Raw genomic sequence first — 56288 nt, forward strand, 5'->3', positions numbered from 1 at the left:
GCGCTGCAGGCCGCTCACCAGTTCGAGCTGTACACCGGGGTGCGGCCGACCCCGGAGCAGGTGCTCGCGGCATCCGCTTTCTCGCGTCAGTAGAGGGCGGCACCGGTGGGAGGCCGTCTCAATACAGGAATTCGGCGTCGAAGGAATCAAGGTCGACCCTGACGCCGTTCAGGGTGCGCTCGAACTCCTGCTGCACGCCGATCCGCAGGTTGCCCGAGTCATTCCAGCCGCCGTACGGCACCGGTTCGGGTGCGAGGACGTCGGCAGTCCAGCTCGGATAGTCGAGGGGACCGGTTGCGGTGTCCCACAGGGCGACGTCGGAGAATTCGGTCGTTTCTCCCATCAGGAGCGGCCACATCGCCGCTCCGCTATAGACGACCGGGCGCACTCCGAGCTCCTGCACCCCCGTGATCATGTCCCGGGTGAGGGGCGGGCTGCCGGTCTCGATGTCGAGGGCGAAGAACTGGAGCCGGGTGCTGTACGGACCCGTCGCAGCGATGCCGGCCTGCCAGCAGGCGGGATTGCGGGTGTATGCGGCGACCTTCAGCCCGGCGTCGAGGGCCATCTGCAGTTGCGGCTGGGCGTGGGCCGCGGGGGTGCAGGTGCCCCAGTCGGTCGACGCCAGAATGTAGAGCCGGAATCCCTCGGCATAGGCTGCGGTGAACCACGCCGGGTCGGTGACGACCTGGTCGGAGTCGAGGGCCTTCACCGAGGACACTGCCGCGGCAGCGGGGACTGTCTCTGACACGGAGTGCGCGGCAGCGGCAGCGGTTGCTACTGTCCGGACCTCCGCCTCGGCGCGCGGCGCGGCCGCCGTGACACCCGCGACGATGAGCGCCGCCGCCAGGATGCCGACGCCGGCTCGCCTTCCGATCCGACCCGGTCGCACTATCGAGGCCTGCGTAATCCTGCCCATTCGTCACTCCACGTTCGGGTCGCGCGAGGTTTGAGCTTCCACTTTCGGCATCCAGTGTGCTGCGCCCCCGCGGGCCACGGAAGTCCGTCCCGGCGATTTCCCAGCCTCGAGCGAAGCGCTGTTTCCGTCCGACGGCCCGGTCGCCTCAGGAGGACGGCGCCGTGAAGTCAAGGTCGGCAGTGGTCACCGTGCCCGCTGTCCGCCCGGGGGCCGTGTGGTATTCCCAGTACAGGTTGGTGTGGGCGATCACCAGGTCCGGCGGCGGCGCACCAAAGCCGCTCAGGTCCTCGGTGGTGTGGGCATCACTGACGAGGATGGCGTCGTAGCCGCGGACGATCGCGCCGTGGAGCGTCGACCGGATGCACTCATCCGTTTGCGCACCGGCGATCACAAGACCGCCGATGCCGCGTTCGGCGAGCACGGACTCGAGGTCGGTGTCCTCGAAGGCGTCGGCGTACGCCTTGTGCACGAGCGGTTCCGCCTCGAGGCGCACGAGTTCGGGTACGAGCTGCCAGGAAGCACTCCCCTGCGGCTGGTCGTCGTTGTGGTGCTGCACCCAGATGAGGTCGACGCCGGCGGCTCGCGCCTTGTCGACGACGCTGCTGACGTTCCCGACGATCGCGTCCCGATCGTAGGCGTCTTTCACGAAACCGGTCTGGACGTCGATGACGAGCAGAGCGGTGTTCGGCCGGTTGTCGAGGGTGGTCACGATTCCTCCTCAGAAGCTGTCGGACGGTGTCACGAGGCCACGCTACGCCGCGGCGCCGTTCGCCGCGAGTGGCTGTCGCTCCTTGATACAGTGACGACCATGGACATGCGACTGGAGCTTGTGCCGTTGCCCGTTGCGGACGTCGAACGGAGCAAGGCCTTCTACGTGGATGTTGTCGGCTTCCACCTGGATCACGATGTGCAGCCAGGCAACGGAATGCGGATCGTGCAGCTGACCCCTCCGGGCTCGGCGTGCTCCGTGGTCATCGGGACCGGCATGGGGAATGGACCTGAGCACGGCACGGTCAAGAACCTGCACCTGGTCGTCTCCGACATCGGCGCAGCACGGGACGAACTCGTGAACCGTGGCCTGCAGATCACCGAGATCCACGACATGGGTGGCGTCAAGTACGCGTACTTCAGCGATCCTGACGGCAACTCCTGGGCGCTTCAGGAAATCGGCCGGTACGCGAAGCCTGCCTGACGCGCACCCGAACCCGCTTCGTACCAGCTCGTGGAGCTTCCCAGGCTGATCTCGTGATCCACGCCGAAAGGAAGCACCATGAAGGCCTTTGTCATCACCGCGCCCGGGGAAGCATCCGTGCAGGATGTCGCCCCGCCGGTTGCGGGGCCCGGCCAGGTCGTCGTCGATGTCGCGAGAGTCGGCGTCTGCGGAACCGACGTCGAGTTCTTCACCGGCGAGATGCAGTACCTGCACGACGGCAAGGCCCGGTACCCGATGCGGATCGGCCATGAGTGGGCCGGGACCGTGACCGCGCTCGGCGCAGGCGTCGACCGGCGGTGGCTCGGTCGCCGGGTCACCGGCGACACCATGCTCGGCTGCGGGGTGTGCCGTCGGTGCCTCCGCGGCCTGCAGCATGTCTGCGAGTTCCGCTTCGAGGTCGGCATCCTCGGCGGCTTCCCCGGTGCCCTCGCCGAACAGCTCGCGGTGCCCGCCACCTCGCTGTTCGAGCTGCCCGACACCGCCGACGACGTGCTCGGCGCGCTCGTCGAACCGGGCGGTAACGCGCTGCGTTCCGTTCGGGGTGCAGCACTGGAACCCGGCGACCGGGCGCTCGTCCTCGGAGCGGGCACGATCGGTCTGCTCATCGCCTTGTTCGCCCGGCAGCAGGGTGCAGAGGTGCACGTGATGGGACGGTCCGCGCGCTCACTGGACTACGCCAGGAGCCTCGGCTTCGACGGAGTCTGGACCGACGCCGACCTGCCGGAGTCGCCCTTCGACGCCGTCATCGACGCCTCCAACGCGGCCGCCCTGCCCGCCCGCGCCCTCGACCTGGTCGAGCCGGGGAAGCGCGTGGTCTACGTCGGTCTCGCCGGCAGCCCGAGCCTGATCGACACCCGAACCCTCGCTCTCAAGGACGTGACGGCGGTCGGCATCCTGAGCGCCTCCCCGGGGCTCAGGGGCACGATCGACCTCTACGCGAGCGGTGCCGTCGACCCGCGCCCGCTCGTCGCCGCGACGGTCGGGCTCAGCGGTGTGCGAGAGATCCTGGCCGGGCATCGCCCCGCCGGCGCCGGCCTCGGTCCCAAACTGCACGTCGACCCCCGGCTCGCCTGACGTCGTTCCCGACAACGCCGCCAAAAACGACACCGCCCCGCACTGCACCGATTCGATTCGATTCGACGGAGCGTCTCCCGCGCCGGCGTTCGCGAGAGTGCGCTTTCGGCCGTTGAATCGCAGGCAAAGTCAAGCGGCCTTCAGAGCCACACGTGCACTCTCGCGGCACGGCGGGGCGAGCGGATGCGGGGCGACGCGGGAATGTGGAGCGGTGCAGGTCAGGCGAGCAGCTTCTCGAAGCAGAACGAGTGTGGGATCGCCTCGATGTACGGTTCGTAGATCGGGATCGGCGTGTAGCCGATCTTCTCGTAGAGGGCGACCGCATCCGGTTGCTTGCTGCCGGTCTGCAGGATGAGCCGCGGCACGCCGGCGGCACGGGCGATGCGCTCGAGCTCGTTCATCAGGGCACGGCCGACCCCGCGCCCGCGCTGGTCGTCGGAGACGATCACGCGCTTGACCTCCCAGTCGCCATCATGGGTGCGCAGGGCCGCGTGGGCGATGGGGGTGCCGTCGCCGTCGACCACGAGCACGGTCGCGAGAATGTCGGCGGGGTCGATCCTGAGCGCCGCGGTCACGGCGTCATCGAGTTCGGGGCTGCCAGGGCCGGCGTAGCGCGCGGTCATCTCCACGTCCATCCGCGCGCGCAGCACGGCGGCGCGCGGGTCGTCCCACTCCACCCGCTCGAAACGGAACAGGCGTTCGGTACTGCCACTCATCGTCGGGTCCTTCGTCTGCGTGTGCTCGGGTGTGTGCAGTGCGATCTCTGCAATCGCACAGCCTACCGACCCGGGGGCGGATGCCGCCGCGTCCACTCCCCGGGGCATGGCCGGGGCGGATGCCGTCAGGTCCACCTCCGGGGCATGGCCGGGCCGGGACAGGCGAGGTTAGACGCTCGCGGCGAGGCCCTCCGCGAGCGGCGTCGTCGGCCGTCCGATCAGGCGGGCCAGGTCGCCGCTCGTCTCGCCGAGCAGCCCGTCGCGGATGTTGGCGTCGAGACCGACGACGAAGCCCACCGTGCCCTCGTCGAGGCCGAAGGACGCGAGCAGCTCCGCGTGTGCTGCGGGTGTCAGGTTCCGGAAGGCCACCGATGAGTCGATGAGGGTTCCGATCGTGGCTGCGAGTTCGTCGAAGTCCCAGGCGTGGTCGCCCGAGAGCTCGAGGGTCTTGCCCGCGAGCGAGTCGTCGAGGATGGCCGCGGCCGCGGCATCCGCATAGTCGGCCCGGCTCGCGCTCGCGACCCGGCCGTCGCCGACGCTCGCGACGATCTCGCCGGCCTGGCGTGCCCTCTCGATTTCACCGGTGTAGTTCTCGGTGTACCAACCGTTGCGCAGGATGCTGAAGGGGACCCCCGAGGCGATCAGGAACTCCTCGGTCGCCTTGTGCTCCGGGGCCAGCAGGAGCGCGGAGGCCGTGGCCTTCGGGGCGCTCGTGTAGACGATGCGCCCGACGCCGGCGGCCTGGGCGGCCGCGATCACGGCGGTGTGCTGCGGCACGCGCTGGCCGACCTCGCTGCCGGAGACGAGCATCAGCACGTCGCCCGGTTCGACGACGGCGGTCACGGTCTCGGGGTTGCCGTAGTCGAGGACTGCGGTGCGCACGCCGAGTGCGGCGAGAGCGGACAGCTTGTCGACATTGCGGGCTGTCGCGACGATGCTCTCCGGGGCCGCGCCGCGGGCGAGGAGGGATTCGACGATGAGGTGGCCGAGGTGACCAGAGGTGGCGGTGACGATGTATGACATGTGTTGTCCTTTCGGTGGCGTGTCAGAGTCAACCACGGGACGGTCGAGTACCTTCCCGCGCACAGGTACCCACCTTTAGGTAAGCTACCTGCATGAAGGTTAGTTTCGATGTCTCGCGGGCGCGTCCCGGCGCCGTCGCCGGCGTCTACCCGGCCAAATGCGCCACGCGCACCGTGCTCGACCACGTCACGAGCAAGTGGGGCGTGCTCATCCTGCTCGCCCTGCAGCAGGACTCGCTCCGCTGGGGCGAGCTCCGGCGGTCCATCGAGGGCATCAGCGAGAAGATGCTCGCATCGACCCTGCGCACCCTCGAGTCAGACGGCTTCGTGAACCGGGAGGCGCAGGCGACGATCCCGCCGCGCGTCGACTATGAACTGACGGCCAGGGGCCACGAGCTCGCCGACCGCCTCGTCCCCCTGATGGACTGGATCGCGGACAACGCCGACGAGATCACCGGCACGCCCGCTTTCCCTGGCGCGAAAGCGGGTGAATCGTCGTTCTGAGCGCGACAGAACGACGATTCACCCGCTTTCGCGGGCGGCGCGGGCGCTTGTGGTCAGATGGTGGTACTGACGATCGAGGGCGCGAGTGAGGGAACGCACCTGCTTCATCTGCTCTTCATCCGCGCGGCATTGGCGCTCCCGCTCGAAGTCATCCTTGCAGCCCGTCCCGTAGGCGAGGGAGATCGCTCGCAGCGCCCTGCCGCTCCGTTCTGCAGCGAGGAGCGCGGCCAGCCGTTCCGATTCCGCGGCAAGGGATGCCCGCTCTGCTACGAGACGTTCGAGTCGGGGATCCATATGCGCGCCTTTGCTCACGGGGAAGTCAACGGTCATCAGAGCCCGCCGACGTCAAATGATTATAGAGAGTGGATTCTCGATACAGGCCACGAACTGCGCCATCCATTCGGCGGCCACCGCACCGTCGACCACACGGTGATCGGCCGAGAGGGTGACGGTCATCACGGTGCCGACCGAGAGCTGTCCCGCGTCGACGACCGGCCGTTGTTTCGCGGCGCCGACGGCGAGAATGCCGGACTGGGGCGGGTTCAGGATGGCCGAGAACTGGTCGACCGCGAACATGCCGAGATTCGAGACGGCAAAGCTGCCGCCCTCGAGTTCCTCTTGCCTCAGCTTCCCCTTCCGCGCCCGTCCGGCGAGGTCGGCGACCCTCTCGCTGATGCTCGTCAGCGTGAGGCCTTCGACGCCACGCAGGACCGGAGTGAGCAGTCCTGTTTCGGTGGACACCGCCACCGAGAGATCGACGTGCTCGAATCGTCTCGTAGCGGTCTCGGTCCAGATCACGTTCGCCGCGGGCACCCGGACGAGCGCTACCGCGACGGCCTTGACCACAAAGTCGTTGACCGAGATCTTCCGCGGCGACGTCGCGTTGATCTCGCCGCGGAGGGTGAGGAGGCGCTCGACGCGGCAGTCCGCCGTGATGTAGAAGTGTGGAACCGTCGACTTGCTCTCGGTCAGGCGGCGCGCGATCGCCCGTCGCATCCCCGTGTGGGGAACATCGGTGAACCCGGAGGCGTCGACCACGGATGTGCCGGTGGTGCGGGCCGAGGGTGCCGCTGGAACGGACACCGCAGGAGACGCCACAGGCATGACGGGCTCGGGCCGGGACTCGGCTGCAGTCACGGGCGCGGGCTTGAGGGTGTCGAGGTCCCGGCGCACGATCCGCCCGTTCGGGCCACTGCCGACGACGCGGGATAGGTCGAGCGCGCGTTCCCTGGCGATGCGGCGCACGAGCGGACTGGCGAATTGACGCTGGCCGCTGGCTGCGGCGAGCGGTACCTGCGCCCCGTCCGGGGCCGATTCGACCGGGACCACTCCGACCGGCGTCGCCGCCTCCGCGGCCGCCGTCACCGGGGTCGCAGGCCCTGCCTGCTCCGGGACGTCCCCGGCGAGGAAGGCATCGATGTCCGACTCCGCCTCACCGACGGCGGCGATCACGCCGATCGGCACGCCCACTTCGACGGGCACGCCCTCGGGGACGATGACGCGCGCGAGCACACCTTCCGTCTCGGCGCGGTACTCGACGACCGCCTTCTCCGTTTCGATCTCGGCGAGCGGCTGGCCGATCGCCACAGTGTCGCCCACCTTCACCAGCCAGGTCTGGATGGCGGCTTCTGCGGCATTGGCGAGCACCTCCGGCATGCGCACGAGCGTTGCCATCAGCGGGTTCCCAGACCGAGCTTGATGATCTCGAGGCCGGCGACGACGTCCTCGGTGCGCGCAATGGCCGCCCGCTCGAGCACGCGTGAGATGCTCGGGCTTGCCTCGCCGCCGGTCACGCGTTCGACCGGCTGGTCGAGGTAGTCGAAGAACCGGCGTTGGATCTCATCGGACAGCCAGGCACCATACGACGTGCCGCGGGCCCCCTGTTCGACGATGAGCACGCTGTTGGTCTTGCGGATGCTCGTGCCGATGGTCTCCCAGTCGATCGAGGCCCGGTCGAGCCAGCGCAAGTCGACGACGTCGGCGCTCATGCCGGTCAGTTCGACGGCCTCGATGGAGTGCTTGACCATGGACAGGTAGCTGATCACGGTGACGTCGGTGCCTTCACGGCGCAGGGCCGCCTTCCCCAGCGGGATGAAGTAGTCGAGGTCGCCGGCGGGCACGTCACCGCTGTCGGCATAGAGGTCGACATGCTCGATGACGAGCACCGGGTCCTGCAGGGCCAAAGCGGTGTTCATCAGGCCGATGTAGTCAGCCGCCGATGACGGTGCGACGATCCGCCAGCCGGGGCTCGTCGCGAAGATGCCCGCGGGGTCCATCAGGTGCTGCGAGCCGTAGCCGCTTCCCATCGCGACCTTCGTGCGCAGCACGAGGGGCACCGGATTCTCGCCGCCGAACATGTGCCGCGCCTTGCCGATCTGGTTGAAGACCTGGTCGGCGGCCACCCACATGAAGTCCGGATACATGAATTCAACGACCGGGCGGTAGCGCCCGTCGAGCGCCATCCCGCCGCCGAGGCCGGCGAACGCGTTCTCGCTGATCGGCGTGCCGAGCACACGGCCCTCGAACTTCTTCGCAAGCCCCTTGGTGGCGCCGTTCGTGCCGCCGTTGAGGCGGTGCACGTCTTCGCCGAGCACGACGATCCGTGCGTCCTCTGCCATGCGGCGGTCCATCACGCCGGCGACGGCGTCGACGAACTTCTTCGTTTCGAGCTCGCCCCGGTATTCGGTCGGCTCGAGCGTGCGCAGTCCGGTCAGTTCGCTCGCGTCGCCCCGCACCCCGACATTGACGAAGTCGACGTCGGGCCAGAGGTCCGGCCGGATCCGGCGCTTCCCCGCCGACTCCGGGTCGGCCTCGAGCAGCTGGGCCACTGCATCCCGCATCGCGGACTGGGCCTGCTCGCGCACCGCGGCGATGCCGGCCGTGTCGATCTGGCCGAGCGCGATCATTTCGCGGGCGACCCGGTCCAGCGGGTCACGGGCCCGCCAGGCCGCCTCTTCCTCCTTGGTCCGGTAGCCGAAGGCGCTGCCCGGATACGGTCCGTTCTGGTGGAAGAAGCGGTAGACCTCGACCTCGACGACAGCGGGTCCCTGGCCGGACCGCATCACCTGCTCGGCCTCCTTCGTCGCCAGGTGCACGGCGAGCGGGTCCATACCGTCGACGCGCCAGCTGGGAATGCCGAACCCAAGCGCGCGGGCCGAGAGCCGAGGCTCACCGGTCGACTCGGCCACCGTGGTGGACACAGCGTAGAGGTTGTTCTCGATGAAGAAGGCAAGCGGCAGCTTCCACGCCGAAGCGAGGTTCATCGTTTCAAGGACCGAGCCGATGTTGGTCGCGCCGTCCCCGAAGTAGCTCACCGTGACATCCGTCGTTCCCGCGTGCTTCTGGGCCCAGGCGTTGCCGGCCGCGAGCGGAACCCCGCCGCCGACGATCGCGTTGGTGCCGAGCGCGCCGGCCTCGAACCACTGCAGGTGCATCGAGCCGCCGCGGCCCCGGCAGTAGCCCTGGGCGAGCCCGAGAATCTCGGCGAGGGTGCGCTGCAGCACGGTCTGAATGTCCGCGGTCACGAGCGCCGCGGGGTCGAGGGCGCCGCCGGAGACATGGTTGATCGCCTTGGCGAGGAACTGGTGGTGCCCTCGGTGCGAGCCGTTGATCGCATCCGTCGACCCGAGGCCGACGATCGAGCCGACCGCCCCGCCCTCCTGGCCGATGCTGGAGTGCGCTGGCCCGTGCACGAGGCCCTCGCCGGCGAGTTCGAGCACGGTTTCTTCGAAGGCACGGATGAGATGCAGCTGGCCGAGCATGGTGGCCAGGAGTGCCGGGTCCGCACTCGCCCAGTCCTGCGCCGTGGTGCTGAGTTCGATCCACGGGGCCAGGGGATCCAAACGTCGTCGTTCAGGCATGTGCCGGTCTCCATTGGTCGTGTCGATCGCGGGGATCGACTACATGTGACCAACACTGTATCGTTGATTGAATCCAATGCCAAGGATTGTTCGCAATATCTCCGATCAGGATGCACGCATTTCGGGTCTTTGGATACAATGAGAGAAATCAACGACGAACGAAGGAGTTCTCGATGGTCCACGGCATCCCGGGTCTGCGCGGCACGGAACACATTGGTTTCACGGTCCCCGACCTCGCCGAGGCAGAGCGGTTCCTGGTCGACGTGATCGGCTGCGAGCTCGTCTACGCGCTCGGGCCGTTCGCCCACCCCGACGACGAGTGGATGCTCGAGCACCTCGGCGTGCACCCGCGCACGGTGATGCGCGAACTCCGCTTCTTCCGGTGCGGTCACGGGCCGAATTTCGAGGTCTTCCAGTACGAACCGGCGGATGCCGCAGCTCCCGAACCGAGGAACAGCGACATCGGCGGGCATCACCTGGCGTTCTACGTGGACGACTTCGATGCCGCCCTCGAGCACCTGCGGGAGCACGGTGTGGAGATCATGGGCGCACCGACGTCGAGTTCCAGCTGGAGCACCGGCCAGCGCTGGGTCTACTTCCGCAGCCCCTGGGGCATGCAGTTCGAGCTCGTGAGCTACCCGGACGGCAAGGCCTACGAAAAGGATGCTGCCACTAAACTGTGGCATCCGGCCCACCCCGCCGAATGACCGACACCACCGACCGGACGGACCCCATGGCCAGCGCCCCCAGCCGCGACGGCAGCGCCGGCAGCCGTATCGCCACGCGATTGCGGGACGAGATCCTGTCCGGCGCATACGCCCCCGGCACCCGGATCCGCCAGGAGGACGTCGCCGAACAGTTCGGCGCGAGCCGGCTCCCCGTTCGCGAGGCGCTGCGCATCCTGGAATCCGATGGCCTCGTCACCCTCGTCGCGAACACCGGCGCCTGGGTCTCCCACCTGAGCCTCGCGGAGTGCGAGGAGATGTACCAGATCCGCGAGCGCATCGAACCCCTGCTGCTGCGCTACAGCCTGCCCAATCTGTCGCCGGAGACCCTCGGCCGCCTGCAGGAACTCGCCGATGAAATGCAGGCCGGCACGGACGTCGAAACGTTCCTGCGCCTCGACCGCGAGTTCCACCTGCTCTCCTACTCCGGCGCCGTGACGTCCATCCTGGGCGAGACCATCCACCGGTTATGGAACTCGACCCAGCACTATCGACGCGCTTTCACGACCCTGATCGGGCCCGATGTCAACCGCGCCGTCCACTACGAACACCAGTTGCTCGTCGGGGCGCTGAGGCGCGGCGACGGCGACGAGGCCGAGCGGATGCTGGCCGGCCACATCCGCCGCACCAGGCTCGAGCTGTCCACGCATCCGGCGCTCGTCGCCCAGTAGGCGGCCACTCGGGGCGCGGCATCACGAGCCGGCGCGCACGAGCACCTTGACCTGGTCGCCGGTCGGTGACAGCAGCGTGTCGAAGCCCTGGGCCACGACATCCTTCATCGCGATCTGGGCTGTCACGACCTTCTCCACCGGGTACCGACCCCTGTCGATCAGGTCGATGATGCGCGGCCAGTCGGTGACCGGGAAGCACCAGGTGCCCGAGATCGTAATGTCGTGCTCGGAGATGACCATCGGGTCGATGGCCGCAGCCTTCGTGTGCAGCCCGGTCTGGGAGATCCTCCCGGCAGAACGCACCGAGGCGATCGCCGCCTGCAGCGCCCGCTCGTTCCCCGAGCATTCGATCACCGCGTCGACACCGATACCGTCTGTCCGGTCGCGAAGCCAGCCCGGCACGTCGACGGCGGTCGGGTCGAGCACCACTCCGACGTCGAAGCTGCGCACGAGCGCCGCGCGCACCGGATTGACCTCCGAGACGAAGACGTTCGCCCCGAGCGAGGCTGCGTAGAGCGACGCGAGGGCGCCGATCGGACCGGCCCCGGTGATCAGCACGTTGTCGCCGGGGCGCACACGGGCGGTGTCCACCCCGTACGCCGCGACAGCGCCCGGTTCGACGACGGCGCCCTGCAGGTCGGACACGCCGTCGGGGAGCACTGTGACGTTCGCTGCGGGCACGATGGCGAGGTCGGCGATGCCGCCCCACTGGTAGCTGAGCCCGACGGCGGCCATCGTGCGGCAGAGGTGGTTCAGTCCCCTGCGGCAGAAGTAGCAGTGCCCGCAGGACAGCAGCGGCATCACCGACACCCGCTCGCCCGGCCGCACCGCGGTCACCCCCTCGCCGACCTCGACCACTTCGGCCGAGAATTCGTGGCCCAGAATCTGCGAGCCGCACGCCGCGGTGAGCGGATGCGGTTCCCGCGGAATCACGATCGGGCCCTGGGCGTATTCGTGCAGGTCGGTGCCGCAGATGCCGCACCACAACGGCCTGACCAGGATTTCGCCTGCGCGGGGCGACTCGGGAGCCGTGACCTCCTCGACGCGGATGTCGCCGGCTCCGTGGAAGACGGCAGCCCTCATGGACGGGGGTCCAGCAGCTCGGCGCGGACGAACTCGAGTTCGCGGGTCACGTAGTCGGTGATGTCGCCGGTCTTGAGGTGCGCCGGGAGCACGTCCCAGGTATACGTCTCGATTTCCAGGTGGTCGGAGAGCGGTGTCTCACGGTGCATCTGCAGCGCCTGCTGCACGGCGAACCGCGTCGTGACGAACGGGCCGAGTTCCTCGAGGAAGACCGGAACGTGGAAGTGGGTGCGGATCTCGGTGGGCACCGGGTGCTCCTCGAACGCGTCGAGCGCGTCGCCGAGGGTGAGGAACTTCGTGACCGCACCGTCCTGGCGCATCGTCGTCTGGCTCAGGTAGATCGTGTCGGTGAAGACGCGCAGCTGGGGGACGAGTGCAGGAGTGAGGTCCCTGACCCAGAGCGCCGCCGCCTCCTGGAGCTTGAAGATCGGGATCCCGGCGTCGACCAGGCTGCGGAGCGATGCCGGAATATCCTCGAATCCGACGGACTGGTGGCCGATGTCGAAGACGATGCCGAGGTATCGGCGCATCGCACCTTCGGCCTCCGACAGGGGCAGCCCGGCGAGCCGGGCGAGCTCGGCGATGCCCTGCGGCGAGTAGACCCGCTCGGTGAAGAACGCGACGGTCTCCGCCGTGGTCTCCAGGAAGCACGCGGGCTCCGGCTCGAGGGCGAGCTTGACCCGCCGACCCGTGCGCGCCTCGAGCTCGACGAGGTGGGCGACGACCAGGAACAGGTTGGTGGTGAACCGGGCGACGTAGTCGTCGTCCGTGACATTCGGAGCGAACGCGAGTGGGGCCGTCTGGATGCTGGGGCTCACGTCCGCCGGAGCGATCTCCGCGAGGATGTCCGCGACCGAGTTCGTATATGCGACCCTGTCGTCGGTCGACCAGTCCGGTTCATAGACCCGTTCCATCACCAGATCGCCCTTGAACGGCCCATACGGGAACGCGTTCACCGTGTAGACGTACAGGTCGTTGTCGTCGAGGAATGTCCGGAGCTCTGCCCGTTCTCCAGGGCTTGCTGCGAGGGTCTTCGCCGAGTCGGCCGAGATGCGCAGTGAGACGCCGAAGCGCTGATCGGGCGAGACCCGGGCTTTGACGTCGGGGACGAAGGTGTGCAGGCTCTCCTTCATCTCCGCCCACGTGTCGCCCGCGTGCACGAGGGTGGAATATGACAGGTGGCCGAGGCCGCGTCCGAGATCCATGGAGGTCTGGTCCTTTTCCGCCGGTCATCCGGCTCACATCGTCGTGATATCAAGGAAGGGTGTCGTCGTCTAAGACGAGAGTGAACACCCGTTAAGTATTCCTTAACACACAGGCTACGACGGCTCCAGCATCGCTGTCAACCGAACGCCTGACGCGTGCCTTACGGAATGGATCGGCTAAGCGTGCGCGCCGTGAACGAACCAGATTCCCTGGACGTCGATGCTTCCGGTGTTCTTCAGGCTGTGCGGGATCGAGGAATCGAAGCCGAGCGACTCGCCCGCATGCAGCGTGAATGCCTCGTCGCCGATCGTCACCTGCAACTCACCCGCGATGACATAGCCGTACTCGTAGCCGGCGTGGGAGACGGTGTCGCCCTCGTCCGTCGACGTGGCTCCCGGCGCGTAGACGATCTTCATGAAGTTGACGTCGCGCTCCGGCGTGGCGGCAAGACGTTCCCAGTTGACCCCTGCGGCCATGTTGAGCCGCGACCGATGAGAGGGATGCACCACGGAGACCCGGTTCGCATACTCGGACGGATGCCACGCCTCCGAGGGATTCGTCACGTCGCCCCGATTCAGGACTTCTTCGGGGTGGACTGCCGGAACTCCAGGGTCGAGGGCCGGTTTACTCTCGAAGAGGTCGTCGACGGACACGTTCAGCAACTGGGCGAAGGCATACAGGGTCGCGACGGACGGCTGTGACTTGCCGTTCTCGATCTGGGAGACGAAGGAGGGCGAAACGTCGACCTGTCTGGCCAGCTCGCGCAACGTCAGGCCGGCCTTGAGCCTGATGTCTTTCAGCCGAGACCCTAAATTGTCCATCATGTTCCTCTGTCACACATCAGCATGACGACGACGAGGACCTGCCTCGCATCATCATTGAAGCCCGGCTATACACCCCACGCTCCGGAAAAAAGGTGAGTACGGACAAATATACACAGGAAGAGCCCCGAATACCCCGCCACTAGGGCCAAATCGGCGGTTCTGGCGGTTCCGGCGCGGCTTGCCGGGAATTCCAATGTTAAGTATCATTGAACACCTCAGGACGGCGACAAGGAAGTCCCGTCCATCAGGAAAGGATCGACTTGTGACATCCCCCTCAACAGTTCCCCGGCGGCGCGCGCTCATCGTCGGAGCGACGGGCATCACGGGCCAGACGGTCGTGAAGCAGTTGGTCGACGCGGGCTGGGACGTGACCGGCCTCTCGAGGCGAGGCCACTCCGAGACGCCCGGCATCACCGCCGTGACGGCAGACCTCCTGGACCCCGAGTCCCTCGCCGCCGCGCTCACGGGCACCCGACCGGAACTCGTCGTGATCACGGCGTGGGTGAAGCGGGATACCGAGACCGAGAACATCGAGGTCAACAGCGCCCTCGTGCGCAACGTGCTCGCGGCGCTCGAAGGCGAGAAGTCGGTCAGGCACGTGGCCCTGATGACCGGGCTCAAGCACTACCTCGGCCCGTTCGACAACTATGCGACCGGCGTCACCGCGGAGACCCCGTTCCACGAGGACGAGCCACGGCTGCCGCAGCCGAACTTCTACTACGCGCAGGAGGACGAGCTGTTCGGGTCCGCCGCCCGGAACGGCTTCACCTGGAGCGTGCACCGCGCACACACCGTCTTCGGGTTCGCAACGGACAACGCGATGAACATGGTGCTCACCCTCTCCGTCTACGCCGCGATCTGCAAGGAACTCGGGCTGACGTTCACCTTTCCCGGCTCAGCCACCCAGTGGAACGGCGTCACAGACGTCACCGACGTCGACCTGCTCGCCGAGCAGATCATCTGGGCGGGCACGCACCCGGAGGGTGCCAACGAAGCGTTCAACATCGCCAACGGCGACGTCTTCCGCTGGCGCTGGCTCTGGCCGCGGGTCGCCGCGATCTTCGATGTTCCCTGGGCCGGTTTCGAGGGCGAACCCCGCCCGTTGACCGCGCAGATGGCCGGCAAGGACGAGGTCTGGAGCGCCATCGCCGAACGGGAAGGACTCGTCGAAACGGACGTCACCCGCCTCGCTTCCTGGTGGCACACCGACAGCGACCTCGGCCGCAACATCGAGTGCTTCACCGACATGAACAAGAGCCGCCAAGCCGGGTTCCTGGGCTTCCGGTCCACGCCGGACAGCTTCCTCGACAAGGTGGAGCGGTACCGCGCGGCGAAGATCATCCCCTAGGCCGTTTCCCCCAGCCCAAAGACGGATGTCCCGGACAAGCAGCGCTCGTCCGGGACATCCGTCGTTCAGATCTGTTCGCTATGCGGGCAGCACGGCGTCGAATTCGATGTGCGCCTTGATCGTGGTCGCCGGGTGGTGCGCGGCCTCCAGGGCGCCCAGTGCGTCGGCGGCCCCGAACCTCTGGGTGACGAGCGGGCTCAGGTCGATTCCGGTGTGAGCGAGGAAGCGCAGGGTTTCCGGCCACACTCCGGGCGAGCCGACCGAACCGGTGATCTTGAGCTCCTTGGACTGGATGAGCCCGAGCTTCGCCGGCGCCTCGCGCCCGACGTCGATGCCGATGTAGGCGACCCGGCCCCGGAAGGCGGCGAGTTCGAGCGCCTGGGCCATGACGGCCGGCCGGCCGCTCGCCTCGACGACGACATCCGCTCCGCGCCCGTCCGTCTGCTCGTTCAGGAACTCGACGATATCGTCGGGGTGCACGGCGTGGCGGGCGCCGAGTCGCAGCGCGGCATCGCGTCGTTCTGGCGAAGGCTCTACGACGATCGTCACGGCGCCGAGGGCCGAGGCGGCCGCGGTGACGGCGAGTCCGATCGGTCCGGCACCGAGCACGACGAGGGTGTCGCTCGCGTTGACGTTCCCGACCCGCATCAGCGCGTAGTACGCGACGCTGAACGGCTCGACAAGAGCGCCGTTCGTGTACGACACGCTCGCGGGAAGCTTGTGCAGCCATTCGGGCCTGGCCACGAAGAACTCCGCGGCCGCACCGCTGATCGAGAACCCGAAGTGGTCCTCCCCGATGACACACTCGCCGACGACCCGATCGCCGGCCGCGAAGTCCTGCACCCGGTTTCCCACCGCGACCACCTCACCGGACCATTCGTGTCCGGGAATGATCGGGTACTCGAACGGGATGATGTACCGACCCTCGAGCAGGTCGATGTCGGAGTGGCAGACCCCGACGGATCGCGCGGCGACGAGCACTTCGTCGGCTCCGATCGCGGGGATGGGCAGCTCGTCAATCCGGGGAACATTCTGTTCCGCGAAGCGCAGCGCTTTCATAACGGGATTCCAATCGTGGGGACGGAGAGGGTGCGCGAGGGGTGCGCGTCAGTGTGGATCGAGGTCAGCCGTGTGAATCGACGTCAGCGTGCGTTGACGAGGACCTTGACCTGGTCGCCGGTCGGCGAGAGCAGGGTTTCGAAGCCCTTCTCGACGACATCCGCCATGCTGATCTGGGCGCTCACGACCTTCTCGACCGGGTACCGGCCGCGGGCGATCAGGTCGATGATGCGCGGCCAGTCCGTGACGGGATAGCACCAGGTGCCTGCGAGGGTGATGTCGTGTTCGGAGAGGACCATGGGGTCGATGGCCGCCTGCCTGGTGTGCAGGCCGGTCTGCGAGATGCGCCCGGCCGAGCGCACCGAGGCGATGGCCGTCTGGAGGGCCCGTTCGTTGCCCGAGCACTCGATCACCGCGTCGACGCCGATTCCCTCGGTCTGGTCCTTGACCCAGGCGGCGACGTCGATCTTGGACGGATCGATCACCTCGCCCACGTCCAGGCTCCTCGCGAGCGCGACGCGGGTCGGATTGACCTCGGAGATGAACACGCGGGCACCGAGCGCCGAGGCGTAGAGCGAGGCGAGTGCGCCGATCGGACCGGCGCCGGTGATGAGCACGGTGTCCCCCGGCCGGACCTGCGCCGTGTCGACTCCGTAGGCGGCCACGGCTCCCGGCTCGACGAGGGCGCCCTGGAGGTCGGAGACGGAATCGGGCAGCACGCTCACGTGACTGGCCGGCACGACCGCGAGTTCCGAGATTCCTCCGGAGGCGAAGCTCAGGCCGACGCAGGCCATCGACTGGCACAGGTGGTTCAGGCCGCGGCGGCAGTAGTAGCAGCTGCCGCAGTACAGCAACGGCATCACGGACACCCGCTGGCCGACGCGCACCGACCGCACGCCGGAACCCACCTCGAGCACTTCCGCCGAGAACTCGTGCCCGAGGATCTGCGGGGCGGTGGCCCCGGTGAGCGGATGCGGGTGCGAGGGAATGACGATCGGCCCCATGGCGTACTCGTGGAGATCTGTGCCGCAGATGCCGCACCAGTACGGCCGCAGCAGCACGTCGAGGCTGCCGAGGGGTGGCGGTCCGTCCACGTCTTCGATGCGGATGTCGTGCGCGCCGTGGAAAACTGCTGCCTTCATGCTGCCCCTTGTCGTGGATCGAAGAGTACCTTGCCCTCGAGCCGGCCCGTCGCGAGTCGCTCGAGCTGTTCGGCGAGGTCGTCAAGAGGTCGGACGGAGTCGAGAAGTTCGGTGCCCAGATTGGTCGTCGCCAGAATACCCAGAGCGGGGGCGAGGTCGGTGCCGCACACGTGCGCAAGCGTCGTCCGCACGGTGATCTCGCGCATGACGAGCGAATGGATGTCGACCAGCTGCTCGGCGGACGGCAGCCCGACCTGGAGGATGGTTCCGCCCTTGCGCACCATCGCGAGGGCATTGTTCAGTTGTCCGGGCGCCCCGCTGGCCTCGATCACGACGTCGGCGCCGAACGGCCCGATGGCCTCGGCGACGCGGGCGGCGGCATCCGCACCTGCCTCGACGACCCGTGTCGCGCCGAGGCGACGGGCTCGCTCGAGCCGCGCCCCCGGGAAGTCGATCACGGTCACGTCGGCGGACACGAGCGATTTCAGCCCGGCGAGCACGAAGGAGCCGATCGCCCCCGCCCCGATCAGGACCACGCGGTCACCGTCACGCACCCCGGATCGACGGGCGGCGTGCAGGCCGACGGCGAGCGGCTGGGCGAGGCCAGCGAGGTCGATCGGAAGTCCCTCGGGAACGAGGACGAGGGTGCTCTCCGGGCAGGAGACGAACTCGGCCATACCGCCGTCGGTGTTGAGCCCCAGTGTGTAGTACCGGTCGCAGAGATTCGTGCGACCTTCCGCACACCGGTCGCAGACGCCGCAGGACACACCCGCACCGCTCGCGACGATGTCGCCGACGGAAAAGTGGCTCGACTCGTCGACCTCGAGGACCTTCCCGACGAATTCGTGGCCGGGAATCATCGGGCCGGTCTGGCCGGTGACGGGGTGGCGGTGCTGCACCGGGAAGGTGAGCGGGCCGGCCTTCCACTCGGTGGCGTCCGTTCCGCACATGCCGCTGCGCAGCACCTCGAGCAGCGCTTCGCCCGGAGCCCGGACGGGCGCGGGCACCTCCTCGAGGCGGACATCGTGATCAGCGTGGTAGACCGCGGCGCGCATCGGCGCCCTACTCGGCTTCGCCGCGACCGGCGGCGGTGTTGAGGTGCGACTGGGAGTCGCGCACCAGGGACAACGGCCCCCCGACGCTGTAGTAGCGCTGGCCGGCAACGAGCAGGTCCTCTGCCGGGAACTTGGTGATCACCTGGCACCCCGTGGCGGTGACGACGACTTCTTCTTCGATGCGGGCCGCCCCGATGCCGTCGGCGGACGGCCAGTAGGTCTCGAGGGCGAAGACCATGCCCTCCACGAGCACCTCCGGGTGGTCGAGGGACACGAGCCGGGAGAAGATCGGCTTCTCCCAGATGGACAGGCCGACGCCGTGGCCGTACTGCAGGGCGAAGGCGGCTTCCTCGTCGGGGAAGCCGAATTCCTGGGCCGTCGGCCAGACCTTGACGATGTCGGCGGTGGTGGCCCCCGGGCGCACGAGCGCGATAGCCCTGTCCATGTACTGGCGGGCGATCTTGTAGGCGTCGTGCTGCGCCCGGCTCGCCGACCCGACCGCGAAGGTGCGGTAGTAGCAGGTGCGGTAGCCCTGGTAGCTGTGCAGGATGTCGAAGAAGGCGGGGTCGCCCGGCCGGATCAACCGGTCGGAGAAGACGTGCGGGTGCGGTGAGCAACGCTCCCCCGAGATGGCGTTCACTCCCTCGACGTACTCAGACCCCAGGTCGTAGAGCACCTTGGAAACCAGCCCGACGGCCTCGTTCTCACGCACGCCCGGCCGCAGGAATTCATACAGGGATTCGTACGCGGCATCCACCATCGACGCGGCCTGCGTGAGCAGCGCGATCTCGTCACCGGTCTTGACCGCCCGGGCGTTGAGGAACACCTGCTGGCCGTCGACGACCCGGATCCCCTCCTTCTGCAGGGCCATCAGGATGGGCAGCTCGATCACGTCGACGCCGAGCGGCTCGTTCTGCAGGCCGAACTTCTCCAGTTCGCGCTTGATCTTCTTGGCGACGCCCTCGGCGATCCCCGCGTCAGGGTGGAAGGCTCCGCGGAGGGTCGAGATTCCGGCGCGGGCACCGTTCTCGGCCCGCGGCCGGACCGCGCCGTGGTGCGGAGCGTGCGGGTCGGCATCCGCTTCGGCCGTCGTGGTCTGCAGCCAGGGGTTGTAGAGCTGGTGGTGCTTGGCCGCGGACCCGAAGTCCCAGACGATCGGGTCGCTGTGCCGGGTGAGCAGCGAGAAGCGGATGAGCTTGTCCATGGCCCAGGTTCCGATGTGGGTCGACGACATGTAGCGGATGTTGGAGAAGTCGAAGGCGAGCACGGCCCCGAGGTCCGAGCCGGACAACTCGCGCCGGAGCTTGGCGAGCCTGTCCGTGCGCAGGCGATCGAACTGGATGCGCTCCTCCCAGTCGACGGCGTTGGTTCCGAAAGTGGCTGTGGTCACGGTCGTGTCATTCCTTTGCTGAGTGTCGTGCAGAGTGTCGTGCAGAGTGCCGGAGGGCGGGCTGCCGGATCAGACGAGGATCATGCCGCCCTCGACGGGGATGACCTGACCGGTGATGCAGTCGGAATCGCTCGCTGCCAGGAACACCGCTGTGGGCACGATGTCTTCGGGCGCGGCAGGCCGGCCCATCAGGATGTCGCCGGCCATCGAGTCGAAGCGGGTGTCGCCGGCCCCCATTTCGGCGAGCTCGGATGCGCTGCCTGTGACGACGACGGTCTTTTCGGCGAGTCGAATGCCCACGTGTTCTGCTCCTTTGCAGTACGAAGTCTGGTGTCCGGTCGGGGCCGGGGTGTCGCAGCAATACTATTTTGTACAGTCTCACTGCACAAGGTGTTGGTTGACATTCAACTCAGCGGCGTCGGGCTTGTCAAGCGAACACTGCCATCGCGGGGGAATCACGTTGAGCAGACCGGGCACTCACGGTAGTGTTCACTGGAACTGCACAAAGGGGCGGTTGCGCCCCAATCCGGCGCGACGGAGCGCCCGGCCGCTGGCCGGGATCCGGAAACCTCAGGACAATCTGGAAGGCGTGAACTATGTCGGACATCAGCTTTATCGGACTCGGCGAAATGGGCTCTGCCATGGCAGGCCGGCTCATCGAGTCCGGCCATTCGGTGCACGTCTGGAACCGATCGACCGGTGCGGCGGACGCCCTCGTCGCGGCCGGCGCCACCCGGGCGGTCTCCATCGTCGAGGCCCTCAGCGTCGGTACCGTGATCTCGATGCTCGCCAATGACGCTGCCGCCGAGGCCGTCTTCAGTGCGGAGGCCCTCGCGGATGCGCCGGCCGGCACCCTGCACATCAACTGCGCCACGCTCAGCGTCGAGGCGACGGATCGGCTGACCGACCTGCACTCCCTCGCCGGGATCGACTACGTGGCGGCTCCCGTGCTCGGCCGGTCCAATATCGCGGCGGCCGGGAAGCTCAATGTGGTCACGGCGGGCACGAAGAGCGCCACAGCCAGGGCGCAGCCGTACCTCGACGCGATCGGTAAGCGCACCTGGGTCGTCGGCGAGCGGCCGAGCACAGCAAGCCTGGTCAAGATCGGCGTGAACTACAACCTCATCCACGCGCTCCAGGCCCTCGCCGAGTCGGTGACCCTGGTCGAACACGGTGGAGTCGATGGCATGACGTTCGTCGAGATCCTGACGGATGCCGCGTTCACGGGCAGCGTCTACACGGGCTACGGAAACCTGATCGCCCGCAAGGCATACAGCCCGCCCGGTTTCAGCGTCGGGCTCGGCCTCAAGGACCTGTCCCTCGCGGAGCGGGCTGCTGCTGCGAGCGGCGTCGTGCTCCCGACGGCACCCGTGTTGCGCGACATGTTCGAGCGGGCTCTCGCCGATCCCGAACTCGCGCCCCTTGACTGGTCGGCCATCGCCGAGATCACCCGGGGGCTCAGCGCCGCAGAGTGAGACGCAAGGCAGACGACAGAGCGCCGGGCCCGGATCGGGCTCGGCGCTCTGTCGTCTCTGAACCGGCGCCCGACGGCCTACCTGAGCGCGAAGGACGTCTTCCTGCGCTTGTTGTTGCGTCGTGCGACCGAGTAGACGATCGCCGCCACCAGGATGAGCAGCCCCTGGAACAGGTACTGCCACATCTGGGACAAGCCGAGGAAGGACGTCGCATTGAGTACCTGCACGAGCAGGATGGAACCGAGGAGCGTGCCGATGAAGGTGCCCCGCCCGCCGAGCAGGCTCGTTCCACCGAGCACGACCGCGGTGATGCTCGTGAGCGTGTAGCCGACGCCCTGGGCGGGGTCGCCGACCCCGATCTGCGCCATCAGCATCACGGCACCCACGAACGCGAACAGTGAGGTGGCCACATAGGCGAGGATGACGGTCCGGTTGATATTGATGCCGTTCCTGCGTGCCGATTCCTCGTTGGACCCGGTCGCGCGCAGCTTCCAGCCCCAGCGTCGCTTCTTCAGGAAGAACTCGGTCACGAGCGTGGCCGCGACGAGCACGATGAAGGCGACAGGCACCGGCCCGAGCTGCCACCCGATGATTCCGGTGACCGTCGAGTTGATGTACCCGTCCGGGGAGCTCCTGAGCAGGAAGCTGAATCCCTGCAACGCGATGTACACGGTCAGCGTCGCGGCGATGGGAGTGAACCGGGCGAACCTGATCAGCGAGCCGTTGACCACCCCGATGACGGCCGCCACGACGATCATGAGCACGAATCCGAGGACGATCATCACCACGGACTTGTCGTCGTTGATGAAGAACGACCCGATCACCACCAGGAACCCGGCGAGGGGCCCGACGGACAGATCGATACCTCCGATCAGCAGCGAGATGGTCTGCCCCAGAGCGATGAAACCGAGCGCCGTGACGAGGGTGAGCACGGAGTAGATGTTGAAGTCGGAGAGGTAGCGGGCGTTCTGGCTGAACAGGAACGACCCGAGCAGTGCGATGACACCGACCAGGAGCACCGCGGGGGCATAGTCGCCCTGCAGGAAACGACGGAGTCCGGAGTGCTTCGAGGCCGATTCATCCGCGACGACGGACACCGATCGGGTCGTCGAGCGGACGGCGGCGTGGATCATGCGTTCTTCGCTGATCGCAGCGCCCTGGAGCACTTCGAGCGCGTGCCCCCGCGACATCACGATGACCTGGTCGCACAGCCCCTCGAGCTCCTTCGCGTCGGATGAGGCGACGACGACGGGGATGCCGGAGGCCGAGACCTCACGCAGGATCCGGTAGATCTCGGCCCGGGCACCCACGTCGACGCCCTGCGTCGGCTCATCGGCCACGACCAGCAGCGGCTCGGAGAGCAGCGCCCGCGCCAGGACGACCTTCTGCTGGTTGCCGCCGGACAGGGAGGAGACGACGGAATCCATCGACGCGGCCTTGACCGCGAGCGAACCGAGCGTCTCGGCCACCGTGCCCAACTCACGCTTGCGGCTGAGCAGCGGTCCCCGTTTGAACTTCGCCAGTGCCGAGACGGCGGCGTTCTCGCGCACCGAGAGGGACATCAGGAGGCCCTCGCGGTGCCGATCGGCGGGCATGTATGCCGCCTCCTGCAGGAGTTGCCGGGAGTTCAAGGTCTTGCCGGCGATGGCGACCGTTCCCGTGAAGTAGTCGAGACCGGCGAGCGCGCGCATCAGTTCGCTCTGGCCGTTTCCGACGACCCCGGCGATGCCGATGATCTCGCCCGGGCGGGCGCTGATCGAGATGTTCGCGAATCCCGAGCCGCTCAACCCGTTGATCGAGAAGTTCGTCTCGTCGTCCGGCGAGCCGATGTGCTTGGGCGGGAAGGTCGATTCGAGCTTGCGTCCCACGATCATCGCGAGCAGTTCGTCGTCGGTGATGTCGGCGACCCGGGCGCTGCCGCGGACGCGGCCGTCCCGAAGCACGGTCACCTTGTCGGCGAGCTCACGGACTTCGGCCAGGCGGTGGGTGATGTAGACGACGGCCGTTCCGTTCGACACGGACCTCCGCACACGTTCGAACAGCAGGTCGACGGATCCCTGGCCGAGGGGCGCTGTCGGTTCGTCGAGGATGAGGAGTTTCGGCTTGAGGGCAAGAGCCTTGGCGATCTCGAGCAGGTGCTTCTGGGCAACGGACAGGAGCTCCACGCGATCCTGAAGGTGCACGCTCAGGCCGGCGTCGGCGAGCAGCGCCTGAGCGGTGGCTTCCAGCGACGTACCGGACGCGAGGACCGCGGCGGGCAGGGCGACCTGCAGATTCTCCAGGACGGTCATGTCCGGGAGCACGGCGGGATGCTGGTGGACGATCGCGATTCCGAGCTGCACGGCGATGGCCGGTGTCAGCACGCCGATCGGGGTGCCCTCGAAGGCGATGCTGCCCCCGTCGGGTTGCGCCGTACCCGATGCCACGTTCATCAGCGTCGACTTGCCCGCGCCGTTCTCGCCGAGGATGGCGTGGACTTCGCCGGGCAGGATCTCGACGGAAACGTCCGAGAGGGCCGCGACGCCGGAGTAGAGCTTCGAGATGTTGGACATCACGAGGGTTGCGGGGGCGGCGGGCTCGACCTTGTCCGGCGTCGTCACGTCGACGGTGTCGTGGTTGTTCACAGTTGTGACCTTTTCCTGTCTGTGCAATGTGGGGAAACGAACCAGCCGTCGGGTCGGTCGCGACAGTCGCGACCGACCCGACGGCGGCACCGGTTGGCCTACTTCTTCAGCAGGGCCGCCTGGTCCTCAGGCGACATCTTCGCCGAGAGGTAGATGTCGCCGGGCAGGTCCTTCTTGCACTGCACGGTGCTCGGCTTTCCGCTCACGGAGTCTTCGAAGGCCGGGGCCTTGAAGACCGTGTCGGTCGGGAGCACGCCACCGGTCGCCTTCGCGACCGCGTAGTCGACGGCGAGTCGCACGTTGTCGTTTCCGGTGGCGACCGTCATCAGCTTGAAGTCCGGGTTGGCCGCGCTGTTGTCCGTGTAGAAGCAACCGAGGGAGTTTCCGTCAGAGGTGACGATGGCCGGCACGGAACGCCCGCTCTTCGCGAAGGCCGGAAGGGCGCCCACGAGCGACGGGCCGAAGTCCGAGACGATGGCGTCGATCTTCGGGTACTTCGCGATGTCCGCGGTGAGCACCTGCTGGGTGAGTGCCGGGTCCCAGTTGGTGACCTCGGGCGTCTCGCCGATGAAGACGTACTTCGGGTCGGTGATGACCGACTTCATGCCCGTCAGCTCGTCGACGGCCTGGCTGTTGCCCTTCGGCCCGCTGATGAAGAGGATGTTGCCGCCGTCGGGGAGGTTGGTCTTGAGCCAGTTGCCCCAGTTCTTGCCATCGGTCACGAAGTCCGCGCCGATCCAGGCGTCGTAGTCCACGCCGTCCTTGCCGCCCGGGTCGACCCGGTAGGGAACGGTCACGACGCCGGCCTTGTATGCGCTGCGAAGGGCGGGCAGCATGGCCTGGCCGGCGTCCGGGAACACGACGAGGGCGTTGACACCCTTGGCGACCATGCCCTGGATGTCCGAGATGGCCTTCTGGGTGTCGCCCTGGCCGTCCGCGTATTCGTAGCTTGTGACGCTCGGGCACAGCTTGGCCTCATCGGCACCGGCCGCCGTCGTCACCAGGCGCCAGCTGTTTCCGCCGAAGCCGTCGAGCAGACCGAGGGAGATCTTTTTCGGACCACACCACGACGGTGCTCCTGCCACAGAAGTTCCGGCATCCGCCGTCGAGCCGGAGCCCGAGCCCGATGACGTTCCGCTGCAGCCCGCGAGCGCCAGCGAAGCTGCGGCGAGGGACATGACGAGCATTGCGAGACTCTTGGGACGTTTCATGTTTGATTTCCTCCATTGTGAGAGCGACGCCTCTGTCGCACTATTTCGACCGCTCCGTCGAAAACCTTGTCCCCGGTGTGTAGCAGTCATGCCGGGGTGCCGATCCGGGGGGACCTGCGGATGAACCTCTGGCGGAATGCCGCCCAGTCCACCGTGTACAGTGCCACGCCGACGGCGAGCGCCGCCGCCTGCACGAGGGTGCGCACCGCATAGGGCACGCCGAGTGACAGCACGAACTGGTCGAGCTGGCTCAGAAACAACGCCGCGATGACCGTGGCGACGGGATACCCGCGGCCACCCAGCAACGATGTGCCGCCAAGCACGACGACCGCGACCGCCGGGAGCAGGTATGCGTCGCCCTGGAAGGCAGTGGGCTGGTTGGTGATGCCGGCGAGCAGAATGCCGGCCAGGCAGTACAGCAGCTGGGCCCACACGAAAGCCAGCGACTGATGGATCGTCACGCGCAGGCCCGTCGCACGGGCAGTCAGCGGGTTCGCCCCGACGGCTTCGAAACGCCGCCCGGCTACCGTGCGCTTGACCATGACGGTCACGAGCGCCAGCGCGGCGAGAGCGAAGAATGCTGAGTTCGGGATGCCCCAGGTCAGGCCGCCGGCGATTCCGGCCAGCAGGCTGGTCGTGCTGCGCGGCGTGCCGCCGGAAATGCCCAGGACGGCCCCGAAGAGCAGTGCGTTCGTTCCCAGGGTGGCGATGATCGAGTTGAGTCCGAGACGGCCGACCATGAAGCCATTGAGCAGGCCGGCCCCGATCGCGTAGGCCAGCGCCAGAACGACCGCGGGCAACAGCCTGCTGTTGTCACCGTCCGGCTCGTGGCTGACGATCACGATGGCGAGCGACACGGCGCCGGGGATGGAGAGGTCGATTCCGCCCTGCTGCACGACCAGCATCTGGCCGAGGCCGACGATTGCAAGCACGGCGGCGAAGGGGATCATCCCGAGCACAGCCCCGCCGGAGACGCTCGTCGGCGCGACAAGGGCGCAGACCACGAAGAGCAGCACCGTGGATACGCCGACGGTGACGAATCCCTTGGAGACGACAGGTCGCGAACTGAGTAGCTTCGCCGGTTCACGCACCGTTGCGTCGATCATGCTTTCTCCCAACAATTCTCACCGGGCAACGTCGATGTCACGCGCTGTGTGTTGAGCGTCACTTTACAAAAGTCCTGAGCTGTTCACAAGTAGTTGCCGGTAACGATTCGAGAATCGGCAACGCCGAGGTTTGGGGAAGGTGGATCGTCCTCGACCACCGCGAAGGACCATCCCCCCGCGATCCGGCGTGCGCGATCGGTGCACACTTGTGTAGTGACACTGTACAAAGCGATCCCGACGCAGCAGAATGTGAGTCGAGTGACAACACGACGACAGCGACCCGCAGTGCGGCGGGACGCAGAGGAGAGAGTCAGATGGCCTTCCAGGTTCTCGGAGTGCACCACGTCGGAGTGACGGTGCGCGACATGAAGCGTTCCTTCGAGTGGTACTCGCGAATGTTCGGGCTCACTCCTGGTCCCGTCAGCGAGGGTTCGGGAGAGGCACTCTCCCGCAGCGTCCAGGTGAACGATGCCGCGCTGGCATTCTCGATGATCATGATCGGGAACACCCGCCTGGAATTCCTGGAATACCACAACCCGGAGGGGCGCGACTTCGATCGAAGCAATGGTGATGTCGGCAGCGCGCATGTGTGCCTCGAAGTGTCGGACCTCGACGCGGCATACCGGGACCTGGTCGAGAAGGGCGCGGTATTCAACGCACCGCCCGTCACTCTCGATTCCGGCGCCCTGATCGGTTCCAAGTGGGCCTACCTGCGCGACCCCGACGGCATCCAGCTGGAAATCTGGGAGTCGCCCGCCTGAGCCCGCCCCCACACCTCCCCCTTCCTCGCGAAAGCGGGTGAGCCGTCGTTCTGAGCGCGGCAGAACGACGATTCACCCGCTCTCGCGGAGGCGAACCGGACTGCGTGCACGGCACCGCATCGGAAGCCAGTACTGTTCAAGTGTCGACCGGCACCAATGCCCGGCAGTTGGGGGGAGCGGTGGTGCGCGTCAGCCGTGACAGTCGGGTCGTTTCCGCCCTCGTCGCCCTGGTGACCCTCTTCTCCCTGGTCCGGTGGTACATGCTCGACCTGTCGACCGGCGCAGCGTTGCCACACGACGTCATGAAGCCGACAACGATCGTTGGGCTCCTCGTTCTCGCGGTCGCCCTCGCCCTCGCCGACCGCCCGGCGGTCGCGACAGCGCTGGGCGCCGTCGCGACCGTCATCGGCGGACTGACCCTCGCCGAATACGTCTCGGGCGTTGGCCTGGGCGTCGACGTTCTCCTGCCGGGGCTCCGCCTCGGTGGCTCGCCACCAAGAATGGCGATCGGGACCGCACTCTCCCTCGTGCTCCTCGGACTCGCCTTCTGCCTCCGTGGCGTGGCGGGTGCCGCCGTCACCGCCGGCTTCGCCGTTCTCACCCTGTTGCTGGTGCTCCTGACGATCCTCAGCGCCGCTTACGGAGTATCGGCCGTGAGTGACCCCGGCCGGCCGCTGAACATCTCCACGCTCGCCGTTCTCTGCGTGGGCGCGATCGCCGCGGCCATCCTGTACGAACGACCGGATATCGGGCTGGTCGGCCTGGTCCGCGACCGCCGGAGTGCGGGCCGGCTACTCCGAAGCGGTCTCCCCATTATCATTCTCGGTCCGTTCTTTCTTGGTTGGCTGCGCCTCTGGGCCCAGCGAGAAGGCTGGTTCGACGCCGAATTGGGCAACGCGCTGCTCGTCTCGTCCACCATCGGGCTCGTCCTCGGCGTCGCCTGGATCGCGGCCGGACGGCTCCGCGCGCTCGACATCCAACGGGACGGCGCTTTCGACGCCCTGGCCGTGGCCAATGCAACCCTGGAGAGCGCGGTGCACGACCGTACCCGCGAACTGGCCAGGACCGCCGAGCGACTGCACGCGCTCATCCGCATCGCGCCCGTCGGCATCGTGCAATTCGACGCCGGCGGCGGCGTCGTCACAACCAACGAGCAGTGGATGCGAATGACCGGACTGAGCGTCGAGGCGTCGCGGGGAGATGGCTGGGGCCGGAACATCCACGCCGACGACGCGGAGCGGGTGATCGACGCGTGGAGGACGACCGTCGCATCCGGTGCCGCCTTTGAATCGACGTTCCGGTTCCAGACCCTGACCGGTGAGGCGAAATGGGTGCAGGCGAGCGCCACCCGGATTCTCGACACGACCGGCGTCACCGGCTACCTGTTGAGCGTCACCGACGTCACGGCCGTGCGAGCGGCGGAGGCGCGTGTGGAGCACCTCGCCTTCCACGACCCCCTGACGGACCTGCCCAACCGCCTGCTCCTGCTCGACCGGCTCGACCAGGCACTCCTCTTCGCCGCCAGGGCGCACCGTGGAGTCGGCCTGCTCTTCATCGACCTCGACCGCTTCAAGGTCGTCAACGACAGCCTCGGCCACCACGCCGGCGACGCGGTCCTCGCCCAGATCGCGGTCCGGCTGCGCGCGGCGGTCCGGGCCTCTGACACGGTCGCCCGGATCGGCGGCGATGAATTCGTCGTGCTCTGTCCCGACATCGGCACGGGCGCGGAGGCACGCCGGATCGCAAAGGCGGTGCAAGCCGCGGTGTCCCTGCCCATTGAGATCGGCGACCAGACCGCAATGGTCGACACGAGCATCGGCATCGCCGTCAGCACGGGTACCGAGGACGCCGAGACGCTGCTCCGGCAGGCCGACCAGGCGATGTACCTGGCGAAGGACCAGGGTCGCGCCCGGTACGAGGTGTTCAACGACGACCTGCGCGGGCGCATCCGCCGGCGGGTCGACACGGAGATCGGGCTTCGCACTGCTGTCGGACGCAGTGAGATCGAGACCTGGTACCAGCCGATCGTCGACCTGCAGAACCCGCGGGTCGCGGCGGCCGAGGCCCTGGCGCGCTGGCGGCGACCGGAAATCGGCATTGTCGCGCCGGGCGATTTCATCGCGATCGCCGAGGAGACCGGGCTGATCAGGGACATCGGCCGCGCGGTGCTTCGGCAGGCGTGTTCTGCGGCCACTTCGCTCGATGCCGATCAAGCCGTCAGCGTCAATGTCTCCGCGCGGCAGTTCGTGCGCTCGGACTTCGGCACCGTCGTTCGCCGCGCCCTCCTCGAGACCGGGCTGGCGCCCGGCCAGCTCTGGCTAGAACTCACCGAGAGCGCCGTTATCGACGTCATGGATTCGGCGACCCGCACGTTCGACGAACTGCGCGATCTCGGCGTCCGCCTTGCGATCGACGACTTCGGAACCGGCTATTCCTCGTTCGCCCAGCTCCGTTCGCTGGAGGTCGATCTACTCAAGATCGACATGACCTTCATCGACAACCTTGTTTCCTCTGACCGCGACCAGGCGATCGTACGGGGAATCCTGCACCTGGCCGATTCCCTCGGACTCGACGTCGTCGCCGAGGGAATCGAGACCAGCGAACAGCTTGAGCTCCTCCGAGATATGGGCTGCCGCTACGGTCAGGGTTATCTCTTCGCGCGCCCGCAGCCGGACATTTCGGTCGCGGTCCTCGTCCACTGAGACGACCGAAGGACGGTGCCAGCGCCCGCGGGTGAGCTCAGTAGCGCTGGGGGGCCGGCGGTTCGTTGCCGAGGATCTCCTCGATCGCTGCGACCACTTCGGCGGTCAGAGCGGCCTTCGAGTCCAGGGCCGCGAGGTTGTCGGCCAGTTGTTCCTTCTTACTCGCCCCCAGGATCACCGTCGACACCCGCGGGTTGCGCAGGCACCAGAGCAGCGCCAGGTGCGTCAAGGGCAGCCCGGCATCCGAGGCGACGGTCGCCAGTCTGCGGACCTTCTCGAGCTTGGCCTTCCCGGCTTCGGATTCCCACTCCGCCCTGAGCCACTCGTAGCCCGGGAGGTTCATCCGGCTGTCCGAGGGAACCCCGTCGTTGTACTTGCCGGTGAGGACCCCGGAGGCCAGCGGCGACCAGATGGTCGTGCCGAGGCCGAAGGTGTCGTACAACGGCAGGAACTCGCTCTCCACCTTCTGGCGCGTGAACATGTTGTACTGCGGCTGTTCCATGGTCGGCGGCGTGATGTGCAGGGCCCGGGCGACGGCGTGGGCCTCGGTGATCTGCTGCGCACTCCACTCCGACGTTCCCCAGTACAGCACCTTGCCTTGCATGATGAGGTTGTGCATCGCCCAGACCGTCTCTTCGATCGGCGTATCGATGTCGGGACGGTGGCAGAAGTAGAGGTCGAGGTAGTCCACCCGCAGGCGCTTCAGCGCGGCATGGCAGGCTTCGGTCACGTGCTTGCGCGACAAGCCCCGCTGCGTGGGCTTCGATCCGCCCCAGAAGACCTTCGACGACACGGCGTAGGAATCACGGTCCCAGCCGAGCTTCTCCAGCGCGGCCCCCATCAGGGCCTCCGATGCACCTGCTTCATAGCCTTCGGCGTTGTCGAAGAAGTTGATCCCCGAGTCATAGGCGAGCGTCATCAACGCCAGCGCGTCGTCCTCGCGCACCTGCTTGCCGAACGTCACCCACGACCCGAGGGACACCTCGCTGACCTGCAGCCCGGACTTGCCCAAACGGCGATACTCCATGTTCAATCCCTCTCAGTCGCGACCGGCCCGAACCAGACATCCTGGCGATCGGACCTCACTGGAACACTACGGCCCGCAGCTGCACGGATGCGCCGCGCGGCCCTCCGGAGCCGGGGCTACACTGTCGTCGTCGCGGGGGACGCACGAGAAACCAGACAACGACTCTCCGGAAGGTACGGGCCAGACATGCTGCACACCGACATCCCCAATCCAACGTCGATCCGGCAGCTGGCGGCCGTGCGGGAACCGTTCTGCGTCTCGATCTATCTGCCCACGAGTCCGGTTCCGACCGAATCCGAACCGTCCCGGATCGAGCTCCGCAACCAGGTTGCGGCCGCAGCCCGGCAGCTCACCGAGGCCGGGGCGGGCCGGGCCGCCGTCGAAGAGCTCGAGGACGCGATCGCGGACCTCATCCAGGACCGTCAGTTCTGGTCCTACCTGTCGCGGTCGCTCGCGATCTTCCACTACTCGGGCCACCTGCAGACGTTTCGGGTGCCCAACGTGCTCCCCTCCGTGCTCGAGGTGGCCGATCGCCTGTACATCAAGCCCCTGCTCCGGGCGATCACCTTCCCGCAAACGGCGTTCGTGCTCGCCGTGTCGCAGAATGCGGCCCGGCTGGTCGAGGTCTCGCCGGACGCGGGAGCATACGTCGTCGACGTGCCCGGCCTGCCTGCTGACGCGGCGAGCGCCGTCGGTCTTCCGTCGATCAGCGGCCGATCACCGTCCGGGCGCATCCAGGGCTCAGAGGGGCAGAAGGTGCGCCTCGCCCAGTATTCCCGATCGGTGGATGCCGCGATCAGGCCACTCGTGACGGGTTCGGGCCTGCCACTCATTCTGGCCACCGCGGAACCGTTGAACAGCATCTTCCGCGGGGTCAGCGGGTATCCGCTCCTCGCCGCCCCGACCATCGAAGGAAACCCCGACGAACGGACTCCCGAGGAGCTCGCGGCCGTCGCGCGTCCCGTGCTGGACCGGCTCTATGCCGCCCAGCTCGGTGAACTCTCCGATCTGATCGAGGCCCGTTTCAACGAGGGCCGCGGCGCCACCGACCTCAGCGATATCGCCCGTGCCGCCACCTACGGCGCCATCGACACCCTCGTTGTCGACATCGACCGGAAGATCCCGGGGTACGTCGACGAGGAATCCGGTGCGATCACCTTCGACGACGTCGACGACGCCCACAACTACGGCGTCGTGGACGAGATCGCCCGCCGGGCCCTGCTCTCGGGCGCGCGGGTGCTCGCGGTCCGCGCCGACGACGTTCCCGGCGGAGGGCCGGCCGCGGCCATCACCCGATTCGCCGTGTGAACGATTTCGCCAGGCGCGTACTTTTCGCTGATGCGGGAACATTTTCCGCCCGGACCTCGTTGTCGCGATCATGACAACTATCGGAATCATCGGAGCAGGAAACATCGGCAGCCAGGTCGCCCGCAAGGCGATCGAGAGCGGCTACCACGTCGTGATCAGCAACTCTCGCGGCCCGGAGACCCTCGCGGACCTCGTGGCCGAACTCGGCCCGAAGGCGACGGCCGGAACCGCCGTCCAGGCGGCAGAGGCCGCAGACGTCGCCGTCGTGACCGTGCCGCTCAAGGCATACGCGGACGTGCCCGTCGAGCCACTCGCCGGCAAGATCGTGATCGACACCAACAACTACTACTTCGAACGCGACGGCCACATCGACGCCCTCGACAAGGGCGAGGCGACCGTCACCGGCATGCTGCAGGCGCACCTGCCCACGTCCCGGGTCGCGAAGGGCTTCAACCACATCATGGCCGTCGACATCACCGGAGACGCGCACCCCGCCGGCGACCCGGCGCGGCGCGCGCTCGCGACCTCGTCTGACTTCGCGGATGCCTCCGACTTCGTCACGAAGCTGTATGACGAATTCGGCTTCGACACCGTGAACATCGGCCCGCTCTCCGAGAGCTGGCGAGTCGAGCGCGACCGCCCGGCCTACGTGATCCGCCAGAACACCGCCGAGCTCGAGGCCAACCTCGCGAAGGCCCCGCGCACGGTCTGACCTTCGCACGGTCTCATCGTCGGCCTCGCAGCATCCGCCCTACCGCGAGAGCGGAGTTTTGGCCCTTAAACCCATGGTTTAAGGGCCAAAACTCCGCTCTCGCGGAGACAGGACGGCGATCGTCAGCGGCGGCGCGCGGCCGGGGTGAGCTCGGTCGCTCCGTAGCTGTTGTCGTCGGGGTTCAAGGTGACGCCGGGGGCGACGAGAGCGTCGATCGCGTCGAGCACCTCGGTGGAAAGGATCACGTCCGCGGCGGGAAGCTGCGAGATGAGTTGCTCCATCGTGCGCGGGCCGATGATCGCCGAGGTGACTCCCGGGTGGTTGATCACGAATGCTATCGCCATCTGGATCAGTGTGAGACCGGCCTCGTCAGCGACCCGGGCGAGGGCGTCGACGACCTCGAGCTTCTGCTGGTTGGCGACGCTCGTCATATCGAAACGGGCGCTCGGGCGTGCCGCCGAGGTCGGGACGGGAGCGGCGTCCTTGCGCCACTTGCCGGAGAGCCACCCGCCGGCGAGTGGGCTGTACGTGAGGGTGCCCATGCCGTAGCGACGTGCCGTGGGAAGGACATCCTGCTCGATGCCGCGGACGAGGAGCGAATAGGGCGGCTGTTCGGTGACGAACCTGGCGAGGTTCCGGTCGCGTGCGGCCACCTGTGCCTCGACGATCTGGCTGCCGGAATACGACGACGAGCCGATATAACGGACCTTGCCCTGCCTGACCAGATCGGTCAGCGCGCCGAGCGTCTCTTCGACGTCCATCGCGGCGCTCGGGCGGTGCACCTGGTACAGGTCGAGGTAGTCGGTCCCGAGGCGGCGCAGTGATCCTTCGACGGCCTGCATGATCCACTTACGCGACCCGCCGCTCTGGTTCGGGCCCTTCCCCATCGGCATGAAGAACTTGGTGGCGAGGACGACATCGTCACGACGTCCCGCGAGCGCCTTCCCGATGATCTCCTCTGATCCGCCTCCGGAGTAGACGTCGGCAGTGTCGACGAAGTTGATCCCGGCATCCAGGGCGTGGTGGATGACCCGGATCGAGTCGTCGACGTCCTGGTTGGCCCAGGCGCCGAACATCATCGTGCCGAGGCACAGGGGGCTCACTTCTACACCGGTGCGTCCCAAGAGGCGGTAGTCCATCTGGTTCTTCCTTTCGTTGGCGGGCTGGGGTTCCTCAGCCCGCGTGGTGCTCGTCGATCGACAGGGCGCGAGATTCCCGCGCCTCTGTCGCAGCCCAGCTCGCCAGGAGGCCGAGGGCGTCTGCGGACTTCGAGCCCGGCTCGGCGCCGTACACGAGCAGGGTGAGCCCCTCGTCCGTCACAAGCTGCATGGCCTCGTAGGTGAGTTCGAGGTCGCCGACCACGGGGTGGTGGAGCCGTTTCTCCCCTGACGTGTGTTGGTAGACATCGTGGGCAGCCCAGCGGATGCGGAACTCCTCACTTCTCGTCGAGAGCTCCCCGATCAGGTCGGTCAGGCCCTTGTCATACGGGTTCTTGCCCGCTTCCGCCCGGAGCGTCGCGACCGTGCCGGAAGCGATCAGGTTCCAGTCGGGCCAGAAGTCGACCGCTCTCGGATCGAGGAACGCGAACCGGGCGGTGTTGGGGGGCGTCAGCGGGCCGTCGAAGACCGGCGCGTACAACGCGCGCCCCAGAGCGTTCGTCGCGAGGATGTCCATCCGCCCGTTACGCAGCCACGCCGGTGCGGCGATCGAATCCAGCAGCATGATGACACCGGGGCGAACCCGGCTGACGGCTGGTCGCCGCCGCGTTCCGACAGAGGCATTGGCCGTCCGTGCCAGGTCGAACAGGTGAGCCCGCTCGGTTTCATCGAGCTGCAGAGCACGCACCAGGGCCTCGAGAACACTCTCGGAGACGCCGCCGAGGTTGCCGCGCTCGAGCCTCACGTAATAGTCCACACTCACCCCGGCGAGCATCGCGACCTCTTCGCGGCGGAGTCCGGCGACTCTCCTCTTCCCACCGAACTCAGGCAGCCCGGCCTGTTCGGGCGTGATGCGTGCCCGCCGCGTCACCAGGAAGTCACGGATTTCGGTCTTGTTGTCCACGACAAAACGGTACGTCACATCCGCCGAGGGGTGGGAGGTCCTGCCAGTACCCGGAATGTCAGTAGGCGATGAGACCGTCACGGTCGCTGAACGTTCCGGTCGGACCGTCGTGACCGATCGTCGCCATCGCCACCGCAGCATCCGTGCCCTCGGTTACGGTCTGCGGGCCGCTGTGACCGTTGAGATCGGTGGACGTGTAGCCCGGATCGATCGTGTTCACCCGCATCGACGGCAGCATTTTGCTGTACTGCAGGGTGAGCATGATCACCGCGGCCTTGGACGTCATGTAGCCGAGGCCGGCGATCGTCGATTCGACGCGGGCGGGGTCTGTGACAAAACGCGGGAACCCGAGCCCACTGGCGACGTTGACGATCCGGGCGTTGCCGGACGCTCTGAGCAGCGGCAGGGCGGCCCGGGTGACGCGGACGATCGAGTACACGTTGGTGTCGAAGACCGCGGCCAGGTCGTCCGCACCGAATTCGTCGACTCCGGCGTGCGAGCCGACGATCCCGGCGTTGTTGATCAGAACGTCCAGCTCGGGTAGTGAGGCGATCGCGGATGCGACGGACTCGTCGTCCGTGACGTCCAGCTGCAAGACGTGGGCGCCGAGAGCCGCAGCATCCGTGCCTTTGGCCGTGTCGCGCATGCCGGCATAGACGGTGTGTCCGGCCCGGAGGAGGCGGCGGGCGGTTTCGAGTCCGAGGCCCTTGTTGGCACCGGTGATGAGTGTTGTTGTCATGATTCAAGCCTGCGGCCGTGCCCGCGACACTTGCTGGGACTGCCAGTACCACCCGCTGCCCAGCCGGGAAGGGCAGAGTGGAGCCATGCCAGAACTCGCTTCCCTGCTTCGCGCGTGGCGCGACCGGATCTCTCCCGTCGAGGCGGGTTTGCCGTCCGGTGGAGACCGACGCTCGCCGGGGCTGCGCCGCGAGGAGCTCGCGATGCTCGCCAACCTCAGCGTCGACTACATCGTGCGTCTCGAGCAGGGCCGCGCCACGCATCCGTCGACGCAGGTGCTCGGGTCACTCGCCCGCGCGCTTCGACTCACCGACGACGAACGGGGCCACCTGTTCCGCATCGGCGGGGTAGCGGTGCCGACGAAGACCATGGTCCCCCGGCACGTGACGCCGGGAGTTCGGCACATCGTCGACCGGCTCAGTGAAGTCCCCGTCGCGGTCTTCTCTGCCGCCTGGGATGCCCTGCTGGTCAACGACCTCTGGCTGACCTTGTTCGGTGAGGCTCCGGCGGCGGGACGCGGTTCCAACCTGCTCTGGAACCGGTTCGCCGGGGGCCCGTCGTTCGTCGAGCACAGCCCGGAGCACCTCGTTGAGTTCCATCGCGACCTCGTCGCCGATGTTCACGTGGCCTCGACCCGGTACCCGGACGACACCGCGCTCTCTGAACTCATCGCCGACCTGCGCGCGACCTCGGAGGAGTTCGAACGGTTATGGAGTTCGGCGACATTCGGGGAACACCGCGAGTCCCGCAAGACCGTGCAGAACGCCCTCGTCGGCCCGATCACCTTCGATTGCGATGTCCTTGCGGCGCCCGGGAGTGACCTGAAGATCGTCGTGTACACGGTGGTTCCTGGCTCAACGGATGCTGCCAGGCTCGACCTGCTGCGGGTGAGCGCCATCCGGACGTTCGCCTGACCGCCCTGTTCTCGCACGGGGTCGGCCGGGTACGATCGTGAATCGAAGCTTCAGGGAGTGCGCATGACCAACGAACCCAGACCATTCGAAGTCCACGAATCAGGGGCCCTCTTTCACGGCACGAAAGCGGACCTGGCGGTGGGTGACCTGCTGGTGCCGGGGCGTGGGTCCAACTTCGAAGCCGGACGAACGACGAATTACGTCTACGTGTCGGGAACCCTGGATGCCGCGACGTGGGGGGCCGAGCTCGCGGCCGGAAACGGCCGCGGCCGGATCTACATCGTCGAACCGACGGGTGCCCTCGAAGACGACCCCAACGTGACGGACAAGAAGTTCCCCGGGAACCCGACCCTGTCGTACCGTACCAGGGAGCCGGTCACGATCGTCGGCGAACTCGCGGACTGGACAGGGCACTCCCCCGACCGGCTCCAGGCCATGCGCGACGGTCTCGCCGAACTCAAGCGCCAGGGTCTCGCGATCATCTACGACTAGGAGCGACCGGAGACCCCTACCGGGTACATCACCATGCGTGACGTACCCGGTCGGCGTCAGTTGCGCAGCTCGAGGTACTTCGAGATCAGGGCCTTCGTCGAGGAGTCCTGGGCTGCGAGTGCGTCCGCATCCCCGTCGACGGCGGGAGCGACCTGAAGCGCAAGCTGCTTGCCCAGTTCGACGCCCCACTGGTCGAACGAGTCGATGCCCCAGATCGTGCCTTCGGTGAACACGATGTGCTCGTAGAGCGCGATGAGCTGGCCGACGACGCTCGGCGTGAGGGCCGGCGCGAGGATCGACGTCGTCGGACGGTTCCCGCTGAACGAGCGGGCCGGCACCACGGACTCGTCCGTGCCTTCTGCACGAACCTCCGCGGCCGTCTTCCCGAAGGCGAGCGCCTTCGTCTGGGCGAAGAAGTTCGCCATGAACAGCCCGTGGACGTCCTGTCCTGGCTCGACGGCGGCGCCGTCGCCCGTCTCATCCTTCAACGGGTGGGCGGGATTCGCGACCGCGATGAAGTCCGCGGGGACCAGGCGCGTGCCCTGGTGGATGAGCTGGTAGAAGGCGTGCTGTCCGTTCGTGCCCGGTTCGCCCCAGAAGATCTCACCGGTGTCGGTCGTGACGCTTGTCCCGTCCCAGCGGACGCTCTTTCCGTTCGATTCCATCGTGAGCTGCTGGAGGTACGCCGGGAAGCGGTGGAGGTACTGCGCGTATGGGAGCACAGCATGGCTCTGGGCCTTGAGGAAGTTGGAGTACCAGACGTTGAGAAGACCCATCAGGACCGGGACGTTCTGCTCGAGGGGCGCCGTGCGCATGTGCTCGTCGATGGTGTGAAAACCGGACAGGAATTCGCGCCAGTTGTCCGGGCCGATGGCGACGACCACGGACGTGCCGATGGCGGAGTCGATCGAGAACCGACCGCCGACCCAGTCCCAGAATCCAAAGGCGTTCTCGGGATCGATGCCGAATGCGGCGACCTTGTCGAGGGCGGTCGACACGGCGACGAAGTGCTTGGCGACGGCCGCAGCACGGGCGGCGTCAGTGTCCTCGATGGCGCCGGAGGCGAGGAGCTGGTTCCAGAGCCACTCGCGTGCCAACCGGGCGTTCGTGAGGGTCTCGAGAGTACCGAACGTCTTGGACGCGACAATGAAAAGGGTGGTCTCCGGGTCCAGGTTCGCGGTCTTCTCGTAGACATCCGTCGGGTCGATGTTCGAGACGAAGCGGCACTCGAGACCCGGCTGAACATACGGTTTCAACGCTTCGTAGACCATGACGGGGCCGAGGTCGGAACCGCCGATCCCGATGTTGACGACAGTCTTAATGGCCTTGCCCGTTATACCGGTCCACGCGCCGGACCTCACCTTGTCGGCGAATGCGTAGACCTTGTCGAGTGTGGCGTGGACGTCGGCGTCGACATCCGCACCGTCGACGACGAAGCCGGTCGGCGGCACGAGGTCTGCGCCATTCTTCGGGCGGCGGAGCGCCGTGTGGAGAACCGCACGGTCTTCGGTGACGTTGATGTGCTCGCCGGTGATCATGGCGTTGAACCGGCCTGAGACGTCGACGTCCTTCGCGAGCTGCACGAGGTGGGCCAGGATCTCTTCGGTCAGGAGATTCTTCGACAGGTCGACCGTGAGGTCGCCGGCCTGCAAGGTGTAACGACCGGCTCGTCCCGGGTCGGTGGCGAACCACTCGCGGAGATCAGGCGAGAATCCCTCGGCGATGCCGGCGAGCTGACTCCAAGCGTCGGTGGACGTGGGATCAACGGGGGCGAATTCGGTCATGGATTCCTCCTGGACAATGGATCAGCAAACCGCCCGCGACTCCCGCAGTTCAGCGAGGCGGACCGCTTACCAGCCTATGGCCGTGTTCGGCGACCGTCTAACGCCAACCGGTTCAACCAGAACGCAGCAGGGACGGGCGGCGGGCTCGGTGCAATCGGATCTCACGTCACAAGCGAGTTTCATCTGGAGTCGGCATGCATAACTGTGTGACACTCGAGTGTTCCGCTTCACGAAAGGATGATCGATGTCGTCGTTGCCCACTGCATTCGCCCTTCGCCGCACCGCAGGTCTTACCATTGCGGCCGGTTCGCTTTTCGTCGCCGTCGGAGCAGGTGCGTGGCTCACGGTCACGAAGCAGCTGCGCGATGAAAAGATCACAGTACCCGGCAACGCGCCCATTCTCGCGGGCAAGCCGGTGCAGGGGCCGGTGACGGCCTACGTCGAGGCGCTCGTCATCAAGAACAATGCTGAGCGCGGAGCGGGTGGGCGCACATTCGCCGATATCAGTGCGGCCCTGAGAGGTCTTGACGCGACCAGCGACGAGGCAGTCGAGCTGCGCAAACAGAGCGCGGCGCTTTCAACAGGTGCATCGCTGCGCACCTCGCTGCTGACGTCCGTCCTCGCCTACGGGGTCAGCGCCTTCGCCGGCGGACTCGGCGCCTTCTTTCTGATCGTGGGTACGCAACTGCGTCGAGTCGACGCAGGTGGATCGCGCTGATTCACCAATCTGGCGCCTGAATTCTCGGGGCTGTCACCGCTGGCGCCGTGCCGCTCCAGGGATGACTTTCGCCCCGGGCTCTGTTGGCGCGCGGAAGATCCCAGGTCTGGCGGCCGACGCAAAGTCACTTGTCGGCATGATTGAACGTATGAACTCACGTGCGACGACAATGCGGGCAGTGCGGAACACCACACACGGTGGACCCCGGCTACTCGAAACACACACGATCCCGATTCCCGTCCGCGCACGAGGCGAAGTGCTCGTAGAGGTTCATGTCGCCGGGATCGCCTACCCGGATGTGCTGCAATCTCGGGGCGAGTACCAGCTGCGCGTCCCGGTTCCGTTCACAATTGGGAGCGAGTTCTCCGGGATCGTCGTCGACGCCGATGCCGACTCGGGATTCGCGGCCGGCGACCGCGTTCTCGGCGTTGCCGGTTCTGGCGCGTTCGCAGACTTTGTGGTCACGCCTGCGGATCGCGTCCTGCCCCTTCCGGATGAGATCGACTTCATCGCGGCGGCGGCCATGCCCATCAACGTCCTGAGCGCAGAATTCGCCCTGGGGGAACGCGGCAATCTCCGTGCGGGCGAGACGGTGCTCATCCATGGCGCCGCGGGCGGTCTCGGAGTCGCACTCACCCAACAGGCGAAGCTGCGCGGCGCCGAGGTCATCGCCGTCGTCTCCACGCCGGAAAAGGCGCAATTGGCGCGAGACGTCGGGGCAGACCACGTCATCCGGCCTCACGACTTCCTGAGCGAGACTCGCAGAATCACGAACGGCCGCGGGGTGGACATGGTGCTCGATCCTGTCGGTGGCGAACGGTTCACCGACTCGCTGCGTGCGCTGGCGACCCGCGGGCGGCTCCTCGTTCTCGGTTTCACGGGCGGCAGCATCCCCACCGTGAAGGTGAACCGCCTGCTCCTGAACAACACGACCATCATCGGCGTCGCGTGGGAGGGGCTGATGCCGACCTGCTCCGTCTCGCTTACGGCCCAATGGGAACGCCTGGCACCGGTCGTCGCTCGAGGCGCGCTCGCCCCGGTGATCCACGAGGTGGTGGCGTTCGAGGAGGCCGCCGAAGCGGTCGCCGCCCTGGATGAACGACGGGCTGTCGGAAAGACCGTTCTCACGGTGCACCCCCGCCGTTAGACGCCGGGGGTGCTCTCGGCTACTCCTCGCCGGTCGCCGCGCTCCATGCGGGTGACGGCTATATCGACCAGAGCTCGATAGGCGCTGCGCACCATGCCCTGATCGAGAGGATCGCCGGGGTGGAGTGCCCGGTAGCTCCACCACCCCCACATGAGGGCGTCGACAGCACGGGCCGTGCCATCAGGCAGAGAGCGGCGAAGAACCATGAGGGATTCCTCTTGGAGGTCGCGGAGGACTTCCGCAACCCGGGGACTGCGCGCGCCGTAGAGGTGCATCTCCTCATACAAGCGGATGTCCGCGAGCGTTGGAGCTGTCGACCCGCACGTGGCGGCCACGAGCGCGTCAACGACATCAGTGTCGAGACGGGCGTCGCGCATCGGGGCCGCGTATCGCGGTTCGAGTCCGTCTCTCAAGGTCTCGAACGCGCTGACGATCAACGTCTCCAGGTCGGCGAAATAGTACGTCGTGGACCCGAGCGGCACGCCGGCCTGCACGGCGATGCGTCGATATGACGCCGCGTGCACGCCTTCTGACGCGATGACCTCCAGTGCTGCCCGAAGGATCCGGGTTCGGCGCTCCGGGTCATTCGGCTTGCCCTTCCTCACGCGACCCCCTTGATGTCAGACAAAGTATGTACCATTGTACGCAGATCCAGAAAGCCCAGAAACGGGCAGTGACCCCAGGAGGACGACATGCAGGGTGGCACACTCCAGCAACACGCCCGAGAGCGCGTCGGGGAACTTCCAGGCGCAGAGCTCGAGCACCCCTTCGGGCCCGGCTGGGAGGTATTCAAGGTCCGTGGAAAGGTCTTCATGCTGATCACCGAAATTACTGGTGAATCGATCGTGATCGTCAAGGCGGACCCGGAAGACAGCCGAGCTCTCCGCCAGCAGCACAAGGACATCACGCCGGGCTACCACATGAACAAGCAGCACTGGATCACCTTGAATCCAGGCGGAGACCTGCACGAGTCTCTCATCGACGATCTCGTCACCGAGTCCTACCTCCTCGTGGTCGAGAATCTGCCGCGCGCAAAACGCCCGGTCGATCCCCAACTGTTCGGCCACCGGAGCGGACTGTGACGCTCTCGCGCGGGCAGCTGCAGCAGCACACCCCGAGCGTCGGCACGATCACGAGCGGTCACTATTTTGACAAGCGGCAGTCGTGAGCGAGACACCGTCTCTCTTCGACATCGACGACGAGTCACGGCCGCTGGCTGATCGGCTCCGGCCGCGCACCCTGAACGACGTCATCGGGCAGGGCCATGTTCTTGGGGCGGACGCACCGATCGGGCGAATGGTCAACGCACAGAGACTCATGTCGATGGTGCTCTGGGGGCCACCCGGGTGCGGCAAGACCACGATCGCGCGGCTTCTCGCCGAGCAGACCAACCTCGCGTTCGAACCCCTTTCTGCCACCTTCGCCGGCGTCGCCGACCTTCGAAAAGTGTTTCAAGCAGCGCGGCGCCGGCGCGAGGTCGGTCAAGGCACGCTGCTGTTCGTCGACGAGATCCACCGCTTCAACCGCGCCCAGCAGGACTCGTTCCTTCCCTACGTCGAAGACGGCACCGTCATCCTCGTCGGCGCGACCACGGAGAACCCCAGCTTCGAACTCAACGGAGCACTGCTCTCCCGCACCCAGGTCTTCGTTCTGAAGCGCCTCGACGACGTTGCGCTCAGCACGCTCATCACCCGCGCCGAAGCGCTCATCGGTCAGCCGCTACCGCTGACCGATGAGGCGCGTCAGGCTTTGATCGCGATGGCGGACGGTGACGGCCGGTACCTGCTGAACATGATCGAGCAGGTACACGCCCTGCCCGCACCCGTCGACCCGGCAGCCCTCGCGGCCGCCGTGCAGAGACGGGCACCGCTGTACGACAAAGCGCAGGAAGGCCACTACAACCTCATCTCCGCTCTCCACAAGTCGATGCGCGGCTCCGACCCAGACGCAGCCCTGTACTGGTTGGCACGGATGCTCGACGGCGGTGAAGACCCCCTGTTCATCGCCCGCCGCATCACCCGATTCGCCACCGAGGACATCGGCATGGCCGACCCGAACGCCGTTCAACAGGCCCTCGCCGCCTGGGACGTCTATGACCGCCTCGGTTCACCCGAGGGAGAACTCGCACTCGCGCAGGCCGTCATCTACCTGGCGACCGCGCCGAAGTCGATCGGCGTGTACCGCGGATTCAACAAGGCCCGCGCCGCCGCGAAGCGGACCGGATCGCTGATGCCGCCCGCGCACATCCTCAATGCCCCAACCCGCCTCATGAAAGATCTCGGGTACGGCGAGGGCTATCAGTACGACCCGGACACCGAGAACGGGTTCTCAGGCGCGAACTTCTTCCCAGAGGGCATACCCCGACAGACCTTCTACGAACCCTCCGCCGAGGGATATGAGCGAGCCATTTCCGCACGGCTTCGCCACTGGGCCCAGCTCCGGGACGGTGCCGCCAGTGGCCGTACTCCCGAATCCGACCCCGACTAATCCGGGCAATGAAAAAGACCCCCGGACTTCCGCGTAATTACGCGGATCTCGGGGGCCTTACAGTGCGGAGACGGTGAGATTTGAACCCAAACCGGTCCCAATGACAGCCTGATGGGTGCCCAACTTCCGCGTAATTCAAACGATCTTCGGTCACCCCGTTCCCTTCAGGATCAGGGTGATCTCTGAATGTGAGGCTATTCGGCGTCGAGGTCCGTTTCGAGAATTTTGACGAGGGCTTCGAGCGCCTCGTCGGCGCCTTCGCCTTCTGCGCGCAGCACGACGACGTCGCCGTTGCCGGCGCCGAGGCTCATCAGGCTCAGGATGCTCGAGGCGTCCATCGCGTCTTCGGCCGGCTCGCCCTCCATCGCGATGGTGACCTCGATCGGCAGTTCGCCGACGGCGGCCGCAAAAATGGATGCGGGACGAGCGTGCAGGCCGACTCGGCTGGCAATGATGGCTGTGCTTTCGGGCATGATTCTCCTATTGGTGATTGATAACTGATCGCGGACGAGTTTGAGAAATTTCTGGGACCGGTTCCTTCAAGCATGAGCAATAAAGGCGCGGACGCCCCTGCGGGCTTCGGAGGCGGCGGCAAACCTATTCCGGTGCGGCCGCCGAGTCATACAGCCAGGTGACCTCGCCGCCCGCCGCCTCGATGCGCGCGGTGGCCACGGCGATCGGCAATGTACCCCACTGGCGAGCTTCCGCAAGGGCGTCTTTCTTCCCCGCCCCTGTAGCAAAGACACGCGCGACAATCGCGCCGTCGAGCGCCCGCAGCGTGAGCGAGATCCGGGTCGGGGGAGGCTTGGGCGAGTTATGTACCGCAATCACCAGGGCGTCCGTCGCGACATTGTCCGGATGGCCAGGGAAGAGCGACAGCGTATGCCCGTCTTCACCGACACCGAGCCAGAGGAGGTCCAGGCGTGGCAGCCCGTTGGCGTTCGACGGGAGTGCACGAAGCGCTTCCTCGTACTCGAAAGCCTGGGTAGCCTCATCGCGCCCGAAGGCAGGGCTGACCTGCTTGATCAGACTCGTGGGGCCGGCACGGAAAAGTTCCCCACTGATCAGCCCCCAATTCGAATCGGGATCATCGATCGGAACAACGCGCTCGTCGCCGATGACCGCAGTGACCTTCGACCAGTCGAGCGAGTCGGCGAGTTCATTGACAAGGGTCCGGTACGCCAGCGTCGGCGATGTTCCGCCAGCCACGACCCAGGTCGCCGAGCCGTACTCCCTAATGGCTCGATCCAATACGGTGACCGCATCGAGTGCGGCAGCCCGAGCCACATCCGCTGATGTCGCGTGGTACTCATACGTAGGCACATTCGCTCCAATTCTCATCCCGACCGTCTGGCCGGGTACCACCCAAACCGCCCAGCACGCGCTGAGAGCGGCTCGATCTTTTCCCCACCGGGTGGGTCATGCGGACGGAGATGACGTGGGCATTTCACGCGTTATTTCAACGCAAGGCTGCTCGCCCGGATACGTGACGCCAAGATCGCAACGTGCACGGTCCATGGTCTCCATCGCCGCAATGCTCTCAGCCACCGGCATCAAGGGTGATTCAGAGTCGCCCCTGTGCACCACTTCTGCGAAGTGGGCGATCTCGTAAGCCATCGACGCTCGTCCGCGCAATTCGTCCGGCTGGTATGTCGCGGTCGCACCTGTCGCCAAGACGACCTCAACTCGTCCTGGCCCGTAGAACCCATCCGGGAGCTCTATTCGACCGCGGGAACCGAGGATCTGGGCCCGGCGCCCGGTGTCGGCACCGATGGTTGCGAACACGTGGGCCTGGGCGCCAGGGTGCCCTGCGAATTCGCCCATCATGATGGATGTCTGCCGGTCGACCCCCGACGCCGTGAGTACTCCCTCCGCCCGGACCGTGTTCGGCCGGCCCAGGGCGAACAAAACGAGGGCGACGGCGTAACACCCCAAGTCGAGCAAGGCGCCACCCGCCAGTGCAGGATCGAGCAGGCGACTGTTCATCATGAGGCTCCGCCCGACATCCGCGGAGACCCACTCAAGGTCGCCGATGACACCGTCGCTGAGCAACTGCCGGACTACGTCCGTCCGTGGAAGAAACCGGGTCTTCATGGCTTCCATGAGGACGACTCCATTGTCGCGGGCTGAATCCGCGAGGACGCGAGCTTCATGCGCGTTCCGCGTCATCGCCTTTTCGACGAGCACATGCTTGCCTGCTTCGATTGCGAGCAGCGCGATCGGGAAATGCTCGCTCGTGACGGAGGCGACATAGATCGCGTCGATGTCCACCGCCGAGACGAGCTCGGGATAGCTGCCGTACGCGTGCGGAATATTGTGCGCCGAAGCAAAGGCCCGGGCCCGTTCGCGATCACGCGACCCTACGGCGACAAGCGATTGACGGGTTGACGTACTGAGCGCCTGCGCAAAGTCGGAGGCGATGCTTCCAGGGGCAGCAATGCCCCATCGCAACGCGGGAGCCTCGCGGGGGTCAGGTGTTCGCGGTAATGGAATCTGCATAGTGTCTCTATTCTTGGCTCTTTCCTGCCGTGCAACACTGCGGCGGAACGTCACGGCATCTCACGGTTCGGATCCAGGCAACGCATGCAGCGCGGGCCCGTCGGGAAGGGGGTGAGCCCCTGCCCAGACAGGCCCGCGCAGCCAGACGTCATTCAGGCGCCGAGTCGAATGCCCGCCGAGTCAAGCGCGACTGTGGCTACCTCGAGGACAGCCTCGCTGTGTGCGAGCCTCGCGTCTCTGTCCTCGAAGTCCAACGCACGCACCATCTTTGAGAAGGCAAGGAATTCTTCCACCATGCGATGTTCATGCACCTTCTCATCCACCTGCCTCGGTTCTTCGCCAGGCTTGAGGACGGTGAAGCTTTCACACACGTTCGGAGGCCCGTCCATCACGATTGTGCCACCATCGCCCTGGATAAGACTTCGAACCGGACCGCCGCAGTCCTTCGCTCCGACGCACACAACCTTGAAGGTTGGATACTCCAAGACAAGAATTCCCGACGTGTCCACGCCACGCTCGATGTTGGCGGTGTAGTGCACCGACGTCGGCTCGCCGCACAGCCCCACAACGAAGTGAATGTTGTAGATGCCGATGTCCATGAGCGCGCCGCCACCCTTGGCAGGATCGAACGCGGGCAGTACCTCACCCCGGCGGAAAGCCGAGTACCGCGAGGAGTACTGCGAGTAATTGCACTGAATGAGTTTGAGGTCGCCCAGGCTGGGAATCGCCTCCTTGATGAGGCGATAGTTCGTCAGGTATTGCGTGGTCACCGCTTCGATCAGGATCAGTCCCTGTTCGGTTGCGACAGCGCGCAAATCACGCAGCTCCGACAGATTCAACGTGAACGGCTTCTCACAAATGACGTGTTTGCCGGCGAGGAGCGCCTGCCTGGCGAACGCGTAGTGCAGATGGTTCGGCAGCCCCACATACACAGCATCCACATCGGGATCAGCGAGACACTCCTCGTAGTCCGTGTAGACGGTGCGAATACCGTGTGTGCTCGCCAGTTCATCGAGCGGACCCCGCTGCGACTCCAGTCCGAAGATCGCGATCAGTTCGAAGTCCGGCAAGTCGCGCGCGACGGACAGGAAGTCGTTGACGATCATCCCCGCCCCGAGAATGGCCAGGCCGATCGCGCCGTCCCGGACCTGCGCCACGGTCATGCCGCTGCCACCTGCGTGGGCTTACCGAGGGATGCCTCGGCCGTGATCTCCGCCTCTGCAGCCAATTCCTTACCCAGGGCGATCCGATCAGCAACCTTGAAGAAGGGGAAGTAGATCAGCGCCGAAATCACAATCTGGACGACGTTGAGCGTTGCACCCTGCCAGCCGCTTACAAGGAATCCGGAGATGATCGGTGGTGTCGTCCACGGGATGTTCACGCCGTTTGTGAGGGGCACGATTCCCGTGGCCATCGATACCCAGGCGACCACACACAAGACCAGAGGTGTGAGGACGAATGGAATGATCAGAATCGGGTTCAGCACGACCGGAATACCGAAGATGATGGGTTCGTTGATCGTGAAGATCTCAGGACCGATGGCCAATTTCCCGATGGTACGGAACTGCTTCGACTTTGCGAGGAACACGAGGAGCAGGACCAACCCGAACGTTGCGCCCGAGCCCCCGACCTTCACGAAGTTCATATAGAACTGGTAGTCCACAATGTTCGGCAGGGTATGCCCGGCGGCTAGCGCCGTCGCGTTTTCCGAGGTCAGAGACAGCCAGATCGGCGTCATGATGCCGCCGACGATATTGCCCCCGTGGATACCGAATATCCACAGGGCACTCTCGACAAACGAGGCGAGGAGCGTCGCAGGCAGAGTCGCTCCCAGCGCCGTCAGCGGGCTCTGCAACAGGGCGAAGATGAACGTCTGAGCGTCGTGATACTCCGTGACTGTGAAAAGCATCCGAACGACGTTGAACAAGACCAGCAGGACGGCAATCGGAATCAGCGAAGAAAACGACTTGGCGACGTTCGACGGCACGGATGCCGGCATCTTGATTGTCCAGCCGCGATGGTCGACGAACCGGAGGATCTCGACGGCCGCAACCGCCACGATCATGCCCAGGAAGAGCCCGTTAGCAGACAAGTTCGCCAGGGGAAGACCGGTTCCCCCACTGCCGACGAGAACCTCGGTCGGAGTCAAGACGAGAAATGAAACCAGTGCCGCGAGGATGCAGGCCATGCGGTCCAGCTTGTAGCTCTCGCTGAGGCTGTTGGCGATGCCGATCACGACCCACAGCGTCATCGCTCCCATCGTGACGTTGTAGGGAATCGTGAAGAACGATTGCCAGTCGCTTCCGAAGGTCCCGGCCATGAAGTCGGTATAGCCACCGATCGGCAGATAGGCGAGCAAGATGAAGAAGGAACCGATGATCAGGAGCGACATCGCTCCGATGAACGAGTTCTTCACGGCCGTCAGATAACGGTTCCCATCAAGCCTTCCCGCAAGGACCGTCAGGTGGTCCTCAGCCCACACCATTGCATTACTCACAAGTCTTCATTCCCTTTCGTGATGAGACGGATGCCGGTTTCCAGCACGATCAACTGTTCAATGGTTTCGTCGTCGCTGACGACCTTAGGTGCGCCGTTCACGATCGATTGGTAGGCACCTTCGTAGACCCGCCCGTAGCCCCCGATCTCGGAAACGACTTTCTCTTCGTGGTACACACCGTCGTCGTCGAAGTACGTCAAGGTTCCGTAGTGTTCGGGAAGATCAACGCCGAAGCCTGGACGACCGGGAAGATAGGAGAGTTTCAAGTGCTCCTCTTGGCGGTCCATCGAATCCTTGATGAACATCCCCTTCTTGCCGTAAACCACGAAACTCGGACGCGCCTTGATCCGGAAGTAGCTCGACTTGATCGATACCTTCAACACCCCGTAATAGAAATCGAGGTCGAAATAGTCGTTCAGTCGACCCGGGCCGAGGAGCTGCCGCACGTCATAGCGAACGCTCTCCGGCCGGCCGAAGAATCCGATGACCTGATCGACCGTATGAGTGCCGTGTCCGAGGAGAAAGGAGTAGTTCTTGGAAAACTTCGGTACCAGAGTCGTCGGCACTTCGGGTCGGTAGTAGTCGTAGTGCGACTCCACCTCGAGGAGGTCGCCTAGGACCCCGCTGTTGATGACCTTCTGCACGGTAAGGAAGTCAGAGTCGAAGCGGCGGTTCTGGTAGCACTGCAGGAATAAGCCGCGTTCCTTAGCGAGTGCGAAAAGTTCACGCGCTTCGTCTGGGGTCTCGGCAAATGGCTTCTCTACGAGGGCGTTCTTCCCGTGGTTCAGTATTTCCCGGGCGTACTCGGCGTGCGTATTCGACGGCGTGCACACGACGACGAGATCGATGTCCGCATCACGCCAGATCTCTTCAATATCAGTCACGTAGTTGACGCCGGGGATCTGCTCCCAGGGGGACGTCGCCGCCGGAGAGTAAATGGTCTTGACGGAAAAGTTCGGGTTCTTGAGTACAAACGGCAAGTGGTAGCGGTTCGCGCTCTTGCCGTTGCCGATGTAGGCGATGGTCAACATGGATGCCTCGGATTCTGCTTGTAAGCGTCTGAACGGGTCACGCGGAGGTGCGGGCTTCAGCGCACGAGCGCCCCGCGTGGGTTCGTATTCACTATGCAGGCGCTCCGCGCACGACCACCAATCGACCTCCTTCCGCCGCGGAGGAGGACTAACTGGGCTTCCGCGATGGCGGAAGCACAGTCGTTGGGGCCGGCGAACATGTCGCACGTATGGTGAATGGAAGACGGACCGCGGGCCCTTCGCAAAGGCCGCCACGTCTTCGACGCGACTATTGGAGAGCTTCATGAACGAACAGGATTACGAGAGCGCATTCGCGATCATCGCATATGCCGGAAACGCAAAGTCGAACGCAATGCTCGCCATCCGCGCGGCACGCGAAGGAGACTTCGCAAAGAGTCAGGAACTTCTGGTCGCGGCAGACGACGACCTGGTCTCATCTCACAAGACCCAGACCCAGATGCTCACCGAGGAGGCGCGGGGCAACCCGGTCAAGGTGAACGTCATTCTGGTTCACGCACAGGATCACTTGTCCGGCGCGATCCTCGTCCGCTCTCTGGCGGACGAGTTCATTCATATCTACGAGCGACTGCAGACCGCCGTCACTTCAACCCCAATGAAATAGGAGGCCTCCACCATGAAGGTCATGCTGTTGTGTAACGCTGGAATGTCGACAAGCATCCTTGTCAACTCGATGATGAAGTTCGCCCAGGAGGGTGATGGCGTCGAAGCCTATCCCGTGTCTGAGATCGAACAACATATCGCCGACTTCGAAGTGATTCTGCTTGGGCCGCAGATCAAGTACAAGCTGGACGAGGTCACGAAGGTCGCTACCCGCGAGGGAAAGCCCGTCGGCGTCATCCCCATGCGCGTCTACGGAATGATGGACGGCAAAGTCGCCATGGAACAGGCGCGTACCCTCCTGGCATCCTGAGCCCGCGATCACGATCGAACAGATTCAACGAAGGAAGTCCCGCATCATGGCAGCTGAGAACCAGCAGGCGCTGCTCGAGCTGCTGCTTCGTGCCGAAAGGCCCATGTCCGGAGACGAGCTGGCAGCCAAGCTCCGCGTCTCCGGGCGCACGGTACGCACATACGTCAAGTCCATCAACAAAGCCGGCGAGATCGTCTCAGCGATGCACCGCGGCTACGAGGTGGACAGGCGAGCGTACGGCCGCATGGTCTCCAATCGGCGCCGCGACTCAGTCGACACACCCGACAAACGCCTGCTCGTGATCTGTCGAGACCTCGCGAAACGCTCATCCCCAATCAACGTCTACGACCTCGCCGATCAACTCTCGGTCAGCGATTCGACACTCGAAGCGGACCTCACCCGAGTTCGCGACCTCATCCGTCAATACGACCTGCAGTTGAGGCGCGATCACGGTTCCATTTGGCTCGACGGCGCTGAACGGGACCGACGACGCCTCGTCAGACAGATCATCTACAGCTCGACGAAAGGGCTCATCCCCTCGACATGGCAGGCGTTGATTGCCGAATATGCCCAATACGACCTTCGCGCTTTACGAGAACGGGTCGGCCAAACGATTGCGCTGTGCGACCTCGAATTCAACGAGTTTGCACTCAATGACCTCCTGGTGCACCTTGTCGTCACTATTGACCGCGTGAACGAAGGCAACGTCGTCAGCGAAACAGAGGGCCGTTCGCACCGTCCCGATCCGGCGGTCGAGAGCCTCACGACTGCCCTGGCCGACGTCGTCCGCGAGCTGTATGGGGTTACCCTGCCGGGCCCGGAGCTGGAGGTCCTCTATGGAGTCGTTGCCCTCCGCGCAATCAGGGGGGCCCGCGAAGGGACCGCCGAAGCGATCATCGAAACGGACGTCCGGATGCTCGTCGCAGAGATCATGGAAGATATCTCGGAGCGATATCTGCTCGGGCCCGCCAACCGGGCGATGCAACTCAACCTCGCACTGCATGTGCAGAATATGGCGGCGCGGGCACATTCCGGCGCAGAACTTGTCGCGCCGCTCGGTGACGAATTCAAGAATTCCCACCCGCTCATCCACGATCTCGCCCTCTACTTCGCCGGCAGGGTCGAAGCCCGACTCGGGATCAGCGTCGCCCCCGGTGAACTCGACTACCTCACCTTCCACATGGGGATGCAGTATTTGCGTTACCTCGAACAACGCGACCTCGTGACACTCACCCTGGTCGTTCCCAAGTACTACGACATGGCGGCCCGGCTCGAAATCCAGCTCAGCGACGTCATCCGCGGCCAGGCCGTAATTGAAGAAGTCATCACCACCATGGACTTCGACTTCTCGTCCGCAGTCGGCGACCTCATCGTGTCGACTGTGCCCATCGGCGAAGGTCCGATGCCTCCGGTCGTCGTCGTGAGCCCATTTCTCACCATCGCCGACATCGACCAGGTCCAAGCCAAGGTGCGCCTCGAACGACAGCGAAACGCGCATCGCCGAGTCCGGACCATGCTCCGATCTCTTATCGACGCACGCGCATACCACCACGTCGATTCCGTCGATTCGAAGGAAACGGCCCTCGCCATCCTGTGCGACTCACTCACGAGCGCCGGCTACGTCGAACCGGGGTTCTACGACGACGTCCTCGATCGCGAGTGCCGTTCGGCAACTGCGTTCGGCGGTGAATTCGCGATACCGCACTCCATGTACTTGGATGCCAACAGGACCGGCATCGCCGTCATGATTTCCGACAAAGGCATCCCGTGGGGCGGATCCAGCGTCCGAATCGTCTTCCTGTTCGCCCTCAGCCCAGACGGCCGCGCAACGTTTCGCGACGCCCTCGACGAACTCACCCGAGTGCTGTCCGAATCCTCCAACGTCACCGCGCTACTCGCCGCCGACCGCGACTTCGACAGCTTTATGGCGGCATTGATGTCGCTGCTCACAACGGCGTAGCCTTCCCGATCCACTTCAGTCGCTCACGATTGCCGGACGACTCGAACGCCTTCTTCCAGCACGATCAAGCAATGAAAGAGGAACGATGTCCAGATTCCCAGACGATTTCCTGTGGGGCGGCGCAACAGCGGCGAACCAGATTGAGGGCGCATACAACGCGGGGGGCAAGGGCCTCTCGATCCAGGATGTCATGCCCCACGGCGTCACCACGCCCCGCACACCACTTCCCACCGACGACAATCTCAAGCAGATCGCCATCGACTTCTACCATCGCTACGCCGACGACATCGCCCTGTTCGCCGAGATGGGCTTCAAGACGTTCCGATTCTCCATCGCGTGGAGCCGGATCTTCCCCCTCGGCGACGAGACGGAGCCCAACGAAGAGGGCCTCGCCTTCTACGATCGCGTTCTCGACGAGTGCGAGAAGCACGGCATCGAACCGCTCGTGACGATCTCGCATTACGAGACGCCGCTTCACCTTACGGAGAAGTATGACGGGTGGGTCAATCACGACCTGATCGGATTCTACGAGCGCTACGCGCGGGTCCTTTTCGCACGCTACGGCACTCGGGTGAAGTACTGGCTCACCTTCAACGAGATCAACTCCGTGCTGCACTCCCCCTTGATGTCTGGTGGCATCAACACGCCCGCGGACCAGCTCTCCAAGACGGACCTCTACCAGGCCGTCCACAACGAACTGGTCGCAAGCGCTCTCGCCACGAAAGCAGCCCGCGAACTCGCCCCGTCCGCCCAGGTCGGCTGCATGATCCTATCGATGCCGGTCTACCCGCTCTCCCCCGACCCCGACGACGTGATGGCGGCACTCACCACCGAACGCACCAATCTCGCCTTTGGCGACATTCACGTGCGCGGCGAATACCCGGGCTATTACCTGCGCAGCCTCAGCGAGCAGGGCGTCAATCTGGTCATCACCGACGAGGAGCGAGCGCTGCTCAAGGAGAACACCGTCGACTTCGTCTCATTCAGCTATTACGTAAGCGTGGCCGAGACCGCAGACGAATCGAAGCGCGTGGTCGGCCCCGGCAATTTGTTCCCCGGCGTGCGAAACCCGACACTCAAGGCATCTGAGTGGGGTTGGCAGATCGACCCCGTCGGCCTGCGGATCGTGCTCAACCAGTTCTGGGACCGGTGGCAGAAACCGCTCTTCATCGTCGAGAACGGCCTTGGCGCACGAGACCAGCTCGTCGAAATCGACGGCCAGAAGACTGTCGTGGATGACTACCGCATCGTGTACCTGAACGATCATCTGGTGCAGGTGGGCGAGGCCGTCGCGGACGGCGTATCGGTCATGGGGTACACCACCTGGGGATGCATCGACCTCGTCAGCGCCAGTACCGCCGAGTTGAGCAAACGGTATGGGTTCATCTACGTCGACCGCAACGACGACGGCACCGGAAGCTTGGACCGGTACAAGAAGAAATCATTCGACTGGTACGCCGAAGTCATCCGCTCCAATGGTGCGAGCCTCACGCAATGAGTTCGGGAACCACGTAGGGTCCTCCCGCCGCTGAGGCCGCACCTGAACAAGCCGCCGAGAAAGAATCGATTGCGGCCAGGAAGATCTGGCCAGCAAAAAGCGATCTCGAGCATCAACCCAGGCCGCGGATGTCGCAGCGGAGAGAAGCCACCCGGGACTGGCCCCTCTCCGCTGGAGTCGCTTAGGTATTGTTCACAGCCTTCAGCTCTAAGTTGCATCAGCGCACCCGTGACCGGGTGCATGGTCGTTGGTCGAAGCCCGGAATTGAATCCGGTCGAGGGCAATCACGCCACCGCACGCTACTGCTCGTACTCACGGACGCGGGGGTCCGCTGGGGCCAAGCCATCGGCTTGCGCGTCCGAGACGTCGATCTGAACCGGAACCGGATCTCCTTCAGCGTGAACGTCGTCGCAGTCGGCGGGATCATCGAGGTCGGGACTCCGAAATCCGACAAGCGCCGCACGGACGTGTTTCCCGCATTTCTCACACGGGCCTGCTCGAGAACATCGCCGGCAAGGGTCCCAACGATCTGCTCTGCTCCGACAGCTCCGGGGAGCCCCTCCGGCGAACACGCGTGAGAAGTTGCTCGAGGTCGTGGCTCAAGACCGCGCTCGGCGCCTCCGACCTGCCCGCGATGACCCTGGACGTCAATGCCGACCTGTTTGATGGCGATCTAAACGCCTTCGCGGTGGGTCTCCGCCAGGCCACAGCTCCAGCGTTTGTGGGCAAACCCACCCGGGCGATGAAGAAGACCCCCGGACTTCCGCGTGATTACGCGAATCTCGGGGGCCTTACAGTGCGGAGACGGTGGGATTTGAACTCTAGTCGGACCCCAGCGGCAGCTCAACCGAGGCCCAACTTCCGCGTAATTTCAACGTTTTTCGGTCACCGTGGCATCTTCAGAATCAGGGTGATTTCCTTCAAATGTGGGCAAAATGTGGGCAGAGATCGGCTTCCGTTTCGAGCCCCGTTCACAGCGACGTCAACGTCGAAACCGCTGGGTGCCGATGTGTTCACCTTGTGAAAGCCGACTGCGACTGCAGGTTCCGCGGGCAGTTCAGCAGGGTGAGCGTTACACGTCGATGGTTTCGCTCTCCAGGCCTTCACCGATCGCTTGCGCGGCGGCCGGCGGCACGGATTCCTTGGTGCCGTCGGAAGTCGCGTCGTCAGCCGAAGCCGGGATGGTGTCGGGATTGGACTCCGTAGCCAAGTCGAGCCGCCCGGTCCGCTCCACATTTCCGGCATCCCCGACTGAGTTGTCCGCTTCATCGCTAAGGTAGTCCCCCATAATGTCGGCATACCTCTGAATGCGAGGGTCCTCTCTGAGAGGCGCAAGTAGGGGCCAAGTGGCTAGTGCCATGCCAGCCACCTTGTCGCGTTCAACCATCACGGGAAGCATCGCAAATGCGCCGTCGAGTTCGTCAAGGAGGCAGAGCTTCGCGAAGGCGTATAGCTCGTCGGATCCGGACACGTCCCAGGAATCAACCTCGCTCCGGATTGACTCCAGCCCATTCAGGTTCTTTCGTGCGATCCAGAGGTTGACTTTGGCCATTCGCTGCTCGGCTTCCGAGAGCGGCAGCGTCTGCCAGCTCTCATAGATGCGAAGACTGAATTGCCATCTCGCTTCCTTCAACGAAGCGAACCCTCTACTTTCGATGGAGTCGATGATTTCCTGGCGGTCAAGTGCGAACTTCGACCAGACAGCCGTGTGCAGGAGCAAGCCAAGCAGCTCAAGACTCTCCATGGCTTGGCGGACGTAATCGCCGTCGGCGTTGAGTGGGTCGCGAAGCTCCACATTCGGGTAGTTACGGATATAACGGCGCGACGCCTTGGCCTCGCTGTGCACGATGCAGTGGCGACGCTCAAAGACCTCCTGAATCGAACCCCAGTCGCCACTGAGGCTCGCGAGGTCGATATTCATGCGTTCTGCAAAGAACTTCTTCCAGTCCGCGAGACTGCCGAACATCAATGCTGTGACGCGTTGCTCAATTGCCATCTCGATAGCATCTTCGATCGAGCCCATCGACTGGAGTTCACGTAGCGAGAATTCCTTGACCGCTTCTTTAGGGAGCCTGTGGAGCGCATCGGGAGCTGCGCGGTAGTACTCATCTGCGAGTTTCGCTAGGTGCGATTCGAATGCCGCGACCACGCTGATCAATATCGCGTTGTGGAAGATGGGTTGACGACGGGGTCGAAATGCGCGACGTACGAAGTCGAAAGCAAACTGGGGTCCCCAATGAGTGTCTTTCACCGCTTCCCACAAGCGGTCGACGACCTCGTGCGAGGTGAGCCCACCCTCGCCAACATCACGAAAGACCGTTGCCAGTAGCTCGCGGTCATCGACTGTTAGGCGCTTGGACCCTTCGAACGTTTCGTCCCAAATATGCACGACAGAGTCAAGCTCCGAAGCCGCGGGTGAAAGTTCATCGTGGGTCTCGCGGAGTGCTTCAATCGCGTCGCCGAAGTATTGTGCGAGGAACAGGAAGCGATCATCCCTCGTGGTCGCGCGGGCATCCTCTTCGATGCCGACATCATCCCTTGCAGACTCGTCCACTGTGACTTCGTCGGCCTCGACCTCCGTTGTCGCGGATCGGCCAGAATCCCCCTGAATCTCCATAGAGCCAAACTATCGTGCGGTTCTGACGCCGGCCGCTCCGTAGCCTCCGAGCCTTCAAATTCATGGGCCCTTCTTCCCTGAATCGCGCGAAGCAGTTAGTTGGGTTTCCCTTTTCGTCGCCGGATGCCGGCGCGGCGGCGATTCTCATGACCACGCCGCATAACCTTCTGCAGATAGCAG

General features: G+C 65.5%; 53 protein-coding genes (1 of these 53 cut by a window edge). 22 read left to right on the forward strand and 31 right to left on the reverse strand.

Features of this window, described 5'->3' with window-relative positions:
- Positions 1–93, forward strand: the final stretch of a protein-coding gene (locus RHM57_RS16425; protein ID WP_134449110.1) for a shikimate 5-dehydrogenase. Its footprint begins 726 nt before the window's first position; the window shows 93 of its 819 coding nt (coding positions 727–819); its start codon lies off the left edge, out of view; the stop codon is at positions 91–93.
- A gap of 25 nt (positions 94–118) precedes the next feature.
- Here RHM57_RS16425 and RHM57_RS16430 read toward each other — a convergent pair whose 3' ends face one another.
- Complete coding sequence (locus RHM57_RS16430) at positions 119–916, reverse strand: hypothetical protein (RefSeq protein WP_134449111.1); 798 nt, start codon at positions 914–916, stop codon at positions 119–121.
- A gap of 145 nt (positions 917–1061) precedes the next feature.
- On the reverse strand, positions 1062–1625 hold the full coding sequence (locus tag RHM57_RS16435) for an isochorismatase family protein (RefSeq protein WP_322188781.1): 564 nt from the start codon (positions 1623–1625) through the stop codon (positions 1062–1064).
- 99 nt (positions 1626–1724) lie between these two features.
- Between RHM57_RS16435 and RHM57_RS16440 the strand changes: the two genes are divergently transcribed.
- Positions 1725–2108 carry a VOC family protein gene (locus RHM57_RS16440; RefSeq protein ID WP_134449113.1) on the forward strand — a complete coding sequence of 128 codons (384 nt, stop codon included), beginning with the start codon at positions 1725–1727 and terminating at the stop codon, positions 2106–2108.
- 78 nt (positions 2109–2186) lie between these two features.
- Positions 2187–3203 (forward strand): zinc-dependent alcohol dehydrogenase, encoded by a 1017-nt coding sequence (locus RHM57_RS16445; RefSeq protein WP_322188783.1) that lies wholly within the window; start codon positions 2187–2189, stop codon positions 3201–3203.
- 218 nt (positions 3204–3421) lie between these two features.
- On the opposite strand, the gene RHM57_RS16450 is transcribed toward RHM57_RS16445, so the two are convergent.
- Together RHM57_RS16450 and RHM57_RS16455 are read right to left on the reverse strand one after the other, a co-directional pair.
- Positions 3422–3919, reverse strand: coding sequence for a GNAT family N-acetyltransferase (locus RHM57_RS16450; RefSeq protein ID WP_134449115.1), 498 nt, complete (start codon positions 3917–3919; stop codon positions 3422–3424).
- 168 nt (positions 3920–4087) lie between these two features.
- A complete protein-coding gene (locus tag RHM57_RS16455; protein WP_322188785.1) occupies positions 4088–4942 on the reverse strand; it encodes an NAD(P)H-binding protein in 855 nt (284 codons plus the stop codon).
- A gap of 92 nt (positions 4943–5034) precedes the next feature.
- Here RHM57_RS16455 and RHM57_RS16460 point away from each other — a divergent pair, with 92 nt between their 5' ends.
- Entirely contained in the window at positions 5035–5445 is a 411-nt protein-coding gene (locus tag RHM57_RS16460) for a winged helix-turn-helix transcriptional regulator (protein WP_134449117.1), read from the forward strand.
- A gap of 18 nt (positions 5446–5463) precedes the next feature.
- Here the strand turns inward: RHM57_RS16460 and RHM57_RS16465 are convergent, their stop codons facing one another.
- The 3 genes from RHM57_RS16465 to RHM57_RS16475 are packed head-to-tail and all read right to left on the reverse strand — an operon-like array spanning position 5464 to position 9305.
- A complete protein-coding gene (locus tag RHM57_RS16465) occupies positions 5464–5739 on the reverse strand; it encodes a hypothetical protein (protein WP_134449118.1) in 276 nt (91 codons plus the stop codon).
- A gap of 51 nt (positions 5740–5790) precedes the next feature.
- On the reverse strand, positions 5791–7119 hold the full coding sequence (locus RHM57_RS16470; protein ID WP_322188787.1) for a 2-oxo acid dehydrogenase subunit E2: 1329 nt from the start codon (positions 7117–7119) through the stop codon (positions 5791–5793).
- Positions 7119–9305: an alpha-ketoacid dehydrogenase subunit alpha/beta gene (locus RHM57_RS16475; RefSeq protein ID WP_322188789.1), complete on the reverse strand. Its 2187-nt coding sequence runs from the start codon at positions 9303–9305 to the stop codon at positions 7119–7121. Before RHM57_RS16475 ends, RHM57_RS16470 begins: the two co-directional genes overlap by 1 nt.
- Before the next feature lie 173 nt (positions 9306–9478).
- On the opposite strand from RHM57_RS16475, the gene RHM57_RS16480 reads away from it, so the two are divergent.
- Both RHM57_RS16480 and RHM57_RS16485 read left to right on the forward strand, forming a co-directional pair.
- A complete protein-coding gene (locus tag RHM57_RS16480) occupies positions 9479–10012 on the forward strand; it encodes a VOC family protein (protein ID WP_134558319.1) in 534 nt (177 codons plus the stop codon).
- On the forward strand, positions 10009–10701 hold the full coding sequence (locus RHM57_RS16485; RefSeq protein WP_322188791.1) for a GntR family transcriptional regulator: 693 nt from the start codon (positions 10009–10011) through the stop codon (positions 10699–10701). Before RHM57_RS16480 ends, RHM57_RS16485 begins: the two co-directional genes overlap by 4 nt.
- 21 nt (positions 10702–10722) lie before the next feature.
- On the opposite strand, the gene RHM57_RS16490 is transcribed toward RHM57_RS16485, so the two are convergent.
- From RHM57_RS16490 to RHM57_RS16500, 3 genes are all read right to left on the reverse strand, one after another.
- Positions 10723–11784, reverse strand: coding sequence for a 2,3-butanediol dehydrogenase (locus RHM57_RS16490; RefSeq protein ID WP_322188793.1), 1062 nt, complete (start codon positions 11782–11784; stop codon positions 10723–10725).
- Positions 11781–12989, reverse strand: coding sequence for a metabolite traffic protein EboE (gene eboE / locus RHM57_RS16495; protein ID WP_322188795.1), 1209 nt, complete (start codon positions 12987–12989; stop codon positions 11781–11783). The genes RHM57_RS16490 and eboE overlap by 4 nt, the downstream gene beginning before the upstream one ends.
- A 177-nt stretch (positions 12990–13166) precedes the next feature.
- Positions 13167–13814, reverse strand: a complete 648-nt coding sequence (locus tag RHM57_RS16500) for a helix-turn-helix domain-containing protein (protein WP_134449124.1) — start codon at positions 13812–13814, stop codon at positions 13167–13169.
- 262 nt (positions 13815–14076) lie between these two features.
- On the opposite strand from RHM57_RS16500, the gene RHM57_RS16505 reads away from it, so the two are divergent.
- Complete coding sequence (locus RHM57_RS16505; protein WP_241975243.1) at positions 14077–15162, forward strand: SDR family oxidoreductase; 1086 nt, start codon at positions 14077–14079, stop codon at positions 15160–15162.
- Between the two features lie 78 nt (positions 15163–15240).
- Here RHM57_RS16505 and RHM57_RS16510 read toward each other — a convergent pair whose 3' ends face one another.
- The 5 genes from RHM57_RS16510 to RHM57_RS16530 all read right to left on the reverse strand — a co-directional run bounded on the left by RHM57_RS16510 (position 15241) and on the right by RHM57_RS16530 (position 20108).
- Complete coding sequence (locus RHM57_RS16510; RefSeq protein WP_134558322.1) at positions 15241–16221, reverse strand: zinc-dependent alcohol dehydrogenase; 981 nt, start codon at positions 16219–16221, stop codon at positions 15241–15243.
- 83 nt (positions 16222–16304) lie between these two features.
- The gene (locus RHM57_RS16515; protein WP_134449127.1) at positions 16305–17363 is read right to left on the reverse strand and encodes a 2,3-butanediol dehydrogenase; all 1059 of its coding nucleotides are present in this window, start codon (positions 17361–17363) and stop codon (positions 16305–16307) included.
- Complete coding sequence (locus tag RHM57_RS16520) at positions 17360–18418, reverse strand: zinc-dependent alcohol dehydrogenase (RefSeq protein ID WP_134558323.1); 1059 nt, start codon at positions 18416–18418, stop codon at positions 17360–17362. The genes RHM57_RS16515 and RHM57_RS16520 overlap by 4 nt, the downstream gene beginning before the upstream one ends.
- Before the next feature lie 7 nt (positions 18419–18425).
- A complete protein-coding gene (locus RHM57_RS16525) occupies positions 18426–19808 on the reverse strand; it encodes a M24 family metallopeptidase (protein WP_134449129.1) in 1383 nt (460 codons plus the stop codon).
- A 69-nt stretch (positions 19809–19877) separates the two neighbouring features.
- Complete coding sequence (locus tag RHM57_RS16530) at positions 19878–20108, reverse strand: SDR family oxidoreductase (RefSeq protein WP_322188799.1); 231 nt, start codon at positions 20106–20108, stop codon at positions 19878–19880.
- A gap of 296 nt (positions 20109–20404) precedes the next feature.
- Here RHM57_RS16530 and RHM57_RS16535 point away from each other — a divergent pair, with 296 nt between their 5' ends.
- A complete protein-coding gene (locus tag RHM57_RS16535; RefSeq protein WP_322188801.1) occupies positions 20405–21283 on the forward strand; it encodes an NAD(P)-dependent oxidoreductase in 879 nt (292 codons plus the stop codon).
- Positions 21284–21360: 77 nt separating this feature from the next.
- On the opposite strand, the gene RHM57_RS16540 is transcribed toward RHM57_RS16535, so the two are convergent.
- The 3 genes from RHM57_RS16540 to RHM57_RS16550 all read right to left on the reverse strand — a co-directional run bounded on the left by RHM57_RS16540 (position 21361) and on the right by RHM57_RS16550 (position 26224).
- Positions 21361–23907, reverse strand: coding sequence for an ATP-binding cassette domain-containing protein (locus RHM57_RS16540; protein ID WP_322188803.1), 2547 nt, complete (start codon positions 23905–23907; stop codon positions 21361–21363).
- A gap of 98 nt (positions 23908–24005) precedes the next feature.
- The gene (locus RHM57_RS16545) at positions 24006–25118 is read right to left on the reverse strand and encodes a substrate-binding domain-containing protein (protein ID WP_134449132.1); all 1113 of its coding nucleotides are present in this window, start codon (positions 25116–25118) and stop codon (positions 24006–24008) included.
- An 86-nt stretch (positions 25119–25204) separates the two neighbouring features.
- Positions 25205–26224, reverse strand: coding sequence for an ABC transporter permease (locus tag RHM57_RS16550; RefSeq protein WP_134449133.1), 1020 nt, complete (start codon positions 26222–26224; stop codon positions 25205–25207).
- Between the two features lie 314 nt (positions 26225–26538).
- Here RHM57_RS16550 and RHM57_RS16555 point away from each other — a divergent pair, with 314 nt between their 5' ends.
- Positions 26539–26985: a VOC family protein gene (locus RHM57_RS16555; RefSeq protein ID WP_134449134.1), complete on the forward strand. Its 447-nt coding sequence runs from the start codon at positions 26539–26541 to the stop codon at positions 26983–26985.
- A gap of 140 nt (positions 26986–27125) precedes the next feature.
- Positions 27126–29687 (forward strand): putative bifunctional diguanylate cyclase/phosphodiesterase, encoded by a 2562-nt coding sequence (locus RHM57_RS16560; RefSeq protein ID WP_322188805.1) that lies wholly within the window; start codon positions 27126–27128, stop codon positions 29685–29687.
- A gap of 37 nt (positions 29688–29724) precedes the next feature.
- On the opposite strand, the gene RHM57_RS16565 is transcribed toward RHM57_RS16560, so the two are convergent.
- A complete protein-coding gene (locus RHM57_RS16565) occupies positions 29725–30714 on the reverse strand; it encodes an aldo/keto reductase (RefSeq protein WP_322188807.1) in 990 nt (329 codons plus the stop codon).
- Positions 30715–30900: 186 nt separating this feature from the next.
- Here RHM57_RS16565 and RHM57_RS16570 point away from each other — a divergent pair, with 186 nt between their 5' ends.
- Positions 30901–32022 carry a hypothetical protein gene (locus RHM57_RS16570; RefSeq protein ID WP_134558329.1) on the forward strand — a complete coding sequence of 374 codons (1122 nt, stop codon included), beginning with the start codon at positions 30901–30903 and terminating at the stop codon, positions 32020–32022.
- A 70-nt stretch (positions 32023–32092) separates the two neighbouring features.
- Positions 32093–32734 carry an NADPH-dependent F420 reductase gene (locus tag RHM57_RS16575; RefSeq protein WP_322188809.1) on the forward strand — a complete coding sequence of 214 codons (642 nt, stop codon included), beginning with the start codon at positions 32093–32095 and terminating at the stop codon, positions 32732–32734.
- Between the two features lie 122 nt (positions 32735–32856).
- Here the strand turns inward: RHM57_RS16575 and RHM57_RS16580 are convergent, their stop codons facing one another.
- Genes RHM57_RS16580 through RHM57_RS16590 form a run of 3 tightly spaced genes read right to left on the reverse strand, consistent with a single transcriptional unit; the run spans position 32857 to position 35534 of the window.
- Positions 32857–33873, reverse strand: coding sequence for an aldo/keto reductase (locus RHM57_RS16580; protein ID WP_322188811.1), 1017 nt, complete (start codon positions 33871–33873; stop codon positions 32857–32859).
- Between the two features lie 34 nt (positions 33874–33907).
- Positions 33908–34795 (reverse strand): helix-turn-helix transcriptional regulator, encoded by an 888-nt coding sequence (locus tag RHM57_RS16585; protein WP_322188813.1) that lies wholly within the window; start codon positions 34793–34795, stop codon positions 33908–33910.
- A 58-nt stretch (positions 34796–34853) separates the two neighbouring features.
- Positions 34854–35534, reverse strand: coding sequence for an SDR family NAD(P)-dependent oxidoreductase (locus tag RHM57_RS16590; protein WP_322188815.1), 681 nt, complete (start codon positions 35532–35534; stop codon positions 34854–34856).
- Positions 35535–35619: 85 nt separating this feature from the next.
- Here RHM57_RS16590 and RHM57_RS16595 point away from each other — a divergent pair, with 85 nt between their 5' ends.
- Positions 35620–36447 carry a helix-turn-helix transcriptional regulator gene (locus tag RHM57_RS16595; protein WP_322188816.1) on the forward strand — a complete coding sequence of 276 codons (828 nt, stop codon included), beginning with the start codon at positions 35620–35622 and terminating at the stop codon, positions 36445–36447.
- A gap of 63 nt (positions 36448–36510) precedes the next feature.
- Positions 36511–36939, forward strand: coding sequence for an NAD(+)--rifampin ADP-ribosyltransferase (arr, locus tag RHM57_RS16600; protein WP_322188818.1), 429 nt, complete (start codon positions 36511–36513; stop codon positions 36937–36939).
- A 56-nt stretch (positions 36940–36995) separates the two neighbouring features.
- On the opposite strand, the gene pgi is transcribed toward arr, so the two are convergent.
- Entirely contained in the window at positions 36996–38723 is a 1728-nt protein-coding gene (gene pgi, locus RHM57_RS16605) for a glucose-6-phosphate isomerase (RefSeq protein WP_322188819.1), read from the reverse strand.
- 244 nt (positions 38724–38967) lie between these two features.
- Between pgi and RHM57_RS16610 the strand changes: the two genes are divergently transcribed.
- Positions 38968–39441, forward strand: coding sequence for a hypothetical protein (locus tag RHM57_RS16610; protein WP_322188821.1), 474 nt, complete (start codon positions 38968–38970; stop codon positions 39439–39441).
- 256 nt (positions 39442–39697) lie between these two features.
- Positions 39698–40588 (forward strand): NADPH:quinone oxidoreductase family protein, encoded by an 891-nt coding sequence (locus RHM57_RS16615; RefSeq protein WP_322188823.1) that lies wholly within the window; start codon positions 39698–39700, stop codon positions 40586–40588.
- On the opposite strand, the gene RHM57_RS16620 is transcribed toward RHM57_RS16615, so the two are convergent.
- Entirely contained in the window at positions 40585–41193 is a 609-nt protein-coding gene (locus tag RHM57_RS16620; RefSeq protein ID WP_322188825.1) for a TetR/AcrR family transcriptional regulator, read from the reverse strand. The genes RHM57_RS16615 and RHM57_RS16620 overlap by 4 nt on opposite strands.
- A gap of 87 nt (positions 41194–41280) precedes the next feature.
- Here RHM57_RS16620 and RHM57_RS16625 point away from each other — a divergent pair, with 87 nt between their 5' ends.
- Both RHM57_RS16625 and RHM57_RS16630 read left to right on the forward strand, forming a co-directional pair.
- Positions 41281–41670, forward strand: coding sequence for an MmcQ/YjbR family DNA-binding protein (locus RHM57_RS16625; protein WP_322188827.1), 390 nt, complete (start codon positions 41281–41283; stop codon positions 41668–41670).
- Positions 41671–41752: 82 nt separating this feature from the next.
- Positions 41753–43075, forward strand: coding sequence for a replication-associated recombination protein A (locus RHM57_RS16630; protein ID WP_322188829.1), 1323 nt, complete (start codon positions 41753–41755; stop codon positions 43073–43075).
- A 194-nt stretch (positions 43076–43269) separates the two neighbouring features.
- Here the strand turns inward: RHM57_RS16630 and RHM57_RS16635 are convergent, their stop codons facing one another.
- The 6 genes from RHM57_RS16635 to RHM57_RS16660 all read right to left on the reverse strand — a co-directional run bounded on the left by RHM57_RS16635 (position 43270) and on the right by RHM57_RS16660 (position 49102).
- Complete coding sequence (locus RHM57_RS16635) at positions 43270–43548, reverse strand: HPr family phosphocarrier protein (RefSeq protein ID WP_322188831.1); 279 nt, start codon at positions 43546–43548, stop codon at positions 43270–43272.
- A 124-nt stretch (positions 43549–43672) separates the two neighbouring features.
- Positions 43673–44398 carry a 6-phosphogluconolactonase gene (gene pgl / locus RHM57_RS16640; protein WP_322188833.1) on the reverse strand — a complete coding sequence of 242 codons (726 nt, stop codon included), beginning with the start codon at positions 44396–44398 and terminating at the stop codon, positions 43673–43675.
- A 96-nt stretch (positions 44399–44494) separates the two neighbouring features.
- The gene (locus RHM57_RS16645) at positions 44495–45574 is read right to left on the reverse strand and encodes a Gfo/Idh/MocA family oxidoreductase (RefSeq protein ID WP_322188835.1); all 1080 of its coding nucleotides are present in this window, start codon (positions 45572–45574) and stop codon (positions 44495–44497) included.
- A 152-nt stretch (positions 45575–45726) separates the two neighbouring features.
- Positions 45727–46737 (reverse strand): Gfo/Idh/MocA family oxidoreductase, encoded by a 1011-nt coding sequence (locus RHM57_RS16650; protein WP_322188837.1) that lies wholly within the window; start codon positions 46735–46737, stop codon positions 45727–45729.
- Positions 46734–48059 (reverse strand): PTS sugar transporter subunit IIC, encoded by a 1326-nt coding sequence (locus RHM57_RS16655; protein WP_322188839.1) that lies wholly within the window; start codon positions 48057–48059, stop codon positions 46734–46736. Before RHM57_RS16655 ends, RHM57_RS16650 begins: the two co-directional genes overlap by 4 nt.
- A gap of 8 nt (positions 48060–48067) precedes the next feature.
- Positions 48068–49102: a Gfo/Idh/MocA family oxidoreductase gene (locus tag RHM57_RS16660; RefSeq protein ID WP_322188841.1), complete on the reverse strand. Its 1035-nt coding sequence runs from the start codon at positions 49100–49102 to the stop codon at positions 48068–48070.
- Between the two features lie 283 nt (positions 49103–49385).
- Between RHM57_RS16660 and RHM57_RS16665 the strand changes: the two genes are divergently transcribed.
- From RHM57_RS16665 to RHM57_RS16680, 4 genes are all read left to right on the forward strand, one after another.
- The gene (locus RHM57_RS16665; RefSeq protein WP_322188843.1) at positions 49386–49724 is read left to right on the forward strand and encodes a PTS lactose/cellobiose transporter subunit IIA; all 339 of its coding nucleotides are present in this window, start codon (positions 49386–49388) and stop codon (positions 49722–49724) included.
- A gap of 12 nt (positions 49725–49736) precedes the next feature.
- Complete coding sequence (locus tag RHM57_RS16670; protein WP_322188845.1) at positions 49737–50033, forward strand: PTS sugar transporter subunit IIB; 297 nt, start codon at positions 49737–49739, stop codon at positions 50031–50033.
- Between the two features lie 46 nt (positions 50034–50079).
- Positions 50080–51993 carry a BglG family transcription antiterminator gene (locus tag RHM57_RS16675; RefSeq protein WP_322188847.1) on the forward strand — a complete coding sequence of 638 codons (1914 nt, stop codon included), beginning with the start codon at positions 50080–50082 and terminating at the stop codon, positions 51991–51993.
- A gap of 85 nt (positions 51994–52078) precedes the next feature.
- Complete coding sequence (locus RHM57_RS16680; RefSeq protein WP_322188850.1) at positions 52079–53491, forward strand: glycoside hydrolase family 1 protein; 1413 nt, start codon at positions 52079–52081, stop codon at positions 53489–53491.
- Between the two features lie 1072 nt (positions 53492–54563).
- Here RHM57_RS16680 and RHM57_RS16685 read toward each other — a convergent pair.
- Entirely contained in the window at positions 54564–56108 is a 1545-nt protein-coding gene (locus RHM57_RS16685) for a hypothetical protein (RefSeq protein WP_322188852.1), read from the reverse strand.
- Positions 56109–56288 lie beyond the last annotated feature (180 nt).

This window comes from Cryobacterium sp. 10S3 (assembly GCF_034344045.1).
Lineage (GTDB): Bacteria > Actinomycetota > Actinomycetes > Actinomycetales > Microbacteriaceae > Cryobacterium > Cryobacterium glucosi.

What these genes read in the sequence shown, in the direction of transcription:
- RHM57_RS16490 (WP_322188793.1), bottom strand. Translation starts at nt 11,784, where the DNA reads ATGAGGGCTGCCGTCTTCCACGGAGCCGGCGACATCCGCGTCGAGGAG.
- RHM57_RS16430 (WP_134449111.1), bottom strand. Translation starts at nt 916, where the DNA reads ATGGGCAGGATTACGCAGGCCTCGATAGTGCGACCGGGTCGGATCGGA.
- RHM57_RS16500 (WP_134449124.1), bottom strand. Translation starts at nt 13,814, where the DNA reads ATGATGGACAATTTAGGGTCTCGGCTGAAAGACATCAGGCTCAAGGCC.
- RHM57_RS16685 (WP_322188852.1), bottom strand. Translation starts at nt 56,108, where the DNA reads ATGGAGATTCAGGGGGATTCTGGCCGATCCGCGACAACGGAGGTCGAG.
- RHM57_RS16625 (WP_322188827.1), top strand. Translation starts at nt 41,281, where the DNA reads ATGCAGGGTGGCACACTCCAGCAACACGCCCGAGAGCGCGTCGGGGAA.
- RHM57_RS16610 (WP_322188821.1), top strand. Translation starts at nt 38,968, where the DNA reads ATGTCGTCGTTGCCCACTGCATTCGCCCTTCGCCGCACCGCAGGTCTT.
- RHM57_RS16565 (WP_322188807.1), bottom strand. Translation starts at nt 30,714, where the DNA reads ATGGAGTATCGCCGTTTGGGCAAGTCCGGGCTGCAGGTCAGCGAGGTG.
- RHM57_RS16445 (WP_322188783.1), top strand. Translation starts at nt 2,187, where the DNA reads ATGAAGGCCTTTGTCATCACCGCGCCCGGGGAAGCATCCGTGCAGGAT.
- RHM57_RS16670 (WP_322188845.1), top strand. Translation starts at nt 49,737, where the DNA reads ATGAAGGTCATGCTGTTGTGTAACGCTGGAATGTCGACAAGCATCCTT.
- RHM57_RS16510 (WP_134558322.1), bottom strand. Translation starts at nt 16,221, where the DNA reads ATGAAAGCGCTGCGCTTCGCGGAACAGAATGTTCCCCGGATTGACGAG.
- RHM57_RS16680 (WP_322188850.1), top strand. Translation starts at nt 52,079, where the DNA reads ATGTCCAGATTCCCAGACGATTTCCTGTGGGGCGGCGCAACAGCGGCG.
- eboE (WP_322188795.1), bottom strand. Translation starts at nt 12,989, where the DNA reads ATGGATCTCGGACGCGGCCTCGGCCACCTGTCATATTCCACCCTCGTG.
- RHM57_RS16485 (WP_322188791.1), top strand. Translation starts at nt 10,009, where the DNA reads ATGACCGACACCACCGACCGGACGGACCCCATGGCCAGCGCCCCCAGC.
- pgi (WP_322188819.1), bottom strand. Translation starts at nt 38,723, where the DNA reads ATGACCGAATTCGCCCCCGTTGATCCCACGTCCACCGACGCTTGGAGT.
- RHM57_RS16545 (WP_134449132.1), bottom strand. Translation starts at nt 25,118, where the DNA reads ATGAAACGTCCCAAGAGTCTCGCAATGCTCGTCATGTCCCTCGCCGCA.
- RHM57_RS16655 (WP_322188839.1), bottom strand. Translation starts at nt 48,059, where the DNA reads ATGGTGTGGGCTGAGGACCACCTGACGGTCCTTGCGGGAAGGCTTGAT.
- RHM57_RS16660 (WP_322188841.1), bottom strand. Translation starts at nt 49,102, where the DNA reads ATGTTGACCATCGCCTACATCGGCAACGGCAAGAGCGCGAACCGCTAC.
- RHM57_RS16520 (WP_134558323.1), bottom strand. Translation starts at nt 18,418, where the DNA reads ATGCGCGCCGCGGTCTACCACGCTGATCACGATGTCCGCCTCGAGGAG.
- RHM57_RS16465 (WP_134449118.1), bottom strand. Translation starts at nt 5,739, where the DNA reads ATGGATCCCCGACTCGAACGTCTCGTAGCAGAGCGGGCATCCCTTGCC.
- RHM57_RS16675 (WP_322188847.1), top strand. Translation starts at nt 50,080, where the DNA reads ATGGCAGCTGAGAACCAGCAGGCGCTGCTCGAGCTGCTGCTTCGTGCC.
- RHM57_RS16550 (WP_134449133.1), bottom strand. Translation starts at nt 26,224, where the DNA reads ATGATCGACGCAACGGTGCGTGAACCGGCGAAGCTACTCAGTTCGCGA.
- RHM57_RS16470 (WP_322188787.1), bottom strand. Translation starts at nt 7,119, where the DNA reads ATGGCAACGCTCGTGCGCATGCCGGAGGTGCTCGCCAATGCCGCAGAA.
- RHM57_RS16555 (WP_134449134.1), top strand. Translation starts at nt 26,539, where the DNA reads ATGGCCTTCCAGGTTCTCGGAGTGCACCACGTCGGAGTGACGGTGCGC.
- RHM57_RS16590 (WP_322188815.1), bottom strand. Translation starts at nt 35,534, where the DNA reads ATGACAACAACACTCATCACCGGTGCCAACAAGGGCCTCGGACTCGAA.
- RHM57_RS16515 (WP_134449127.1), bottom strand. Translation starts at nt 17,363, where the DNA reads ATGAAGGCAGCAGTTTTCCACGGCGCGCACGACATCCGCATCGAAGAC.
- RHM57_RS16645 (WP_322188835.1), bottom strand. Translation starts at nt 45,574, where the DNA reads ATGCAGATTCCATTACCGCGAACACCTGACCCCCGCGAGGCTCCCGCG.
- RHM57_RS16575 (WP_322188809.1), top strand. Translation starts at nt 32,093, where the DNA reads ATGACAACTATCGGAATCATCGGAGCAGGAAACATCGGCAGCCAGGTC.
- arr (WP_322188818.1), top strand. Translation starts at nt 36,511, where the DNA reads ATGACCAACGAACCCAGACCATTCGAAGTCCACGAATCAGGGGCCCTC.
- RHM57_RS16455 (WP_322188785.1), bottom strand. Translation starts at nt 4,942, where the DNA reads ATGTCATACATCGTCACCGCCACCTCTGGTCACCTCGGCCACCTCATC.
- RHM57_RS16595 (WP_322188816.1), top strand. Translation starts at nt 35,620, where the DNA reads ATGCCAGAACTCGCTTCCCTGCTTCGCGCGTGGCGCGACCGGATCTCT.
- RHM57_RS16450 (WP_134449115.1), bottom strand. Translation starts at nt 3,919, where the DNA reads ATGAGTGGCAGTACCGAACGCCTGTTCCGTTTCGAGCGGGTGGAGTGG.
- RHM57_RS16570 (WP_134558329.1), top strand. Translation starts at nt 30,901, where the DNA reads ATGCTGCACACCGACATCCCCAATCCAACGTCGATCCGGCAGCTGGCG.
- RHM57_RS16440 (WP_134449113.1), top strand. Translation starts at nt 1,725, where the DNA reads ATGGACATGCGACTGGAGCTTGTGCCGTTGCCCGTTGCGGACGTCGAA.
- RHM57_RS16480 (WP_134558319.1), top strand. Translation starts at nt 9,479, where the DNA reads ATGGTCCACGGCATCCCGGGTCTGCGCGGCACGGAACACATTGGTTTC.
- RHM57_RS16650 (WP_322188837.1), bottom strand. Translation starts at nt 46,737, where the DNA reads ATGACCGTGGCGCAGGTCCGGGACGGCGCGATCGGCCTGGCCATTCTC.
- RHM57_RS16665 (WP_322188843.1), top strand. Translation starts at nt 49,386, where the DNA reads ATGAACGAACAGGATTACGAGAGCGCATTCGCGATCATCGCATATGCC.
- RHM57_RS16635 (WP_322188831.1), bottom strand. Translation starts at nt 43,548, where the DNA reads ATGCCCGAAAGCACAGCCATCATTGCCAGCCGAGTCGGCCTGCACGCT.
- RHM57_RS16580 (WP_322188811.1), bottom strand. Translation starts at nt 33,873, where the DNA reads ATGGACTACCGCCTCTTGGGACGCACCGGTGTAGAAGTGAGCCCCCTG.
- RHM57_RS16460 (WP_134449117.1), top strand. Translation starts at nt 5,035, where the DNA reads ATGAAGGTTAGTTTCGATGTCTCGCGGGCGCGTCCCGGCGCCGTCGCC.
- RHM57_RS16535 (WP_322188801.1), top strand. Translation starts at nt 20,405, where the DNA reads ATGTCGGACATCAGCTTTATCGGACTCGGCGAAATGGGCTCTGCCATG.
- RHM57_RS16475 (WP_322188789.1), bottom strand. Translation starts at nt 9,305, where the DNA reads ATGCCTGAACGACGACGTTTGGATCCCCTGGCCCCGTGGATCGAACTC.